Below are 57,386 nucleotides of genomic sequence, written 5' to 3' on the forward strand. Positions count from 1 at the left end.
GCTGACGTAAATCAGCGACGCTTCGCACACGCGGACAGAACGGTTCGCCGTCGCAGTTCTGACTGGCATTGCGGTAAGTGGTCAGCAACCGATCCCACAATCCATCACGCACCTGGCGTACAGACTTGAGCTTCACTGCCTGCACGCCCAGACGCTGTTTCAGCCCCTGCTCGTCAAGCGATTCGCTGGCCAGCAACGCCTTGCCGAACATCAGCACCTCCGCGCGGGACGCGGTGTCCATGTTCGCCTGAGTGGTGAGGGCGTCCGGCCAACCGGTGCGGGCCATGTTGGCCAGCATCATCGAACTACCGGCGTCGGCCGCACCCGTCAAACGACAAACACCCGCCCACAACAACAAAACCGAGGCCATACGTAGCCACTGCATACCTAATTCCCTTTAAGTGCCTAACCAGGCATTTTCGAAATGCCCTACAGATTCTGGCGGGCACCATACAGAGGTTTACTGCGCCACGCCTGATAAACACGTAGGAAACTTCATCTGTAAGGGTTTCGGTCAAAAAAACCTCGGGAAACGCGTAGGGCCAATGCCCGAAGACCAGTAAATCCCCTACACACTCTGTCGATTGCGGCTGTATTGCCGCAGCACGCCGTCCCCTTCATAGTTTTCGGCGCGGCTGAAACAGTGTGTCGGCCTGCCCGACTTCCCAAAGGACTGCTCACGATGCAAGACCGCTATCGCCCCCTCAAAAGCAGCTACAGCGACACCCCGGTTCTGGTCATCGACACCGAGGCCGACCCACACGAAATCCTCGACGCCGCCCGCCAACGCATCCACGCCGCCAGCGACCTGCTCGAAACGCTTTACTGCCTGTGCTTCAAACAGGCGGACGCGAGCGACATTCCCAACATCGTCAATGCCCTCTACCTGCTGACCCAGGACGGCAACGAACTCCTCGAAATCGCCCACCAACGCCTGCCAAAAATCACCGCAGGTTAATGCCCCCGGCGCAATCCCCTGTGGGAGCGAGCCTGCTCGCGATGAACGATAACGCGGTGTGCCTGACTAAAAATTTCGGCTGGGGATAACTCCGTAGGCAACGCCCTATCAAAGCTTCATCCCGGTCCTACAAAAGAAGACACCTTGTCGCCTATCGCTAACAGGCGACTGGTATCTATAGTCGGATGGTCGCTGCCAAATCAGCGACTCGGGTTTGGTCACCTGAATTTGAGAGAAAACTTACGCATGCCCTTGTATGCTGCCGACTTCTTTTGTGTCGGCACGCTTTATGGCGGCTGTGTTTGGGACGCTTCTGCGTACCCGGGTTTTCTCTCCCTGGTTGACCAACCTGAACACAGTCCGCCACCCATCGTTTGGTCACGATAGTGGCGGGTCCTCAGCTACATAAAAGAGAGATTTTAAATGAATACTTGGAACCCGCTCACAGATCGCTACCGCCCCCTCGAAACCAACCTCACCGATTCCCCGCCCCTGATCATCGACACAGAAGCCAACCCGCAAGACATCCTCGAAGCCGCCCTCCAGCGCATCCGAGCCTCCAGCGAACTACTCCGAACCCTGCACTGCCAAAGCTTCGAGCAAGGCGATATAGAAGACATCCCCCACATCACCCACGCGCTCTACCTCCTGACCCAGGACGGCTGCGACCTGCTAAAAGTCGCCCAGCAACGAATGATGGGCTGGAAAGCCCCCGCCTGACGTCGAGTGAACAGATCGTTCTCACGTTCTGCGTGAGAACGGTCAAACGGCGTTGAAAGCCGCCATCGAACACTGGAGGTAACCATGAGCAAGTTTTTTGATGAGCTGATGGAAAGCGTTCAACAGATGGACGAGATCTTACTGGGTGAGCGTCAACCTTCCCGCGAATCCCACGTTGATGCGTTGCAAGCCAAACAAAATCGTAAGGATATCGATATGACCGAGGCCAATAAGGGACAACGCACCATGAACCTCGCCCCCAACTTCCCCGACGACCACACCATGCACCTGCTCATGCAGCTGCTACACGAAGAGCTCGGCCTGCCCGAACGCAAAACCATCAACCTCACCACCTCGATCAACTTCGACTTAGGTTGCGATGGCGCTGATGCGCAGAATTTGATGGAAGCGCTGGAAGAACAGTTTGGGATCGACTTCATCGACTACGACGCTTATCGCTACTTCCAACCGGAAGGGTTTGATGTGTTTCAAAAGCGCCGGGCGAAGGGGCGCGGTGACAAAGTCCCGCTAACCATCGGAATGCTTTACCAGGCGATCAAAGTGCAGCGGTGGGAAACACAGGAATTGGAAGGCATCTAGCCGAACGCGTAAGTGCCATTATTCTGGTCGTTTAGTGACTTTTTGGCTGGAATAATGGCAGTTACGGTGTGCCTGACAGTCTGAATTGCACATACAAAAAAGCCGCCCCAAAAGGGCGGCTTTCTCATTACATCAAACCAATCTTACAACTTCGGCCCAGCCGCCTTGATCGCGTCGCTCACTTCGAACTTCTTGAAGTTCTCAACAAACAACCCGGCCAGTGCTTTTGCCGATTCATCGTAAGCAGCCTTGTCAGCCCAGGTATTACGTGGGTTCAACAGGCCAGTCTCAACGCCCGGTACGGCCAGTGGCACGTCGAGGTTAATGGTGTCGAGGTGTTCGGTTTCAGCACCGATCAACGCGCCGCTCTGGATCGCTGCGATCACGCCGCGAGTGGTCGGGATGTTGAAGCGTTTGCCGACGCCGTAGCCGCCGCCGGTCCAGCCGGTGTTGACCAGATAGACCTTGGAGCCGAAGCCGCGGATGCGTTTGATCAGCAGTTCTGCGTATTCGCCGGCCGGACGCGGGAAGAACGGTGCGCCGAAGCAGGTGGAGAAGGTCGACTTGATGCCGCTGCCGGAACCCATTTCGGTCGAGCCCACCAGAGCGGTGTAGCCGGACAGGAAGTGGTAGGCCGCTTGTTCTTCGCTGAGGATCGAGACTGGCGGCAGTACGCCGGTCAGGTCGCAGGTCAGGAAGATCACAGCGTTTGGCTCGCCACCGAGGTTTTTCTCGGAACGCTTGGCAACGTGCTCCAGCGGGTAGGCGGCGCGGCTGTTCTGGGTCAGGCTGACATCGGCGTAGTCGGCGTGCTTGGCGTCGTCGATCACGACGTTTTCCAGGACTGCGCCGTGCTTGATGGCTTTCCAGATGACCGGCTCGTTCTTCTCGGACAGGTCGATGCACTTGGCGTAGCAGCCGCCTTCGATGTTGAAGACAACGCCCTCGCCCCAGCCGTGTTCGTCGTCACCGATCAGGTAACGGCTTTCGTCGGCGGACAGGGTGGTTTTACCGGTGCCCGACAGGCCGAAGAACAGGGTTACGTCGCCTGCTTCGCCGATGTTGGCTGCGCAGTGCATTGGCAGCACGTCGGAAGCCGGCAGCAGGAAGTTCTGCACCGAGAACATGGCTTTCTTCATTTCACCGGCGTAACGCATGCCGGCAATCAGCACTTTCTTCTGTGCGAAGTTGAGGATCACGCAACCGTCGGAGTTGGTGCCGTCACGCTCTGGCACACATTCGAAGTTGGCAACGTTGAGCACTTGCCACTCATCACGACCCGCCGGGTTGTACTTTTCCGGGTTGATGAACAGGCAACGACCGAACAGGTTCTGCCAGGCAGTCTGAGTGGTCATCTTCACGGCCAGGTAGTGGTCTTCAGACGCACCTACATGCACGTGGGAAACGAAATGCTCTTGCGCGTTGTTGAACGCCTCGACGCGAGCCCACAGGGCATCGAACTTGTCGGCCGGGAACTTGCGGTTGATCGGGCCCCAGGCGATGGCGGCCTGGGTGGTCGGCTCTTCAACGATGAAACGATCGACTGGCGAGCGGCCGGTACGGTGACCGGTGCGAACAACCAGTGCGCCGGTATCGGCAAGCTCGCCTTCACCGCGACTCAGAGCTTCTTTTACCAGATCATCAACACTCAGATCGGTGTACACGGCGTTATTGGCTTGCGTCATGAGATTCCCCGTCGGCCAGTGGCCGAGTGTGCTCCAAACGTTTTGTAGTAGAAAGTCGTGCACTACTACCGCGACAAAAAGTGGGCCGGATTATGCCAGAAACGCCCAAAAATAGTAGGGCCCTCCCGTCGTAACGGCGTTATTCCGGCGCTAAGCAGTGAATTTACCTGCGCTGAACCGTTTTAGTGACGGGTATCTGACGGCGTGTCAACGCCCGCGCCGGCGAATAATTGAGCAATATCGGCGGCGTCGAACAGGTAACGTTCATTGCAGAACTGACAGTCGACTTCGATGTTGCCACCGTGTTCGACGACCAGGCTCTGCGCATCTTCCAGACCCAAACTGACCAGAGCATTGGCAGAACGTTCGCGCGAGCAGCTGCAACGGAAGCGCAGTTTCTGCACATCGAACAGGCGGACCTGCTCTTCGTGGTAAAGACGATGGAGCACGGTTTCGTTGTCCAGGCTCAGCAGTTCATCGGCGGTCAGCGTGCCGCCCAACGCGGTGAGGTGCTGCCAACTGTCGGCGCGTTCTTCTTCGTCTTTCAGACGGTCGGCGGGCAGTTGCTGCAGCAGCAGGCCGCGAGCGCGACGGCCATCGGCGTACAACCAGAAACGCGTGCCCACCTGCTGGGACATGACGAAGTAATTAGTGAAGCACTCCGACAGGGTTTCGCCATCCAGGTCGACGATGCCCTGGTAACGCTGACCTTGAGTCGGGTCAACGGTCAGCGCCAATACGCCGTTAGGCATCAGGTCGGCGAGGGTTGCGTCAGGGGCGATCTGGTCGGCCTCATAACGCGCCAGACCACGAATATCGCGTTCGCTGGAACATTCGATCATCAGCAATGGAATCGGGCCGTCGGAACGCGCCTGGAGAATCAGCAACCCATCAAACTTCAACGTACCGACCAGCAAAGACGCCGCGGCCATCAGTTCGCCAAGGAGTTGCGCGACCGGCTCCGGATACGGGTGTTTGGCCAGCACTTCGGCGTAGCTGCGCTCCAACGCAACCAGCTCGCCGCGGGTGTCGCTGTCATCGAAGATGAAGCGTTGGGTGTAGTCGGTATCCGGTAGATCGGTCATAGGTCTGGGTATCTGAAGTAAATGACAAAAAGGTTACAAAACGTGAAAAACGCGCCTCTGCAGCACCATTTTGGTGCGCACTGTTCAGCCATGGGAGGCATTTTATGAACAATCCGGGTTTGTTCCAAGCAAGGTGGAACGTCCGCCGGTTGGCGTTATGCAATTTTGTACCGCTGGCGCTGCTGGCCTTCTGGTTATGGCCTACAGGTCAGATGCTGTGTGGGATTTTCGACGAGTGGCTTTTCCACCAACTCAATTCGCAACTGGCGACTCACCCGATATGGCTGCACAGTTGGGCAATTGCAAGTCTGCGCCCATTCGATGCAGTGGTCGGTGGGATTCTGCTGGCACTGCTGATCAAGAGTGGCTGGGTGTTCAAAGCGGTTGAGGTGCGCCGGGCGTTTTTCGGTTTTTTCGCGGTGCTGCTGTTGATGCTGTTTATCCGTCTGCTGTTTTCCAAACTTGCGGGTTACATGGGCTGGCAGCACAGCAGCCCGTCGATGATGATCGACAGCGCCATCCGGATGAGCGACTACTTTCCGGGGCTTGAGAAAACCTGGGAATTGAAGGACCGCTCGACCCAGAGCTTTCCGGGCGACCATGCTTCGGTGCTGCTGATTTGGGCGTTGTTCATGACGGTGTTCAGCCGCTCTGCCTGGCAAACATGGGTGATCTGGGGATTGGCACTGCTGTTCATGATGCCGCGTCTGGTGGCCGGCGCTCATTGGGGCCAAGGTCACTGTGGGAGCGGGCTTGCCCGCGAAGACGTCAGCCCGAACGACACAGCATCCACTGACTGACTCACTCGTCGTTGCTGCTCCCACGAAATTTAAACAAGTCCCGCCGCTGCTTCTTGCTTGGCTTGCCGTCAGTGCTCACGCCCAGCGAACCCGCCTTGCGCATCGCCGCAGCCGCTTCGCGCTTGGCGATACTGGCTTCGGTTTCGGCGTACAACGTCTGCGCCTCCGGCGCACCACGGCGCACTATCGATAGCGCCTGGACCACCACCGTGCGCTCCTCGAACCCTACTCGAATCTGAAACTCGTCGCCGATCCGCGGCTCCTTGCCCGGTTTGCAGCGCTCGCCCCGACAATGCACCTTGCCGCTTTCAATTGCCGCTTTCGCCAAGGCACGAGTTTTATAAAAACGTGCAGCCCATAACCATTTATCGAGACGGACCTTGTCGTCCTCTTCCTGTTTTTGTGCCATATGAATTCCTCTTTCGGCCAATAGTCGGAACTGTACTACCGTTTCTGTCGGGCGCAAGAACTCGGCCCTCCAGATAGAATGTGATCTTGGCCGGCTGACCGGCATGGAGTGATCGAGTGACTATATTTCCATCTTCATTGACTTCAACCCAGGGCGGTTGCCAGGGTTGCCAGCAAAGCGAGCCGCTGGGCTTCGATTTTGCCTTTGCCTACCAACCGATCGTCGACTTGCGAGACCGGTCGATTTTCGCCCATGAAGCCCTGGTACGTGGGGTTGCCGGAGAAGGTGCACTGTCAGTGCTCGATCAGGTCACTGATGAGAATCGCTACCGTTTCGACCAGCTCTGCCGGACCCGCGCCATTGGAGGTGCGGCGAATTTGAATATGCAGACACATTTGTCGATCAACTTCATGCCCAACGCCGTGTACCGCCCGGAGCTGTGTATTCGCAGCACGCTGGAGGCCGCGAAAACACACAACTTCCCCATCGACCGGCTGATTTTCGAAACCCTGGAAAGCGAGCACGTAGATAACTATCGCCATTTGACTAATATTCTGCGTGAATACCGCGAATTCGGCTTCAAGACCGCCATCGACGATTTCGGCGCGGGCTACTCGGGGCTCAATCTGCTGGCTGATTTCCAACCGGACCTGATCAAACTCGACATGGCACTGATCCGCGATGTCGACCGCGATCGTGTTCGTCAGGCTATCGTTCGGGGGATTGTCACAATCTGTGCGGAGTTGGACGTTACAGTCATCGCCGAAGGCATCGAAAGCGCTGGAGAACGGGATTTCCTGGCGGACTGTGGAATTTTTCTGATGCAGGGTTACTGGTTCGCCAAACCTGCATTCAAAGCGTTGCCTCAGGTATCGCCTGAAGCCTGGACGCGATAATCGCCGGTTTTTCCTATTGAAGACATTTGACCATTTGACCGTTATCGGTCTGCGCGAGTGGGTGGCGCTCCCTGATCTGGGGGTAGCGGGCCTGCGAGCAAAAATCGACACCGGCGCCAGCACCTCCAGCCTGCACGCCACCGATATCGAGCCGTTCGAGCGCGAAGGCGAGAACTGGGTGCGTTTCACGGCGCACCTGGGCACGGTGGTGCAACTGCGTCACCGACGCTGCGAAGCGCCGCTGGTGACGATGAAAACCATCAAGAGCTCCAACGGCCATGCGCAGAAGCGTTACGTGGTCAGCACCACCCTGGCCCTCGGTGATCGGGTCTGGCGGGTCGAGTTCACCCTCGCCTGCCGCAAATCCATGCGTTATCGCCTGCTACTTGGCTCCAAAGCCCTGATCGACGGCCAACTGGTGGTCAATCCGGGTATTAAATATGTACAAGACAAGCCGGTGTTCCCGGTATCTACCTCCTCCACAGGTGTTGCATGAAGATCGCTGTGCTGTCGCGGAACCCGCGTCTGTATTCCACTCGTCGTCTGGTCGAAGCCGGTACCGAGCGTGGCCATGAAATGGTGGTGATCGACACCCTGCGCGCCTACATGAACATTGCCAGCCACAAGCCGCAGATCCACTACCGCGGCAAGCCACTGGAAGGTTTCGACGCGGTGATTCCGCGGATCGGTGCGTCGGTAACGTTCTATGGCTGCGCAGTGCTGCGTCAGTTTGAAATGATGGGGGTGTTCCCACTTAACGAATCGGTGGCCATTGCCCGCTCGCGGGACAAACTGCGTTCGCTGCAATTGCTCTCGCGCCGCGGGATCGGTTTGCCGGTCACCGGGTTTGCACACTCGCCGGATGACATTCCCGACTTGATCGACATGGTCAACGGCGCGCCGCTGGTGATCAAGGTGCTGGAAGGCACCCAAGGCATCGGCGTGGTGCTGTGTGAAACCGCGACGGCGGCGGAATCGGTGATCGAGGCGTTCATGGGCCTCAAGCAAAACATCATGGTTCAGGAATACATCAAGGAAGCCGGCGGTGCGGATATTCGCTGCTTCGTGGTCGGTGACAAGGTGATCGCGGCGATGAAGCGTCAGGCCAAGCCGGGGGAGTTTCGCTCCAACCTGCATCGCGGTGGCAGCGCCAGTCTGATCAAGATCACCCCGGAAGAACGCATGACCGCATTGCGCGCGGCGAAGGTGATGGGGCTGGCGGTGGCGGGCGTGGATATCCTGCGTTCCAATCATGGGCCTCTGGTGATGGAAGTAAATTCGTCGCCGGGTCTGGAAGGGATTGAGACCACCACCGGGAAGAATGTGGCGGGGATCATCATCGAGCATCTTGAGAAGAATGGTGGGCCGAACATGACGCGGACCAAAGGCAAGGGTTAATCCCTGAATCATGTGGCGGCAGGGAAGCCGCCTTTGCGGGCAAGCCCGCTCCCACAGTGTTCGGTGTCGGTCACAAGTTCTGTATCCACCATAAATCACTGTGGGAGCGGGCTCGCCCGCGAAGGGGCCATCAGCCCAACCGGAACTACCCGCGTTTAAACCGCATCCCGAGGCAGCATCAACCCCAACGGTAACCGCACCCGCGCTTCCAGCCCACCGCCAGTACGGTTTCGCAACTCAACATTGCCGCCATGCATCGAAGCAATCCGCTTCACGATGGCCAACCCCAAGCCAGTCCCCTTCCCGCCTCGAGCACGATCCCCCCGGGTAAACGGATTGAAGATCGCCTCCAGCTCCGACGGATCAATCCCCGCCCCACGGTCCATGACGCTCAGCACCACATACGGAGCGCTGACATCCCCGGACACATAAGCCGCCACCTCAACACCGCTGCCGGCATGATGCAACGCGTTGCCGATCAGGTTATTCAGCAGCCGCTTCATCGACACCCGCCGCAACGGGAACGGCTGAATCGGCTCCAGGCGCAGGCGTACTTTCTCTTCATTCTGGTTGTAAGGCGCAGCGACTTCACGCACCAGGTCGGTCAAGTCCACCTCTTCCACGGACTCATCACGGCCATCGCGGATGAACGCGAGAAACTGGTCGAGAATCGCGTCCATGTCCTCAATGTCACGCACCATGTCGTCCGTCAGGTCGCTGTGGTCGCCCATCAGTTCCAGCGACAGGCGCAATCGCGTCAGTGGTGTACGCAAGTCATGGGACACCCCGGCCAGCATCAGCTCGCGCTCGCGGCCGGCCTGTTCGACGTCTTCAGCCATCTGGTTGAAGGCACGATAAACCTCGGTCATCTCGCTTGGCGTATCGCTGATCGGCAGACGCACACTACGGCCCTGGCCGAGTTGCCTCGCGGCATAGACCAAGCGTTTCAAAGGTTGATTGAGCTGACTGACGAAGATCCACGCCGAGGCGGTGGAGAGCAAGCCGATGGCGAGGAACCAGCCGAGTACGTTCCAGATTTTCTGGCCACGCAAAGGATGCGGATACAGCGGCACTTTCAGCCAGCCATCACCCAGACTTGGCGCTCGAACCCACAGCGCCGGCGGTGAGTGCATGCGCAATCGCACCTCGGTGTCGGCACCGAGCTCAGCCTGCATCTGCCGCTGATAGATCTCGCTGTAAGGCCAGTGTTGCTCGCCTTCCGGCACACCGGTGCCCACCACCCGGATCAGGGTCGCGGCTTCGGCAATCTTGTCGCGGTTGTTTTCATCGGCCGCCCAATAGGCGCGCAGCGTCAGGGCGACGCCATGGCTGTATTGACGGTCCACCAGCACGTCTTCGTTCATCAACAGATAAACCAGGGTCAGCGCCTTGGAGAACAGGACGACAATCAGCACCAGCCACAGGGTGCGGGAGAAGAAACTCTGGGGGAACCAAACCGGGGTTTTCATGAATAACCGCTACACACTTGCAGGAGCGAGCCATGCTCGCATATTGCGGATCGCGAGTCTGCGGACACTATCATCCGCACGACCCGCTCCTACAAATCGCCGATCACTTGGTGGCGGCGCCATCCGGAACGAACACGTAGCCCACGCCCCAGACAGTCTGGATATAACGCGGCTTGGACGGATCAGGCTCGATCATCCGGCGCAGACGGGAAATCTGCACATCGATGGAACGCTCCAGGGCATCCCACTCGCGGCCACGGGCCAGGTTCATCAGTTTGTCGCGAGTCAGTGGCTGACGCGCGTTCATGACCAATGCCTTGAGCACCGCAAACTCACCGGTGGTGAGCATGTGCACTTCGTCTCCGCGCTTCAGTTCGCGGGTCGCCAGCGACAGTTCGTAGTCACCGAAGGTCACGCTTTCGTCTTCGCTGCCCGGCGCACCCGGCACCGGTGCTGCCTGACGACGCAGGACCGCTTTGACCCGTGCCATCAGCTCGTCCGGGTTGAACGGCTTGGCCAGGTAATCGTCAGCGCCCAGTTCGAGGCCCTTGATGCGGCTCAGCTCGTCGCCCTTGGCGGTGAGCATGATGATCGGAATCTGATTGTTCGCGCCGCGCAGACGGCGGCAGGCGGTCAAACCGTCTTCGCCGGGCAGCATCAGGTCGAGGACGACCAGGTTGAACACTTCACGCGCCAGCAGGCGGTCCATTTGTTCGGTGTTCGGTACGGCGCGGGCACGGTAGCCCTTGCTGACGAAAAAGCGCTCCAGCAGGCTGCTGAGCCCCGGATCGTCGTCAACAATAAGAATTTTTTCGCCTTCAGCAATGTTTGCAGTGCTGCTCATTAGATGCTCCTTTGATCTCGGCGCGCATTATGGCGTAGCTGCCGTTATACGCACCGTGTGCATTGTTAGCAGATTTTTCCTTCACCGCCAGGAATCCGGGCATTGTGCCTACAGCCTGTGTTGCCCCTGAATGATAGAACGCTGGTTATAATGCGCGGCCTTTTGTGTCAGGCAACGTCTGATCGTTACCGTAGTGGCGGCTTTTTATTTTCATCGCCACGGCAGTAATTGTTCGATTTCACGGGTCAACGGGATGCCTGTTGATCCAGGTAGCGGCGCAGGCCAGGCCGCTCAACCAGTCTCGCCGAGCCTTTATCCCTGCGCCTGCGAGCCTGCTTTCACAATTTGTCAGGTGGTTTTATGGACAGCATCAACAGCCGCATCGCCGAGGAACTCGGTGTACGCCCACAACAGGTCGAAGCGGCCGTCGCGCTACTCGATGAAGGCTCTACCGTTCCCTTCATCGCCCGTTACCGGAAAGAAGTGACCGGCAGCCTCGATGACATCCAGTTGCGTCATCTGGAAGAGCGTCTGCGCTACCTGCGAGAACTCGACGAACGGCGCATCAGCATCCTCGCCAGCATCGAAGAGCAAGGCAAGCTGACCCCGCAACTTGAGCGCGACATCAAGCTCGCCGACACCAAGACCCGCCTCGAAGACTTGTACTTGCCGTACAAGCAGAAGCGCCGCACCAAGGGCCAGATTGCCCTGGAAGCCGGCCTCGGCGAACTGGCCGACGGTCTGTTCAACGACCCCTCGCTGGCCCCGGACACCGAAGCCGCACGGTTCATCAACGCCGAAAAAGGCGTGGCCGATGTGAAGGCGGCCCTCGAAGGCGCCAAGTACATCCTCATGGAACGCTTCGCCGAAGACGCCGGCCTGCTGGACAAGCTGCGCAGCTATTTGAAGCAGGAAGCCACCCTCAGTGCCCGCGTGATCGCCGGCAAGGAAGAGGAAGGCGCCAAGTTCCGCGACTATTTCGAACACGACGAACCGCTGAAAAGCATGCCGTCGCACCGTGCGCTGGCGATTTTCCGTGGCCGCAACGAAGGCATCCTGAGCTCCGCGCTGAAAGTCGGCGACGAGCTGCCGGGCACCATGCACCCATGCGAAGGCATGATCGGTCAGCAATTCGGCATTCAGAACCAGAACCGCGCCGCCGATAAATGGCTGGGCGAAGTGGTGCGCTGGACCTGGAAAGTGAAGCTTTACACGCATTTGGAAACCGATCTGCTAGGCGAGCTGCGCGATGGCGCGGAAACCGAAGCGATCAACGTGTTCGCGCACAACCTGCACGACTTGCTGCTGTCGGCACCGGCCGGCCCGCGTGCCACCCTAGGCCTCGACCCGGGCCTGCGCACCGGCTGCAAGGTCGCCGTAGTCGATGCCACCGGCAAACTGCTGGATCACGCCACGGTTTACCCGCACGTGCCGCACAACAAGTGGGACCAGACCCTCGCGATTCTCGCCGCCCTGTGCGCCAAGCATTCGGTAGACCTGATCGCCATCGGCAACGGCACCGCCAGCCGCGAAACCGATAAACTGGCCGCTGAGCTGATCAAAAAATACCCAGCGATGAAGATGACCAAAGTCATGGTCTCCGAGGCCGGCGCATCGGTTTACTCGGCGTCGGAACTGGCTTCCAAGGAATTCCCGGACCTCGACGTGTCGATCCGTGGCGCGGTGTCTATCGCCCGTCGCTTGCAGGATCCACTGGCCGAACTGGTGAAGATCGATCCTAAATCCATCGGCGTCGGCCAGTACCAGCACGACGTGTCGCAGCTGAAACTGGCCCGCGGCCTGGACGCCGTGGTCGAGGACTGCGTAAACGCCGTGGGCGTGGACGTGAACACCGCGTCCGTGGCGCTGCTGGCCCGTATCTCCGGCCTCAATGCGACCCTGGCGCAGAATATCGTCAGCCACCGTGACGAGCACGGCGCGTTCAAAACCCGTGCGGCGTTGAAGAAAGTTGCGCGTCTGGGCGAGAAAACGTTCGAGCAGGCGGCTGGTTTCCTACGTGTGATGAACGGCGACAACCCGCTGGATTCGTCCGCCGTTCACCCGGAAGCCTATCCGCTGGTGCAGCGCATTGCCGCTGAAACCGACCGCGACATTCGTTCGCTGATCGGCGACGCCAGCTTCCTCAAGCGCCTCGATCCGAAGAAGTACACCGACGAAACCTTCGGTCTGCCAACGGTCACCGACATCCTGCAAGAACTGGAAAAACCGGGCCGCGACCCACGCCCCGAGTTCAAGACCGCCGAGTTCCAGGAAGGCGTCGAAGACCTCAAGGATCTTGAACTGGGAATGATCCTCGAAGGCGTGGTGACCAACGTGACCAACTTCGGCGCGTTCGTTGACATCGGCGTGCATCAGGACGGTTTGGTGCATATCTCCGCGCTTTCGGAGAAGTTCATCAAGGATCCTCGGGAAGCGGTGAAGGCCGGTGACGTGGTGAAAGTGAAGGTCATGGAAATCGACATCCCGCGCAAACGCGTTGGCCTGTCGATGCGCATGAGCGACACGCCGGGCGAGAAAATCGACGGTGCCCGTGGCGCGCGTCCGGGGTCGGCGCCGCGCCAATCCCAGAACACTGCACCGCGCAAGGAAACCACGGCAGCGGCCCCGGCCAACAACGCCATGGCTTCGCTGTTCGCCAACGCCAAAACGTTGAAGAAACGCTGATGGACATTCCTGCCGGGCTGACCGAAAGCGCTTTTTTCAAGCTGCTGGGGTGTCGCTTGCACAGCCTGGAGACCGGGGTGGCGCAAGTCGCCCTGGGGCTTGCGCCAGAACTGCGCAATCGCGGCGGCAAGCTGCACGGCGGGGCTTTGTTCAGTCTGGTGGACATCGCCATGGGGCTGGCCTGCTCCAGCACCCACGGCTTTGACCAGCAGAGCGCGACCATCGAGTGCAAGATCAACTACATTCGCGCCGTTTCTGATGGCGAAGTGATTTGCACGGCGCGGGTAATCCACCCGGGCCGACGCACGCTGGTGGTCGAGGCCGACGTGATGCAGGGCGACAAACTCGTCGTAAAAGCACAAGGCACGTTCGCTGTCCTGTAGCTAGCCGTCATCGATTTGAGTTAATTTCGGCGCTATGAAAACCTGTGGGAGCGGCGCACCGCCGCTCCCACAGGGATTGTGGCGACTTGGCTGACTGACATTGGTCTGTACGGCTCAAAAACCAGGCGAAAACGCCAGTTTTAACTTCACCCTTGTAGACCGTCTTGCCCACCCCCATATTGGGGCGACTGACGCGTGAAGGAATCCAACTTGAGCGAACTTCTCAACCGCCGCCTGGCTCTGCTCGGCGAGCGCGCTAACCTCTCTCTGCTCGAACAGTGCCTTCACGGCATCGAACGTGAATGCCTGCGCGTGACCGGCGAAGGTCGCCTGGCGCAAACGCCGCACCCGGAAGCATTGGGTTCCGCGCTGACCAACGAACAAATCACCACCGACTATTCCGAGTCGCTGCTGGAGTTCATCACGCCCGCCCTGCCCGACCCGGCTGAAACCCTGGCGAGCCTGGACAGGATTCACCGTTTTGCCTACAGCAAGCTCGGCAACGAGTACCTGTGGAGTCCGTCGATGCCGTGCCCGCTGCCGGCCGAGGAAGACATCCCGATTGCCTATTACGGCACCTCCAACATCGGTCAGCTCAAGTACGTCTACCGCAAGGGCCTGGCCCTGCGCTACGGCAAGACCATGCAGTGCATCGCCGGGATTCACTACAACTTTTCCCTGCCGGAAAAACTCTGGCCGCTGCTCAAACAGGCGGAAGGCTTTGTCGGTACTGACCGCGACTATCAGTCGTCGGCCTACATCGCGCTGATCCGCAACTTCCGTCGCTACAGCTGGCTGCTGATGTACCTGTTCGGTGCTTCGCCAGCGCTGGACGCCGGTTTCCTGCGCGGTCGCTCGCACCAGTTGGAACAGCTGGACCCGGACACCTTGTACCTGCCGTACGCCACCAGCCTGCGCATGAGCGACCTCGGTTACCAGAGCAACGCCCAGGCCGGTCTGACGCCGTGCTACAACGACTTGGCGAGCTACACCGACAGCCTGCGCAAGGCAGTCGCCACACCGTATGCGCCATATGTCGAAATCGGCACGCATCAGGACGGTGAGTGGGTTCAGCTCAACACCAACATCCTGCAGATCGAAAACGAGTACTACTCCAACATCCGCCCGAAACGCGTGACCTACACCGGCGAGCGGCCGATTCAGGCGCTGGTAGCCCGTGGCATTCAGTACGTCGAAGTGCGTTGCCTGGACATCAACCCGTTCCTGCCGATGGGCATCGACCTGCCGGAGTCGCGATTCCTCGACGCATTCCTGTTGTACTGCGCGCTGAACGACAGTCCGCTGCTGACCAATAATTCGTGCGGCAATGCCACTTCGAACTTCCTCAGCGTGGTCAAGGAAGGTCGCCGTCCGGGCCTGCAACTGCAACGAGACGGTCAACCGGTTGACCTGAAAGAGTGGGCAGGCGAGTTGCTGGAGAAGATTGCGCCACTGGCGGCCTTGCTGGATCAGAGCCATGGCGGCGATGCCCATAGCAAAGCGCTGGACGCGCAACTGGCCAAGGTCAAGGACCCGGCCCTGACGCCTTCGGCCCAGGTACTGGCGGCGATGGCCGAGCACAAGGAAAGCTTCAGCCAGTTCTCCCTGCGTCAGAGCCAGGCCCATGCGGAATATTTCCGTAGCGAGCCTTTGAGCAGCGACGACCAGGCGAAATTCGAAGAGCGCGCACGCTCGTCGCTGGCTGAGCAAGTGGAGCTGGAACAGAACGAAGTCGGCGATTTCGATGTGTTTGTCGGCTCGTATCAGGCAAGCATTCTGGCGATCAGCAACTAACCTCAGAAGGTCCTGCGGACCTATCGCCAGCAAGCTGGCTCCTACACAGATTCGGGATCGCCACCAAATGCGCGCCCGACACAAAACCTTGTAGGAGCCGGCTTGCCAGCGATGGCGGCCTTGGATTCGCCACAAGGCTCAAGGGCCCGATTGCCGACAAGCAGTCACCTACAGGGCGCTGCGCGATAATGGCACTTAGAATTTTCCGCTCATAAGCTAATTCTAAAAAGTTATTTATTTTTGGATTCTTAGATCATTTAGTCTCCTTTTCACGCCGACTCTCGGTCCGCCTGACAAGGAGCTTCCCCATGAAACTGCATTTCCCTCTTCGCCTCCTGGCGGCCGCGTCTTTGGCTGCGGCGAGTTTCTTTGCCCAGGCGGCTGACGTGACTGTCGCCTACCAGACCACCGTGGACCCGGCGAAAGTCGCCCAGGCTGACGGCGCTTACGAAAAAGCCACCAACGCCAAGATCGACTGGCGCAAATTCGACAACGGTGCCGACATCATCGCCGCCATCGCTTCCGGCGACGTGCAGATCGGCTACCTCGGTTCCAGCCCCCTGACGGCTGCAATCACCCGTAAAGTCCCGGTTGAAACCTTCCTCATTGCCACCCAGATCGGCGCCGCCGAAGCGCTGGTCGCCCGCGACGGTTCCGGGATCAAAACGCCGCAAGACCTGATCGGCAAGAAAATCGCCGTGCCGTTCGTTTCCACCGGTCACTACAGCCTGCTCGCCGCGCTGAAACACTGGAACATCGACCCGTCGAAAGTCACCGTGCTCAACCTTGCCCCGCCAGCCATCATCGCGGCGTGGAAACGCGGTGACATCGACGCCACTTACGTCTGGGACCCAGCGCTCGGCGTGGCCAAGGAAAACGGCAAAGTGCTGATCACCTCCGGCGAACTGGCCAAGTTCGGCGCACCGACTTTCGACGCATGGATCGTGCGCAAAGACTTCGCCCAGAAACACCCGGAAATCGTCACCGCGTTCGCCAAGGTCACCCTCGACGCCTACGCCGATTACCGCAAAGACCCGAAAGCCTGGCTCGCCAATCAAACCAACGTCGACAAACTGGTGAAGCTGTCTGGCGCCAAGGCCAGCGACATTCCGCTGCTGCTGCAAGGCAACGTCTACCCGCTGGCGGCTGATCAGGTAATCACCCTCGGCGCGCCGACCACCAAAGCCATCACCGACACCGCCGTGTTCCTCAAGGAACAAGGCAAGGTCGAGGCCGTGCTGCCGGACTACGCGCCGTATGTCAGCGCCAAGTTCATCACTAACTGATCGGGAGTTATTTGCGATGGCCTTGCTTCAGCTGGAGCGCATCAGCGCACAGTACCCCGGCAGCCCGGAACCGGTGCTGGCGGATATTTCCTTGAGCCTTGGGCCCCAGCAATTGCTGGTGGCCCTCGGCCCGTCCGGCAGTGGCAAGACTTCGCTGTTGAACCTGATTGCCGGTTTTGTAGAGCCTAGCGCCGGGCGCATCACCCTCGATGGCGTGCCGGTCAAAGGCCCGAGCGCGGAACGTGGCGTGGTGTTTCAGGATGACGCGTTGCTGCCTTGGCAGGACGTGCTGGCCAACGTCGGTTTCGGTCTGGAACTGGCGGGTATTTCCCGTGACAAACGCGAAATCCGCGCTCGGGAAATGCTCGCCCTGGTTGATCTGTCCGGTTTCGAGCACCGCCGTATCTGGCAGCTTTCCGGCGGCCAGAAGCAGCGTGTTGGCCTGGCCCGTGCGCTCGCCGCTGATCCTCGCGTGTTGCTGATGGACGAACCTTTCGGCGCCCTCGATGCCTTCACCCGCGAACAGATGCAAGAGCTGCTATTGCAGGTCTGGCAGCGCACCGCCAAACCCGTATTCCTGATTACCCACGACATCGAAGAAGCGGTGTTTCTCGCCACGGACCTGATTCTGCTGGCGCCAAACCCCGGGCAAATCGTCGAGCGCCTGAGCCTGGACTTCGGTCAGCGTTACGCCGCCGGCGAATCCGCACGGGCGATCAAATCCGACCCGCGCTTTATCGAAACCCGCGAACACGTACTCGCCAAAGTGTTCTCCCAACGCAGCGCCGCCACGCGGCAGGAGCGCGCATGAGCAGCTATGAAATTCCGGCCGTGACGGTGAAACCGGGCTCCACGGTGATTCCTGTTCGACGCAGCCTCAGCACGCGCTGGATCAGCGTACTGACCCTGGTCGCGCTGGTTGCCCTGTGGTGGGCCGTTACCGCCACAGGAATGATCGAACCGCTGTTCCTGCCGCCACCGTCCGCCGTGCTGCAAAAAGGCTGGTTGCTGGTGACCACCGGCTACATGGATTCGACGTTGTGGCAGCACTTGGGCGCGAGCCTCGGCCGCATCGGCCTGGGCCTTGGTTTTGCCGTGCTGACCGCCGTTCCGGTGGGCATCGCCATCGGGCACAACCGCATCGCGCGCGGCATTCTCGATCCGCTGATCGAGTTCTACCGCCCTATTCCACCGCTGGCCTACCTGCCGCTGATCGTGATCTGGTGCGGCATTGGCGAGCTGTCGAAAGTCTTGCTGATCTACCTGGCGATTTTCGCCCCGATCGCCATCGCCACCGCGACCGGCGTGCGCACCGTCGACCCGGCCAAATTGCGCGCAGCGCAATCTTTGGGTGCGACCCGTGCACAGTTGATTCGCCATGTGATTTTGCCGAGCGCATTGCCGGACATTTTGACCGGCGTGCGCATTGGCCTGGGAGTGGGCTGGTCGACGCTGGTCGCCGCCGAACTGATCGCCGCCACCAGCGGCTTGGGCTTCATGGTGCAGTCGGCCGCGCAGTTTCTGGTCACCGATGTGGTGGTGCTGGGGATTCTGGTGATTGCGCTGATCGCCTTTGCCATGGAGATGGGCTTGCGTGCGCTGCAACGCAAACTGGTGCCGTGGCACGGCCAGGCTCACTAACGACTTGTCATTGACCATGCCGACAGCTCGGCACCCCGGATTGAAGAGAACCACCATGAGCCACCTGACCATCGTCCCCCTCAGCTCCGCGCTCGGCGCGCAAATCAGCGGCATCGACATCAGTCAGCCGCTGAACCTGGAACAACGCGATGTCATTGAGCAGGCACTGCTCAAGCATCAGGTGCTGTTCTTCCGCGACCAGCCGATCACGCCGCAGCAACAGGCGCGTTTCGCCGCCAATTTCGGTGACCTGCACATTCACCCGATCTACCCCAACGTGCCGGAACAGCCGGAAGTACTGATCCTCGACACCGCCGTCACCGATGTGCGCGACAACGCGATCTGGCACACCGACGTAACCTTCCTGCCGACCCCGGCGATGGGCGCGGTGCTCAGCGCAAAATTGTTGCCGGAGTTTGGCGGCGACACGTTGTGGGCCAGCGGTATTGCGGCGTATGAAGCGCTGTCGGCGCCGATGAAAACCTTGCTCGAGGGGCTGACGGCGACCCACGATTTCACCCGTTCGTTTCCGCTGGAACGCTATGGCAACACGCCTGAGGCGCTGGCTCAGTGGGAAGAAGCACGCCGCAAGAATCCGCCACTGTCGCACCCGGTAATCCGCACGCACCCGGTGAGCGGGCGCCGTTCGTTGTTCGTCAATGAAGGGTTTACGTCGAAGATCAATGAGCTGTCGGAAACCGAGAGCGAGGCGATTCTGAAGTTTCTGTTCGCCCATGCCACACGGCCGGAGTTCACCATTCGCTGGCGCTGGCAGCAGGATGATATTGCGTTCTGGGATAACCGCGTGACGCAGCATTACGCGGTGGATGACTACCGGCCGGCGCGGCGGGTGATGCAGCGGGCGACGGTGTTGGGGGATGTGCCGTTTTTCAGGTAAATCCCGGTTTTTTTTGTTGTTTGGTCTGGCCCCATCGCGAGCAAGCCCGCGATGAGGCCAAAGCAGGCGCCTGATCATCCGACGCCGAAAACTTACTCCGCCGTCGAAGGCTTCTCCCAAAGATTGATCCCGCCCTCCTGGGCAAACCGGTCAATCTCCGCCAGCTCCTCCACACTGAAGCTCAGATTCTTCAACGCCCCGACGTTCTCGATGATCTGCTCCGGCCGGCTCGCACCGATCAGCGCCGAGGTCACCCGAGGATCGCGCAGCGTCCAGGCCAACGCCAGTTGCGCCAGGCTCTGGCCGCGACGCTTGGCGATTTCGTTAAGGCCGCGCACATGGGCAATGTTGGCCTCAGACAGGTGCGAGGACTGCAACGAACCGCCGCCCGGACGATTGACCCGCGCATCCTTCGGAATGCCGTTGAGGTATTTGTCGGTCAACAGGCCCTGCGCCAACGGCGTGAACGCAATCACGCCGGTACCCAGTTCGTCGGTGACCTCCAGCAAATCCTTTTCCACCCAGCGATTGAGCAGGTTGTACGCCGGTTGGTGAATCAGCAGCGGCACTTTCCACTCTTTCAACAGCGCGGCCATCTCCCGGGTTTTCACTCCGGAATACGACGAGATGCCGATGTACAGCGCCTTGCCCTGCTGCACCGCGGTGGCCAGTGCGCTGGCGGTTTCTTCCAGCGGCGTGTCCGGGTCGAAACGGTGGGAGTAGAAAATATCCACGTAATCCAGGCCCAGACGCTGCAGGCTCTGATCAAGGCTGGCCAGCACGTATTTACGCGAACCACCGCCCTGCCCGTAAGGACCGGGCCACATGTCCCAACCGGCCTTGCTCGAGATGATCAGCTCATCGCGATACTGCTTGAAGTCTTCGCGCAGCAAACGACCGAAATTAATCTCGGCGCTGCCGTACGGCGGGCCGTAATTGTTGGCCAGGTCGAAGTGGTTGATCCCCAGATCGAACGCCGTGCGCAGCAACGAGCGCTGAGTGTCGATCGGCGTGCTGTCGCCAAAGTTGTGCCACAGGCCCAAGGACAACGCCGGCAACACCAGACCGCTGCGACCGACGCGGCGGTAAGGGATGGAGTCGTAGCGGTTTTCGGCAGCGGTGTAGGTCATCGAATCCTCTCTTGTCTGTCTTGAAGTTGGTATCGACTGCTTCGCAAGTTGCCCAGCATACGCCCAGACAAACGTCGATAAACCTCGGACTTGAGGAAATGCTGAAACGTTTCACAGAATTTCGACAGAACCGACCCTGGAGCCAAAATCCGCACGGTGTTTATGCCGACAGCTCTCGGAGTGCGGCCGCCGCCAAAAAACCGGATCTTGAGCTGTATCGCTGATCCCGCCTGACTGTTTGGTCGATACGCTCAAGCAACTGCTCAGGCAGAGTGGCGTTGAAGCGCATCGACTTGCCGAAGTAAGGCGTGATATCGAAGTCGACCACACCCCATACACCACCGGCGTAATCAGGGTTATCAATATGAGCGTCAATCTCACGCACTTGCGGCAGTGGATCACCATCGGCGACCAACCCTTCATAGTGCAAGGACAACGCTTCCTTCACGTTTTCGAATGCCTGCGCCACCGTAGCGCCCGCAGAGAAACAACCCGGTACGTCCGGGATAATCACTCCGTATTCTGAGTCGGCATCCTTGTGCAGAACGACCGGGAATTTCATTTCGGTGAGTCCTTCCTGTGATGTGGCGCCTTCGAGGCTCTCGTTTCCAATGTCGGGGCTCATTTCAGGCCCGCCTGTTTCAAAATGCTGTTGATCGTTCCTTTCGGAAGATCCGAATCAGGGTGCTTGATCGTCACCCGGCCTGCCTTGTACGAATGCTTGTACTGATGGTGGCTACCTTTTACGGCGACCAGATACCAACCATCCTCCTCGATCATCCTGATCATTTCCCGACTTCGCATCACCTTCGTCTTTGTGGGCAGCAATCTGCTGACCACATTACGTGACGAATGCGGACCTTATACACACGATACACACCCTGATAAATATTAGCCCACTGCAAGGTCGCCCCACTTGCCTGAAGACCAGCGGTTACTGCGCTTGCGCAAACACCTCACCCAACCAATCCACAAACACCCGAACCCGTGGCGACAGGTGTCGGTTGTGCGGATACAACACTGAAACCGGCATCGGTGGCGGTGGCGTATCGATCAGGACCTCCTGCACCAGCCCCTGGGAGATCTGTGTTTCCATGCGGTAATACGGGCACTGGATCAATCCCAACCCGGCAATGGCCGACGCGGCGTAGATTTCTGCGCCGAACACCGAGATCGCGCCATCGATCGAGACTTCCCGCAACTCGTCATCGACCATGAATTCGAATGGAAACAACTTGGCGCTGGTGCGCGAGACGTAGTTCACCGCGCGATGGTGTTTCAGGTCTTCGAGGGTTTTCGGTTCGCCGTATTTGCGCAGATAGGCGGGGCTGGCGCAGGTGATTTGACGCAGGTTGGCAACACGTTTGCCGATCAACGCCGAATCACCCAGCGTGCCGGCGCGCAGTACACAGTCGACGCCTTCGGCGATCAGGTCGACAAAACGGTCCGCCTCGCTGATGGACAGTTCTATATCCGGGTAACGAGCCATGAACAGCGGCAACGCAGGGATCACGAAGTGCTTGGCCAGCGTGCCATGCAAATCCACGCGCAATCGCCCCTTCGGCGCCACGCTGCGAAAGGCCAGTTCGGCTTCTTCCAGCTCTGCCAGCAACTGCACACACCGCAGGTAGTAAGCCTCGCCGTCCAGTGTCGGACGCACCTTACGCGTACTGCGCTCCAGTAAACGCGTGCCGAGCCAGGCTTCGAACTGGTTCAGCGTGTGGGTCAGGGTTGCCCGCGGCAGGTTCAGGTCCTCGGCGGCCAGGGTAAAGCTGCTGCGCTCGTAGATCCGCACGAACACCTTCATCGCTTTGACTTGATCCATGGCGCTCCAGACCTTCAATTGTTGGCGAATCTTGAACAGTAAAGGCAACTCTCGTGCATTTATCGGCCTGGGTAAACATGTGAATCTGGCTTCACCCCAAACAGACGCCTTCAAAGGATTCAACGCCATGAGCACTCAAACGTCGAAAGTTGCCATCGTGACCGGTGCCTCCCGCGGCATCGGCGCCGTGATCGCCAAACAGTTGGCCTGCGAGGGTTTCGCCGTCGCCATCAACTACGCCAGCAGCGCCACTGAGGCATCGAAGCTGGTTGTGGAATTGCGTCAGGCCGGCCATCAAGCCATAGCGATCAAGGCTGACGTGGCCAATGCCGACGACGTGCGCCGGATGTTCGATGAAACCGAAACACAACTGGGCAAAGTCGATGTGTTGATCAATAACGCCGGCATTCTCAAAGTGATGCCGCTGGCGCAACACACGGACGAACTGTTCGACCAGAACTTCAACATCCACGCTCGCGGCACGTTCAACACGTTGCGTGAAGCAGCAACGCGTTTGAACAGCGGTGGCCGGATCGTCAACTTCTCCAGCAGCACCGTCGGCATGAACCTGCCGGGTTACGCCGTGTACATCGCCAGCAAAGCCGCGGTGGAATCCCTGACTCAGGTGTTCGCCAAGGAAATGCGCGGTCGCCACATCACCGTCAACGCCGTCGCGCCCGGGCCGGTGGCGACCGACCTGTTTTTGCACGGCAAGAGCGAGGAGCAGATTCAGAACTTCGCGAAGATGGCGCCGCTGGAACGCCTGGGACAGCCAGAAGACATCTCCCGCGTCGTGTCTTTCCTGGTCGGCCCGGATTCGGCGTGGGTCAATGGACAGATTCTGCGGGTCAATGGCGGGTTGGTTTAAGCTGCTATGCAGGCAGGATCGACGCCATCGCCGGCAAGCCAGCTCCTACAGTGGATTGGCGTCGTTCACAGAACCCTTGGGCCTGAAATGCGACACACCTGAAGGGAGGAACGCATCATGCACACCACGATCATCATCACCTTCGGCCTGATCCTCCTGGCGCTGATGCTGTTCATCGGCGAGAAAATCGGCTTCAGCCGCCAGACACTGACCTACAGCTTCATCGTCCTGTGGCTGGCCCTGACGATGATCAACGGCGCCATCGGCGTGGTCACTGCCGGCCAGCCCGTCACGACGGAACTGGTGGTCGGCAGTATTGTGTTCGGCGTGCCGGTGGCGGCGCTGGTGCTGTTCATGGTGTTGAGCAGCGAGACCTGAACTCAACGCACCAAATGCAAGAACTGCATGTGCCGCTCGTACTGATCGAGGATGTCGTTGATGACCTGCTCCTTGGTGTAGCCGACCAGATCGTAGTCCTGACTGCCCTCACTCAAATGCACCTCGGCTCGATAATAACGGCGATTGTTGAGTTCCTTGGAACCCATGCCGCCACGGGCGAACGAAGGCGTGAAGTAGCCGCGCATCTGCACCTGATAGATGAACGGATGCTGCTCGTCGTGACCGATCTCCAGGCTGACGCTGTCGTTCGCCGGATCGGGTTGAGTGACCACGTTCAAGCCCTTCTCAACGAACACTGCCGTCACTTCTTCGATCGCCGGGCGCACCGTCGTGTCGAGGAAGCGATAAACCTCATCGCGCGACGGGAAGTGCACCGCCTGACTCAAACGCTGACGCCAACCGCCACGCCGTGCTCCGGACACCGGCGCCAGGGAATGCAACTGCGCAATCTGCTTTTGCGACTCCAGATAGAACGCCTTGTGCAGGCCCCACATCATCAGCAGCAAGATCATCGAGAACGGTAGCGAAGTGAGCACCACCGCTGACTTCAGCGCATCGATGCTGCCGGAAAACAGCAGCGCACTGGTCACCAGCGCCGTCATCGCGCCCCAGAACACCCGCAGCCATTTCGGCCCGTCTTCATCCGGATTGCCGCCCTTGGCGGACAGCGTCGACAACACCACGGTGCCGGAATCGGCCGAGGTGACGAAGAACACAAAACTGATGAACACCGTGACCGCGATGACGGTTTTGCTCCACGGGTAGGTTTCCAGCAGCAGGTACAAGGTCATCGACGGGTTGTCGATGGCCGACATGCCGAGCGCGCTCATACCGTGGTTGAGCACTTGGTCGATGGCGCTGTTGCCGAAAATCGACATCCACGCCAGGGTGAATCCGAGCGGAATCAACAGCACGCCGAAGACGAATTCGCGAATGGTGCGACCACGGGAAATGCGCGCGATAAACAGGCCCACGAACGGCGACCACGCAATCCACCACGCCCAGTAAAACACCGTCCAGCCGCCCAGCCAGTCGCTGGGTTTGTCGTAGGCGTAAAGGTCAAAACTCTTCATCGGCAAGGCGCCAAGGTAATCGCCGATGTTCTGGATCAAGGTGTTGAGCAGGTGCTGGGTGGGGCCGGCAAACAACACGAACAGCAGCAGCGCACAGGCCAGCAGCATGTTGATGTCGGACATCACCCGTACGCCTTTGTCGACGCCAGCCACCGCGACGATGATTGCCGCGCCCATCATCAGCGTGATCAGGCCGACCTGAATCCACTGGGTGTGGGCGATGCCAAACAGGTAATCCAGCCCCGAGTTGAGGTGCAACACGCCGAAGCCCATGTCGGCACCGAGGCCGAACACCGTGGCGATGATGCCGAAGCCATCCACCGCGTAGCCGATCGGGCCGTTGATGCGTTTGCCGATCAGCGGATAGAGCGCCGAGCGCAAGGCCAGCGGCAGGTTGTGGCGGTAAGCGAAATAGGCCAACGCCATGCCGACGAAGGCAAATACGCCCCAGCCGTGCAGGCCCCAGTGCAGAAACAGGATCTGCATCGCCTGGCGCGCCGCATCCGCGGTGCCGGCCTCGCCTTGCGGCGGTTGTGACAGGTGCGTCAACGGTTCGGACACGCAAAAGAAGAACAACGTGATGCTGATCCCGGCGGCAAACAGCATCCCGGCCCAGGACAGGTAACTGAATTCGGGCTCGTCGTGGTCGGCACCGAGCTTGATCTTGCCGTAGCCGGACAAGGCGGTGACCACCACGAAGACCAGATACAGCGTCATCGCGAGCATGTAATACCAGCCGACCGTATTGGCCGCCCAGTTTTGCGCTTGCAACAGCCAGGCGCCGGCCTGTTCAGGTATGGCGATAACGACAATGCCGAACAGAAAGATAAACGTCGCCGCAAAGTAAAACACCGGCGGATTCATGCGGACCTGGCCGCTGGCGGGGGTGGACGATGCACTCATGAAAGGTGCACCTCAAGGGGGTGAAACCGGGCAATCAATAACGGACTCGGCAAGGGCAAGCCTCCTGTTGTGAACGGGCAGCAAACCGGCGGTTTAACTTGAATGAGCGTTCAAGTTAAACATGGATAGGGTGCTAAGGACTAATCGCAGGGCTCGGCGGTACTGTTCGTACGCTAGCTCAAGGATGGGTATGACGTGGGGTTTGGGGGATTCGTTCAGTGGAGAATTGGCTGAATGCCATTATCTCGGTCTGGCTTGAGAGCGATCGCCGGCAAGCCGGCTCCTACAGGTTTTGTGTCGTTCACAGAATTATCGTTCAACACATACCTTGTAGGAGCTGGCTTGCCAGCGATGGCGTCAGACAAGCCAATAAAGATTTCGAAGCTTACTTCTGCGTCCCGTCATCATGCTGCAGATTCGCCTGCGTCAGGTTGCACCCCGCCGGCACACTGCGCGTCAGCCAGACGTTGCCGCCAATGGTCGAGCCCTTGCCGATGGTGATCCGCCCCAGAATCGTCGCGCCGGCATAGATCACCACATCGTCCTCGACAATCGGATGCCGCGGATGGCCCTTCTGCAACTGGCCGTCTTCATCCGCCGGGAAGCGTTTGGCGCCCAGGGTTACAGCCTGATAAATCCGCACACGCTCGCCAATGATTGCGGTCTCGCCGATTACCACGCCCGTCCCGTGATCAATGAAGAAGCTGCGGCCGATCTGCGCGCCCGGATGAATGTCGATACCGGTCGCCGAGTGCGCGATTTCTGCACTGATCCGCGCCAGCAGCGGCAGCCCGGCACGGTACAAATGGTGCGCGAGGCGATGGTGAATCACCGCCAGAATCCCCGGGTAGCACAGCAACACTTCATCGACGCTGCGGGCCGCCGGGTCACCGTGATAGGCCGCCAGCACATCGGTGTCCAACAGGCTGCGCAGCCCCGGCAGGGCGAGGGCAAATTCCTGGATGATCTGGATCGTTTTGGCTTCGACTTCGGTGTCGGCCGAGGCGCTGTGGCGGGCGGCGTAACGCAGTTCGAGCCGTGCCTGCCCCAGCAACGCGTTCAGCGCAACGTCCAGCGTGTGACCGACGTAGAAGTCTTCACTCTCTTCGCGCAGGTCCACCGGCCCAAGGCGCATTGGGAACAACGCCCCGCACAGCGCTTCAAGAATCTCCGCCATGGCCCCTCGGGAAGGCAACTCGCGACCACCCTGCTCGCCGCTGGCGCGGCCGTTTTGCGCACGCCACTGGTCGCGCGCCGTGCGCAGTTGGCTGACGATGGTCTGCAATTGCCAATGGCTGGAACGCTCGCTCACGGTAAAAACTCCACACGGGCGGCCGGACTGTCTGGCCGCGCTGACGGCGATTACTTTACGGCAAGGTCTGGAAACCGAATTAAGAACCGATTGTGCTGTGCTCAGCACTTTTGGCTATAAGTAATCTCGGCGGTTGCCCCTGCATATAGGCGTGCCTATAGTCCTGACATCTCCCACCGCCAGTACGGACCCATGATCAAACAACAGCTCGCCCGTTTTGACCGCCTCGATCTGCTCGGCCACCCGACCCCTCTGGAAAAACTCGAACGCCTGTCGAGCTGGCTGGGCCGCGACGTGTACGTCAAACGCGACGACCTGACGCCGCTGGCGATGGGCGGCAACAAACTGCGCAAACTCGAATACCTCGGTGCCGATGCGCTGGCCCAAGGCGCGGACACGCTGATCACTGCCGGCGCGCTGCAATCCAACCACGTGCGCCAGACCGCCGCCCTCGCTGCCAAACTGGGTCTGGGTTGCGTCGCGCTGCTGGAAAATCCTTTGGGCACCGAAGACGCCAACTATGTCGGCAACGGTAATCGGCTGCTGCTTGACCTGTTCGATACCAAGGTCGAATTGGTGGAAAACCTCGACAACGCTGACGAGCAGTTGGAAGCACTGGCCGCTCGCCTGCGCAGCAACGGCAAAAAGCCGTATCTGGTGCCGATTGGTGGCTCGAATGCCTTGGGCGCTTTGGGTTATGTGCGTGCCGGCCTGGAACTGGCCGAGCAGATCAAGGACACCGGCCTGACTTTCGCCGCTGTGGTGCTGGCCTCGGGCAGCGCCGGGACCCACAGCGGCCTGGCACTCGCGTTGAGCGAAGCTCTGCCGGATTTGCCAGTGATTGGCGTGACAGTATCCCGCAGCGAAGAAGATCAGCGGCCGAAGGTTCAAGGCCTCGCCGAGCGTACCGCAGCGCTGCTGGGTGTCAGCCTGCCAGCGAGTTTCAAGATCGAGCTGTGGGACGAGTACTTTGGCCCGCGTTATGGCGAGCCAAATGCCGGAACGCTGTCGGCGGTGAAGCTGCTGGCGAGTCAGGAAGGGCTGCTGCTGGACCCGGTGTATACCGGCAAGGCCATGGCAGGGTTGCTCGACGGGATTGGGCGTCAGCGTTTTGATGACGGCCCGATCATCTTCCTGCACACCGGTGGGGCGCCGGCTTTGTTTGCTTACAACTCGGCATTTTGAGAGCGCTTTGCGCTCTATCGCTGGCAAGCCAGCGCCTACACGTTTTGTGTCGTCAACAAATCCCTAGTCCGACACAAACCCTGTAGTAGCTGGCTTGCCAGCGATGGCTGGTCTAGCTGACGCATATTCAATTAAAGAATAACAAACGCAATATTTATTATTTTCCTATCTATAAGCACCGTCATATAGTCACGCCGCAGGCGAATTTGCAGCGAGACGCATACGCTGCTTTAGGGCAGGATATTGCAGTCGTCCAAATCCCGATTTTGCCAACATTCCTAAAAGCGTCTTCATAAGAAAACACAGGGGCTTGTCATGAATTTTTCCGCACTACGTCGCAATCTGCTGGTAGGTTCGCTGGGCCTGGCGCTGAGCGCCGGTCTGCTGGGGCAGGCGGTTGCCGGTGAGCAACTGCAGAAAATCAAAGACGCTGGCGTGATCAACGTCGGCCTGGAAGGCACCTACCCACCGTTCAGTTTCGTCGACGCCGACGGCAAACTGGCCGGCTTCGAAGTCGAATTCTCCGAAGCCCTGGCCAAAGAGCTGGGCGTGAAGGTCAAACTGCAACCGACCAAATGGGACGGCATCCTCGCAGCGCTGGAATCCAAACGTCTGGACGCGGTGATCAACCAGGTGACCATCTCCGAAGAGCGCAAGAAGAAGTATGACTTCTCCGAGCCTTACACCGTTTCCGGGATTCAGGCGCTGGTGCAGACCAAGAAAGCTGCGGAGCTGAACATCAAGTCCGCTGCCGATCTGACTGGCAAGAAAGTCGGCGTAGGCCTGGGCACCAACTACGAACAGTGGGTCAAAGCCAATGTACCGGGCGCTGACGTGCGCACCTATGACGATGATCCGACCAAGTTCGCTGACCTGAAAAACGGTCGCATCGACGCCATTCTGATCGACCGCCTCGCCGCGCTGGAATACGCCAAGAAGGCCAAGGATACTTCCGCCGCCGGCGAAGCGTTCTCCCGCCAGGAAGCCGGCATTGCCCTGCGCAAAGGCGAGCCTGAGTTGCTGGCAGCGGTGAACAAGGCCATCGACAAGCTGCGTGCCGACGGTACGCTGAAAAAGCTTTCGGAAAAATACTTCAGCGCTGACGTCACTCAATAATGGAAGAAGCTTTTCAACTTGCGCTGGACTCCGCGCCCTTCCTGCTGAAGGGCGCGTACTACACGGTAATCCTCAGCCTGGGCGGGATGTTCTTCGGTCTGGTGATGGGGTTCGGCCTGGCGCTGATGCGCCTGTCGCGCTTCAAAACGGTGAGCTGGCTGGCGCGTATCTACGTGTCGTTCTTTCGCGGCACGCCGTTGCTGGTGCAACTGTTCGTGATCTATTACGGCTTGCCGCAACTGGGCATCGAACTTGATCCGCTGCCAGCGGCCCTGATCGGCTTCTCGCTGAACATGGCCGCCTACGCCTGCGAAATCCTCCGTGCCGCAATCAGCTCCATCGAGCGCGGCCAGTGGGAAGCCGCCGCCAGTATTGGCATGACCCGCGCGCAAACCTTGCGCCGGGCCATCATCCCGCAAGCGATGCGCACGGCACTGCCGCCGCTGGGCAACAGCTTCATCTCGCTGGTCAAGGACACGGCGCTGGCCGCCACCATTCAGGTGCCGGAACTGTTCCGTCAGGCCCAGCTGATTACCGCCCGGACCTTCGAAATTTTCACCATGTATCTGGCCGCCGCGCTGATCTACTGGATTCTGGCCACGGTGCTGTCGCACCTGCAGAACCAGTTGGAAGCCCGGGTCAATCGGCACGACCAGGAGTCCTGACCCCATGATTGTCGTGGAAAAACTGACAAAGCAGTTCAAGGGTCAAGTGGTGCTTAACGGCATTGATCTGGAAGTGAAAGAAGGCGAGGTCGTGGCGATCATCGGGCCGAGCGGCTCGGGCAAAACCACGTTCCTGCGTTGCCTGAATTTTCTGGAAGAACCCACCAGCGGCCGGATCAAGGTCGGCGACATCGAGATCGATGGCAGCCGCCCGTTGAACCAGCAGCAGAGCCTGGTGCGGCGCTTGCGTCAGCACGTCGGCTTCGTGTTCCAGAGCTTCAACCTGTTCCCCCATCGCACCGCGCTGGAAAACGTCATCGAAGGCCCGATCATCGTCAAGAAGATCCCGCATGCCGATGCCGTGGCCCTGGGCAAAAAGCTGTTGGCCAGGGTTGGCCTGGCGGGCAAGGAAGACGCTTACCCGCGACGCCTTTCCGGAGGTCAGCAACAGCGTGTGGCGATTGCCCGTGCGCTGGCGATGGAGCCGGAAGTGATTCTGTTCGATGAACCCACCTCGGCACTCGATCCGGAGCTGGTGGGTGAAGTGCTGGCGACCATCCGCAGCCTCGCCGAGGAGAAGCGCACCATGGTCATCGTGACCCACGAAATGGGCTTTGCCCGCGACGTGGCCAACCGCGTGGTGTTTTTCGACAAGGGTGTGATCGTTGAACAAGGCGAAGCCAAAGAGTTGTTTGCCCATCCGAAAGAAGAACGGACAAAGCAGTTTCTCAGCAAGTTTCTGAACAATGCTCATCACTGAGCAGTCATGACAACGAGATTAACTTCCAAGGATGGAAGTTGCATTCGAACCTGATAATACCCCCTCAAACCACTCGTACAATTTATCCCTCTTTCAATAATCGTGTGCGGTACATATATATGTCCTGCGACAGATTTCCCTCACCTAAAATCCACGAAACACCTCAGCGTTAGTGCTCGGGCAAGCGCTGCCTTCCAGTGCAAAGCGTGCTGATTCAGTGGGCATGTTCGACAAGTCGATGCGGCTTCCTGACCTGAAAGCGTAGGAGCTTTCTGAATAACAACAGATTCGTTACTCAACTAACTCACTCTATTGACACTTATTCAACCGCGCTCTTATCTAGTTCCCAGCAAACGTAACTCATCACGTTCAATCATTGTTTTCATATGGAAGTAATGAGCCGTTTGCAGCTCGGCCAATCAGTTCTTTCAGAAACGGACTTCGCTGCAAGACTTCAAGGAGAACCCCATGAAACATACCTCGAACAAACCCGAACTTGCGGCACCGACCGTGGCGCAATCCCACCGGAGCGGCATCAGCATCACCTCGGCCGCTCATCTGCTGATCGACGTCGCGCCTTACCCCGGCATGGACGAAGGCGACTTGATCGAGCTGTTCTGGGACAGCTGCTACGTGGCCTCCAGGGTGCTGAACACCCAGGACGTCGGCAAAACCGTCAGCCTGCGCGTACCGCAAAGCTTCATCGCCAACGGCTCCTCGCGCCTTCACTACCGGCTGATGCAGGTTGGCCATGGGCCTGCGCTGTCACCGACAACCCGCGTACAGGTCAAGCTCGACTGCCCCGGAGGCCAACCCTCGGCCCTGTACGGTGACGAAAACCAGAGCCTTGCGCCAGTGAGCATTCCCGAAACCATCCGCCGTCAGGGCGTCAACCCGAACCAGATCAAGCGCGGCGTTCCCTTGACCATCGAACCCTACCTGAACATGGCCATCGACGATGAAATCACCCTGCGCTGGGGCGATGTACGCATGGACCTGCCACGGCTCAAGGCGAACGATGTGGGTGAGCCGATTCAGGTCTGGGTGCCGCCAGCGATCATTCTCGAAGCAGGCGAAGACCTGCGACTGGAGGTGACTTACTGCATCCTCGACCGGGTGGGTAATAACTCGCGTTGGGCGCCGGCGCGTACGCTAAAAATTGGTTGTGCCAATCCCTATCTGAAGGGCCGGCCGAAGGAAATGCTCATGGCCGCAGAACCCCGGAAACACTGACACCCTTCCTGCAGGAGCGAACTGGCTCGCGATGAACGTCAACGAAAACGCGTGCTGTCTGGACAAGCCCGTTGCCTTCAGATGTTTCGCGAGCAAGCTCGCTCCTACAAATGCCGAATCAGACAGTCAGGTGTTGCTCCAGAAACAACTGTTGCCCTGGGTACAGTTGCTGTTGACACACTTCTATTCATATTCCTAAAAGTTAGTTTATTTAATTTTTATACACGCTTAGGGTATATAAACCGGACCACCGGACATTCTTGTTTTTACTTCGCCGCACCGATCGCGGCGTTTCCATGAGATGTGAGGTAGGTATGGTCCGGAACACAATCACCCCAGTGCAGATCGCCAGGGCATTGCGTGCAGCAGCCAAGGAGCGGCACTGATGTCCAGTCTGGCAGATGCAATCGTCCAGAGTGACCTGGACGTCGCCCCGTTGTTGTTGCCCGCACAGGTATTGCGCAACGACGCACAAGCGATCAACGCCGCCCATGAGCTGGCGCACATCGCCCGCCAACAAGCGGCCAAACGCGACCGCCAGCGCAAGCTGCCGTGGTCGGAAATCGAACAGTTCACCCGCAGCGGCCTGGGCAGCATCGCCATCCCGCGCGAATACGGCGGCCCGCAGGTTTCGTTCGTCACCCTGGCCGATGTTTTTGCGATCATTTCCGCCGCCGACCCGGCGCTGGGACAGATCCCGCAGAACCAGTTCGGCATTCTCAACCTGGTGCTCGGCAGTGCTACCGAAGCGCAGAAAAAACAGCTGTTCAAAAGCGTGCTTGAAGGCTGGCGCATCGGTAATGCCGGCCCTGAGCGCGGCACCAAAAACACCTTGGAACTGAAGGCGCGCATCACCGCCGACGGCGACGGTTTTGTCATCAGCGGACAGAAGTTCTATTCCACCGGCGCCCTGTTCGCCCACTGGGTCGCGGTCAAGGCATTGAATGACGACGGCAAGCAGGTACTGGCCTTCGTTCGTCGCGGCACACCGGGGCTGCGCATCGTCGATGACTGGTCCGGCTTCGGCCAGCGCACCACCGCCAGCGGCACCATTTTGCTCAACAACGTGCGGGTCGACGCCGAGCTGGTGGTGGATAACTGGAAGATCAACGACAAGCCGAACATTCAGGGCTCCGTGTCGCAGCTGATTCAAGCGGCCATCGACGCCGGCATCGCCCGTGGCGCCATCGACGACGCCATCGAATTCGTGAAAACCCGCGCCCGCCCGTGGATCGACGCCAAGGTTGAACGCGCCAGCGATGACCTGTACGTGATTGCCGACATCGGCAAACTGAAAATCGAACTGCACGCCGCCGAAGCGCTGCTGCGCAAGGCCGGTCAGGTACTCGATCAGGTCAATGCCGCGCCGCTCACCGCCGAGTCTGCCGCGCGAGCCTCGATTGCCGTGGCAGAAGCCAAAGTGCTGACCACCGAGATCTCGTTGTTGGCCAGCGAAAAGCTCTTCGAACTGGCCGGCAGCCGCGCCACCCTCGCCGAATTCAACCTCGACCGCCATTGGCGCAACGCCCGCGTGCACACCCTGCACGACCCGGTGCGCTGGAAATACCACGCAGTCGGCGCCTATCACTTGAACGGCACGCTGCCGGCTCGCCATTCCTGGATCTGACGACCAGACATCTGGAGAAACCTATGACTCTTTCTCACCACGTCGCGGTCATCACCAGCGATGAGCAAGCCCTGATCGTCGCCAGTGACCTGGCCGAAGATTTCAAACGCGACAGCGCCTTGCGCGACCGCGAACGCCGTTTGCCGCACCCGGAACTGGAAGTGTTTTCCCGCTCGGGCCTGTGGGGCATCAGCGTGCCAAAAGAGTACGGCGGCGCCGGGGTTTCGAACGTCACGCTGGCCAAGGTGATCGCCTTGATCGCCCAGGCTGACGGCTCCCTCGGACAAATTCCGCAGAACCATTTTTATGCCCTCGAAGTGCTGCACGTGAACGGTAGCGTCGAGCAGAAAAAACGTCTCTATGCAGAAGTGCTGGCCGGCCAGCGCTTCGGCAACGCACTGGCCGAACTCGGCACCAAAACCGCCCACGACCGCGTCACCAGCCTGACGCGCGACGGCGACGGCTATCGCATCAATGGCCGCAAGTTCTACGCAACGGGCGCGATCTACGCACAACGCATCCCGACCTCGGTGGTGGATGAACACGGCGTGCAGCAACTGGCATTCGTCCCGCGCGACAGCAAAGGCCTGACCGTCATCGACGACTGGAGCGGTTTCGGCCAGCGCACCACCGGCAGCGGTTCGGTGGTGTTCGAAGACGTCTTTGTCGCCGCCGAAGACGTGATCCCGTTTCAAAGTGCCTTCGAACGCCCGACCCCGGTCGGCCCGTTGGCGCAGATTCTTCACGCCGCCATCGACACCGGCATCGCCCGCGCCGCCTATGAAGACGCGCTGCATTTCGTGCGGACCAAAACCCGGCCATGGATCGACGCCACGCATGAAAAAGCCATCGATGACCCGCTGACCATCAAGAGTTTCGGCCACCTGAGCATTCGTCTGCACGCCGCCGAAGCCCTGCTGGAGCGCGCCGGCGAATTCCTCGACAAGGCCCAGGCCGAGACAAACGCCGAGACCGTTGCCGCCGCGTCGATTGCCGTCGCCGAAGCCCGCGCCATCAGCACCGAAATCTCCCTCGCCGCCGGCAGCACGCTGTTTGAACTGGCCGGCAGCCAGGCGACCCTGATCGAACACGGACTGGATCGCCACTGGCGCAACGCTCGGGTGCACACCCTGCACGACCCGGTGCGCTGGAAATATCACGCCGTGGGCAACTACTACCTCAACGATGAAAACCCGCCACTGCGGGGGACCATTTGATGACCGACGACAAAAAGAAAATCCTGCTCAACGCGTTCAACATGAACTGCATCGGGCACATCAACCATGGCTTGTGGACGCACCCACGGGACACCTCCACCCAATACAAAACCCTCGAATACTGGACCGAACTGGCGCAGTTGCTGGAGCGTGGACTGTTCGACGGCTTGTTCATCGCCGACATCGTCGGCGTGTACGACGTCTACCAGAACTCGGTGGACGTGCCGCTGAAAGAGTCAATCCAGTTGCCGGTCAACGACCCGCTGTTGCTGGTCTCGGCGATGGCCGCCGTCACTAAAAACCTTGGTTTCGGCCTGACCGCCAACCTGACCTACGAGCCGCCGTACCTGTTCGCCCGGCGCATGTCGACGCTCGATCACCTGAGTCGCGGTCGGGTCGGCTGGAACATCGTCACCGGCTACCTCGACAGCGCCGCCAAAGCCATGGGCCTGAGCGAGCAAGTGGAACACGACCGCCGTTACGACCAGGCCGATGAATACCTCGAAGTGCTCTACAAACTCTGGGAAGGCAGCTGGGAAAATGGCGCGGTGCTCAACGATCCCAAGCAACGGATCTACGCGCAACCGGACAAAGTGCACAAGGTCGAGCACAACGGTGAGTTCTATCAAGTCGAGGGTTATCACCTCTGCGAACCTTCGCCGCAGCGTACGCCGGTGCTGTTCCAGGCCGGCACTTCGGACCGCGGTTTGCTGTTCGCCGGGCGCCACGCCGAGTGCGTATTTATCAGCGGGCAGAACAAACCGTCGACCAAGGTTCAGGTGGACAAGGTGCGCGCCAGCGCCGTCGAGGCCGGGCGTCATCCTGAAGACATCAAGGTGTTCATGGGGCTGAACGTGATCGTCGGCGCCACCGAAGAGCTGGCCTGGGCCAAGCACGCCGAGTACCTGAGCTATGCCAGTGCCGAGGCCGGCGTGGCGCATTTCTCGGCGTCGACCGGAATCGATTTTTCCGAGTACGCCATCGACGAACCGATTCAGTACGTGAAGAGCAACGCGATTCAATCGGCCACCAAGAACCTGCAAAACAATGACTGGACCCGGCGCAAATTGCTTGAGCAGCACGCGCTCGGCGGCCGCTACATCACCGTGGTGGGTTCACCGGAGCAAGTGGCCGATGAGCTGGAATCGTGGATCGCCGAAACCGGGCTGGATGGCTTCAACCTGACGCGAATCGTCACGCCGGAAAGCTATGTGGATTTCATTGAACAGGTGATTCCGGAGTTGCAGCGGCGTGGGTCGTACAAGACGGCTTACGACGAGGGCAGCCTGCGGGAAAAGCTGTTTCACGCAGAGGCGCATTTGCCTGAGCAACACACCGGATCGGCGTTTCGCCGCTAAAAGCATCGCTGGCAAGCCAGCTCCCACAGGGATTGTGTGAACACCCGAGAACACTGTGGGAGCGGGCTTGCCCGCGATGAGGCCCGAACAGACACCCAACATTTACTGCACTGACTGGAAACCCCATCATGAAAAAGACCAACCTCTCTCACCCAGTCAAAGCACTGGCCCTGGCCCTCGGCCTCTTCAGCTCCATCACCTTCGCCGCCGACGCGCCGCTGAAAGTCGGCACCACCGCCGCGTTCGCCATCCCGCTGGAGGCCGCCGTCGAAGAAGCCAACAAACAAGGCCTGAAAGTCGAACTCGTCGAGTTCACCGACTGGATCGCCCCCAACGTCAGCCTCGCCGCCGGCGACATCGACGTGAATTACTTCCAGCACGTGCCGTTCCTGGAAAACGCCAAGGCCGCCGCCGGTTTTGACCTGGTGCCGTTCGCGCCGGGGATCATCAACAACGTCGGCCTCTACTCGAAAAAATACAAAAGCTTCGACGAGCTGCCGGAAGGCGCCAGCGTCGCCATCGCCAACGACCCGATCAACAGCGGTCGCGGCCTGCAACTGCTGGCCAAGGCGGGCCTGATCACGCTCAAACCGGGCGTCGGTTACAAGGCCACCGAAGAAGACATCATCGCCAACCCGAAGAAAATCAAAATCCTCCAGGTCGAAGCCGTGCAACTGGTGCGCGCCTATGACGACGCCGATCTGGTTCAGGGCTACCCGGCCTACATCCGCCTGGCGAAGACCTTCGATGCCGGTTCCGCGCTGCTGTTCGATGGCCTCGATCACAAGGAATACGTGATTCAGTTCGTGATCCAGCCGAAAAGCAAAACCGACCCGCGCCTGATCAAGTTCGTCGACATCTACCAGCATTCGCCAGCCGTTCGCGCAGCGCTGGACAAGGCTCACGGCAAGCTCTATCAAGCCGGCTGGGAAAGCTGAGCATGACGGCCGCGATCCAACGGCGACTGGATATTCCAGAGCCTCAGAAAGCCGTACAGACCGAACTGCACCCGGACCTGAATCGTGCTCACGTGCGCTTCATCGGCCTGGGCAAAACCTACGACGGCCAGCAAGGTCCGGTGGCGGCGCTGCACGGCATCGACCTGGCGATCCAGCGCGGTGAAGTGTTCGGCGTCATCGGCCGCAGCGGCGCCGGCAAGTCGTCGCTGATCCGCACCATCAACCGCCTCGAACAACCGAGCAGCGGGCGCGTATTGATCGATCAGGTGGACATCGGCGAGTTCGACGAAGACCGCCTGGTGGCGCTGCGTCGGCGCATCGGCATGATCTTCCAGCACTTCAACCTGATGTCGGCCAAAACCGTTTGGCAGAACGTCGAGTTGCCGCTGAAAGTCGCCGGAGTGCCCAAGGGAAAACGCGAGCAAAAAGTTCGAGAACTGCTGGAACTGGTCGGCCTGCAAGAGAAGCACAAAGCCTACCCGGCGCAGCTTTCCGGTGGACAGAAGCAGCGCGTCGGCATCGCCCGCGCGCTGGTCCACGACCCGGAGATTCTGTTGTGCGACGAAGCCACTTCGGCGCTCGACCCGGAGACCACGCAATCGATCCTCGGCCTGCTGCGCGAGATCAATCAGCGCCTGGGGCTGACCATCGTGCTGATCACTCACGAGATGGCGGTGATCCGCGACATCTGCGACCGCGTCGTGGTGTTGGAACACGGGCGCATCGTCGAGCAAGGCCCGGTGTGGGAAGTCTTTGGCAACCCGCAGCATGAGGTCAGCAAGACCTTGCTCGCGCCGTTGCAACACGCCCTGCCGCAGGAGCTGCAAAGTCGTCTTCAGGCGCAACCACAGTCGCCTGACGCCGCCGTGGTCTTGCGTTTGCAATTCACCGGCAGCGCCACCGACGAACCCGATCTGGCAGCGCTGTTCGCCGCCCTCGGTGGGCGTGTGCGTTTGCTGCAAGGTGGCGTGGAACGGATTCAGGGCCATGCGTTGGGGCAATTGCTGCTGGCGGTGACGGGATCGACGCTGGGCGCCGAAGCACTGCGCCAGCGCGCCGGCCACTGGGCACAACAGGTAGAGGTGCTGGGCTATGTGGTTTGATCGCTTGCTGCAAGGTTTCATCGACACGTTTTTGATGGTCGGCGTGTCGTCATTGATCGCGCTGCTGGCGGGGATTCCGCTGGCGGTGATCCTGGTCACCAGCGCCAAGGGCGGGATCTACGAAGCACCGGCGCTGAACCGCGCCTTGGGTGCATTCGTGAACCTGTTTCGCTCGATTCCGTTTTTGATTTTGATGGTGGCGTTGATTCCATTTACCCGGCTCATCGTCGGCACCACGTATGGCGTATGGGCGGCCGTAGTGCCGCTGACGATTGCGGCCACGCCTTTCTTTGCCCGCATCGCGGAAGTCAGTTTGCGCGAGGTGGATTTCGGCTTGATCGAAGCGGCGCAGGCGATAGGGTGCCGGCGTTGGCACATCGTCTGGCATGTTTTGTTGCCCGAGGCGTTGCCGGGGATTGTCGGTGGTTTCACCATCACCTTGGTGACGATGATCAACTCGTCAGCCATGGCCGGGGCGATTGGTGCCGGTGGGTTGGGGGACATCGCGTACCGGTACGGGTATCAGCGGTTTGATAGCCAGATCATGTTGACGGTGATTGTGTTGCTGGTGGTGTTGGTGGCGGTGATTCAGTTGGGTGGTGATCGGTTGGCGCGGGGGTTGAACAAGCGCTGAAGGAAATGAAGGACCTCAACGAGGGGGAACGTCTTGCCAACGCCTGCTACCCTCCCGTTCAAGCACTCAAGGACTCGATGTCACTTCGCATACTGCTTTTTAAAAAGGTGACCAAGAGATCGGAAAAATGAAGTCTTTCCGGTTTTCTCCTGAGCGAGTGGACGTGTTGCTCGGCGGGTGACACTGGACGGTTTTACGGGCTCAGCCAATGGCTTGGCGTTCCTCAACGCAGACTCTTCAATGTAGATCTGCTGGGCCGTCATCCCTTTCGCCTCCATCTTGAAAATGATGTTCAGGCCTTCACTTTCGCCCCAATTCGCTTTGGCGGCTTCCCAGACACCTTGTTCTTTCAGGTACGTGATCAAGCCATTGAAATCTCGCTTGTACGTGTTCACCAGGCGCTCATATGTTTCAGGTGAGTCAATGGAATTGATTCGAAGCGCGGAATCAAACGACGAGCTCTCGGGAATAGGGACATAGCTCACGGCCTGTTGCTGCGGAGCTATCTCACGAATCATCGCTGTCACGTCAATTGAGGATTCGGGTTTGTAGTGCCCGGAGTGATTGTTGATGACGAATTTCGAAGGGTCTTGCTCATCGACTTTCAACAGCCCCGCGAACTCTGGAAGGCCCATTCCAGGCTGGATGCCCATGTGCTGCTGATACATATTGGCAAACAGACGCAGCTTGCCGCCCTGATCACGAAACGCAGCCACGGCCTGTCCGAACGATGATGGGTAGTACCCGGAATTCTCACCCTCGAACGCCTTCATGCCTCGGCCATAAACCTGACCGGTACTCATGAACGTGTTTTTCTCTTGATCCCAGTTCAGCTCCTCGAACCATCCCGTTCCAATGCTTTTATTCATTGGGTTGACGATATCGGCGATAAAGATATCGACTGGAATCGATAAGGTGCCCTGCCAGTCGTAGAAGTTAACCGGGTTGTTCCTCACCATCGCATAGCGATTCAACCCGTCGATGTCGCCTGCCGGGTCCGGGCTTATCCAGCGCTGCAACCACGGCGCGTAATACCGAAATCCATAGTAATAAAGCCCTGTCACATCCCGTTCTTTACCGGAATAGCGAATCGTTTTGTACTTTGCCACCAAGGCACTTTTACCTGCCCAGCATGCAGTGCCGCCGAAGGGATAATAGTGTTCCTGAGTCAGCACGCCTGCTTCGTGATCCAACTCCAACGTGCTGGAACCGAGGTGGTCGCAGAGGCTGTAGCGGAGTTGATCGACATGGGTTCCTTCGGGCCAATGCAAGGCTCGAACACTGCAATGTCCCGCTTCGGCGCTAATGACATGGTGCTCTTCACCATTGGCCTGTCGGTGGATTTCCAGGCCGGGCAGGTAACGGACTTCCGTGCGCAGGGTTCGGCGACGAGTCTGGCTGACATGCACCTTGCGCAGCCGATGGCCAGGACGGTCGTAGGTATAGCATTCGTAATCCTCGGGTTCGTCTTCACGTTTGACCAGGGTCACCCGACTCAACTGATTGCGGATGTCCCACGTCATGGCTTGGCCACGCAGAAGCTCAAGCTGATTGCCGCAGGCATCGAAGCCTGACTCGATGTCGGATTCTCCCGGCAGGGAACCATCGTCCCGCTGCGCCAGGCTTCGGTTGCTGCGCGCGGAGGTGAACATCGAGAAACCCGGCGCACCGCTGTGGTGGCGAGTGATCAGATTGCCCGCCACGTCATATTTGAAGCCCTGGGTGTAATTGCGCCGCTGATTGGGGTCCAGCGGTGTGGGCAGCAAATCCGGCAACCCCGGTCCTTGGCTGGGCGTGCTGACTTCCCAGCCCTTGGCTTCGACCAGTTGAGACAGGCTGTCATAGCGGTAGTGGTTGATCGGGTCGATGCGCTGGTTGTTGAACCAGGTAACGGATTGGGCCTTGTCTTCCAGCTCGGTGATATTGCCCCCGGCATCGTAGGTGTAATTCAGATCCTGCACGGGATTCTGAGTCCCGACCGCCGCCACCAACCGCATCAAGCGACCGCTCTCGGCGTCGTACTCGCTTCGCGTTTGAACGCCATTGCCAGCCGTTTCACGCTCGATCTGGTCTTGGGCGTTGTAGCGCATATCGCTGACCAGCCGTTGCGGTTGTTTGCCCTCACCCGCCAGCAGCAGCCAAGTCTCACGCAGTTTGCCTGCCACGTCGTAACCATAGGTTTGGACATTGTCCATGGCATCGGTTTGACGTTGAATCCCGCCGGTGGGATTGAAGGTGTGGCGTGTCACGAACGACTGATCTTCCAGCCACTCATCTCGGGCATCGGGATCGAGGGGCCAGTCGGGTGTTTCAAGTTCAATGAGCAAGCGTCTGGTTTCAACCAGCGCAGAGCCAGCCAAACCATATTCGTTGAGGATCTGAGAGCCGGCCGGGTCGTCATGGCGAATCAACCGGCCGCCCTGATTGTGCTCGGTAACCGAATCACTGGAGCCACCGTAAGTCAGCCGTTCCACCCTGCGAGGCAGCTCTGCGGCGGCCTGCTCCGTTACTTCAATCGGACGCTGCTGATCGTCATATTTGCAATGGCGCTGATGACCCCGTCCATCCCAGAACGAATGCAGCAAGCCGTTGTGATTCAACAGACTCAGCTGCCAACCGGTTTCCACACTGTCCGTCAACACGGGCTGGCCACTCAAACCGTAGACGGTGGTCAGGTTCGGTTTCGGCGCCGTTCCCCAAAGCCGCGGATCCCATGACGCAACCAGTCGCCCGGCATCATCGAAGATTTGCCGGGTGATGCGCGGCTCAATAACGACCTCGTCCGGATGGCGACAATAGCCCACGCTGCGAATCGCCAGGGCTCGCGGGCCAATAACCGACAAGGTCGGTGTATGTGGGTGAGCGTTCACGTTATCGACGGTCCTTCGCTTGGTTCGAGGAAAGACTGAGCCATTTTTGGCCGGGCCGATACTGTAAGAAGTAACAGGTAGTCGCACCGAGGGGGTTGGTGGCGGGGATCGGTTGGCGCGGGCGTTGAACAAGCGCTGATTCAAGGTTGGCGGTAGGAATTGCACTACAAATCGGGAAGTTTTCCGACAGAGAAATCAGCACTCCTACAAGGCTGATCCCTTTCATTTGCAGGACGTTTCCTAGATGATTCCGCACGCTTGCGCCGGTGGATTCTCGTGGCTAGTCTCGGTCCGTCACTGCTCATCAGTGATCGGGTTTAGTCGCTCGGATCTCGCTAGGCGCACAGCGCTACCTCATATCGGGTGTTTTTTATTGCCCGGCATTTATGGTGGCTGTGCGCAGGGCACCCTCGGGTGCGCCGGTTTTGCCTGGCGACCGGTCGACTAACCTGCGTGCAGCCGCCACCCCTTGGTCGTTTAGTCGCGATATCGGTTGGCTCCCACTAAGGCCAGGAGCTTTACCAATGAAAAAACCAGTCCCCGATCCACCTCCCGAAACCTCAAGCAAAGACAACGACGATCCGCTAAGCGGTCGCTCAGCGCTTTACCACGCGATCGATTTTTACCTCACCCGCGAACATACCGGCGCACCGGACGAACTGCGCTTCTACAACGTCAGCCAAGACGTGAACTTCGAAGACACGCAACTCTATGTCGCCGACTTGCTGCGCTGTGCCTCGGTCACCGCCTATCGATGTGGCGATCAACTCAAAGGTGCCGACAGGGCCATGGTGTTCTCGATTTGGCATCTGCTGGAAATTGCCAAGGCGATGGTTGATCGGTCCATTGAATGCCTGGGCATGAAGCACACCGCAAGCCCGCCTGAATAATCGGTCGACCGTGAAACCGCCCGCGAGCAAGTGGCTGGGCAGCAGCCACCTGCTCCATGGCGTATATTCGGCGAACTTCCATTGCCTGCGCAGCCGCCCCATGAAACAGACGCCCGACGACCTCAAACAGATCACCGCCACCACCCTTGGCCACTACAACTCGGTGGCCGAAGATTTTCGTGAAGGGACGCGCGATCACGATGTCAGTCAGAACATCGATGCGCTGCTACGGCATGTTCAGGGGGCGGCGCCCTTCGACATCCTCGACTTTGGCTGCGGGCCGGGCCGGGATTTACAGACGTTCACGCGCATGGGCCACACCGCGGTCGGCCTCGACGGCTCGGAGAAGTTTGCGCAAATGGCGCGTGAGGACAGTGGTTGCGAGGTCTGGCAGCAGGACTTTCTGAAGCTTGATTTACCGGCTGAGCGCTTTGACGGGATCTTCGCCAATGCGGTGCTGTTCCACATTCCCCGTCAGGAATTGCCTCGGGTGTTGAAGCAATTGCACTCGGCTTTGAAACCGGGCGGTGTGTTGTTCAGCTCCAATCCGCGTGGGGAGAATCAGGAAGGCTGGAATGGCCCGCGGTATGGGGCGTATCACGATCTTCAGGCGTGGCAGGACTTGCTGACCGAGGCGGGTTTTGTGGAGCTGGAGCATTACTACCGGCCGGCGGGGCTGCCGCAGGAGCAGCAGCCTTGGTTGGCGAGTGTCTGGCGTAGGCCGGTGTAAGCCGGTCGGCCGCCATCAGCGGCACAACCGGGGCCTTGCCGCTGTCCTCGACGGTGGCATGTTGGCAGTTAACTTCATGCGCTTCGCTTCCCCGTACTGTCGCCGCTATAAACCTCGGCAAAAATCTCGGTAATGGCTCGGCGTGGCTGTCGCTTGTGAAGTGCCCGTACTTGTTCGCTCAGGCGCAGCAGTTCTTCACTCGGTTTCGCCCACTGTTCCTTCGGCAGCGGCTCGGACCATTGGCGCATCGCTTCGGGCATGGCCTGCGGGGCCATTTTCTGGAGGCGGCGGATTTCCCATTTGGTCAGGTGGTTGGGAATCGTCCACAGGGTCATGACGTGGTACAGGTACCAGAAAAACCCCGAGATCCGACCACGTTGGCCGTCGCGGATTTGCTGGTGCATGCGTGCGCGAGCGTTGTGGAAAGTGTGCAGGCCTTCGTGGGGCGGGTCGTTCGGGCCTTGCAGGTCTAGCGGGTCCTGAATGGATTTGAGGTCGTGGATTTCGTATTCCATATAACCGCGAATGGCTTCCCAGTGGCTGATGGCCAGTGAAAGACCGAAGCAGGGAAATTCAACGCTGGTGAGGGTCTCGCCGTGCTGGAAACCGATGCCCATGCCGTACTGGCGGTGGATGCCGTATTGGGTCGCGCCTTGGGCTTCGATGACCCAGGCGGAGAGGGATTCCCAGGGGACGAAGAGCGGTTCGGTGGCGCCTTCGGGCATGAAGCAGACTTCGCGGTGTTGGCGGTTGAAGCGGGTGGGGATGATGTGGAGGCGTTTTTTGTGGTTGTGGTGCCAGACGCCGAGGCCGATAAATAGAGAGCAAAAGCCACTTACTAGCGCGTAGCCGTAGCTTTCATCAAACACGCCGAGTACCGAGCCCCAGATTTCTACTTGGCTGTAACCGAACACAACCCCGAGGAGCGCAGCAAGCATTGGAGGTAGAAAAGCGAGCATTAAAGTGCCGCTGAATGGAAAGACTAGAGTCATTTGCCACATAAAGACTTGCGGTGATCCCAGTCCGAAGTCCATATACACCTCATTGAGCTCTCCGATATGGGGGCCAAGCGGCGGCAACGTTGTCGGTAATGGCAACGGCGCGAGATAAGTGATTTTCCCACTTGGAAACGGCTCAACGTCTCCGGCTTTTCCGGATTGCTCTAGGTGCTGGGGCGGCAGAGACATATCAATCTTGGTGGGCATGGTCGGCCACCTCCAGCAAATGGGTTTCAACCAGCAACATGGGCGGATGCTCGGTAACGGTTTGAGAGGCCAACGCCGGAAAGCGGCCGTCACTCCGAGGGTTCAGGCGAATGACCCGAATGCGAGAAACCCACACGCCCTTGGCATTCAGTGTCTGGATACAGACGGCCAACTCCAGTGTTTCGGAGGCCGGGGTAAATTCAGAGTCTGGGTCCACGGGATACTGCAGGCACAGCACCAGCCGGTCGGGTCCTGCTTGCACGATGCGCAGGTTATCCGTGATTTCCTCGCTGATGACGTCCTTGCGCTCGCGCGGTACACCACGACTGTGGAGGGGAACGGCCAGACGATGGGCGCCAACATTGAATAAACAACTCATGCGCGACGTTTGTCGGTCGGATTCAATCGCTGCACTTCCGCAAAGATCTCGGTGATCGGGCGTCGCGGCTGGCGTTTATGCAGGGCGCGGACCTGATCGCTCAGGCGCAGCAGTTCTTCACTCGGTTTGGCCCACTGTTCCTTCGGCAGCGGCTCGGACCATTGGCGCATCGCTTCGGGCATGGCCTGCGGGGCCATTTTCTGGAGGCGGCGGATTTCCCATTCGGTCAGGTGGTTGGGAATCGTCCACAGGGTCATGACGTGGTACAGGTACCAGAAAAACCCCGATACCCGACCACGTTGGCCGTCGCGGATTTGCTGGTGCATGCGTGCGCGAGCGTTGTGGAAAGTGTGCAGGCCTTCGTGGGGTGGGTCGTTCGGGCCTTGCAGGTCTTGTAGGTCCTGAATGGATTTGAGGTCGTGGATTTCGTATTCCATATAACCGCGAATGGCTTCCCAGTGGCTGATGGCCAGTGAAAGACCGAAGCAGGGAAATTCGACGCTGGTCAGGGTCTCGCCGTGCTGGAAACCGATGCCCATGCCGTATTGGCGGTGGATGCCGTATTGGGTCGCGCCTTGGGCTTCGATGACCCAGGCGGATAAGGATTCCCAGGGGACGAAGAGCGGTTCGGTGGCGTCCTCGGGCATGAAGCAGACTTCGCGACGTTGGCGGTTGAAGCGGGTTGGGATGATGGCGGCGCGTTTGTTGTGATAGTGGAGCCAAGTGCAGAAGAGGATCGCCAACGCAGAGAAGCCGGTTATTAGGGCTATTCCGTAGGACGCATGGAAGATCCCCTCTATGGCGTGAGAAATGTCGTCCCACCCCATGCCAAACAAAAAAAACATGAAGCCGCCGATTAGCGGAAAGAGAAAGGCGATCATGACGACTCCGCTGAAGGGCCCGCCCAGTAAGAACTGCCATGAAAACACTTGGGGCGATCCCAAGCCAAAATCCATGTACAACTCATTGAGCTCCCCGATATGGGGACCATGTGGCGGCAGCGATGTCGGCAATGGCAACGGCGCGAGATAGGTGATCCTCCCGCTGGGAAACGGCTCGATTTCACCGGCTTTGCGGGATTGCTCAAGGTGCGCTGCAGGCAAGGAGCTATCATTCTTGGTGGGCATGGTCGGCCAGCTCCAGCAGATGGGTTTCAACCCGCAACAACGGTGGATGCTCGGTAACGGATTGACGGGGCAGCGCAGGGAAACGCCCCTCAGCACGAGGGTTAAGGTGAATGACCTCAGTCCGTGACTCCCACACCCCCTTGGCGTTCAGGGTCTGGATACAGACGGCCAGTTCCAGCGTTTCGGACGCCGGGGTAAATTCAGAGTCAGGATCCACGGGATACTGCAGGCACAGCACCAGCCGGTCGGGACCTGTTTGCACGATGCGCAGGTTATCCGTGATTTCCTCGCTGATGACGTCCTTGCGTTCTCGCGGCGTGCCCCGGCTGTGGAGAGGAATGGCAATGCGGTGGGCGCCGATCCCCAGACGATGAGCCGGTTGTCCACTCAACGGTGGCTGAAAATCACTGAGCTTGAGCCTTGGCAGCACCAAATGAATGTCGCTGGGCTTGGCTTTTAGCAGCAAGTTTTTCAGCCACGAGTCATGTTCGTTCGGGCCCAGTTGCGCATACGGAGCGTTGAGCAAATAACCCAAATAATGCTGATATTCATCCAGGGTATGGTCACCGCGATGATCGGTGTCCAGGCTCCAAGGTGTGGTTTTCAGCCATTTATCGTGGGCGCTGATGTTGTAACGGTTGTACAGCCAGGTGCCACCCAGCTCCAGCACGGTGAACAGGGCTCCCGCGAGGTTGAAACGGAAGAATACGGTGGAGAGGCGTGTGCCTGCGGCGGCCCAGGCGGCGGTTCTTGCGGCGCTGTTTTTTGCGACCAGCACGTTAAACGCAGCACGACCGGTGTGAGTCAAACCATACGCATTGACGGTCGTCATGCCGGCCGCGCCCACTGTCGCGTGCGCTGCACTATTCTGCGCAGCCGTATTGCCACTACGCGTCGCCTGTTGCCAATTCTGGTGATGGTTGATGAGGCTGACCATTGACGATGCAAAACCTAAAACGTAGGTAAAGAAACCCAACCCAACATGCATCTTGCCCATCTGCACATGTACATTCTGCAACGCATGATGCTGAAGTCCCGCGACGAGTGCAGCGCTACGTGCCTTCAACGCTGTGTCGGCGAGACTTTGCGCCGCAGTGAACCCGGCAGCACCAGTAACCGCCAACGCATTGGCCAAGGGAGCCCATGTTCGCTTGTTCCTGGATTGGTTAGTCAGTTCCCTTATTACCGAAACCAAATTCACCCCCTGCACCAAAAACACCAACAACCCCATCCCTTCGCTCTTGATCAGGTCTGCCTTCGGCACACTCTGAACCCCCAGCCGAATATCCTTCAGCAAACTCCGCACTTCCTGCTGCTGCGCCGGTGGAAACACCACCGTCACCCCCGCCCGAGCAGGCGTCGCGCCATACAGGCGCGCCGACTCATCCGGCAGTTCGGCAATCGGGCTCAGCGCCCCGGCCAAGCGGCCTTCGAGCTGCGTCAACTGCCCGCGCACCCGAACGATCTCACCCTGCAATTCCAACGCCCGTGCTGTCCTGTGCCCCTGGCGATTTTTGTTGTGGGTGATCTGGTTGCGTTCGCGGGTCAGGGTTTTCAGGTAGTCACGCTCACTGAGCAATTCCTTGAGGCTGTTTTGCAGCGCCGCGTGTTCCGCCGGGCTGGCGACGGTGAAGGTCACCCCGGTGGTTTTTGCCGCGTCGAGAATCCGCCCTAGTAGCGCCTTGGGCAGGCGTCGGAACAGTTCATCGAGGTCGGGAATTTTCTCGCTCGCCAGATCGAAACCTTCCAAGGCCCGGCTCAGGCCCAGGTTCAGCGCCGGGCTGAGGCTGTGCTGGGCCGCGTCGGCAACGGCGCGGGTGTGTTCGGGCAAATCGTCGAGGGCCGGCAGGGGCGGTTGTTCGATTTTCTGCAACTCGCCCAGCCAGTGCGGCAGGTTGTTGAACACGCCCATGCCGGCGTTGAACAACGTGGCGTATTGCGCCGCCCGTTCCGGCTGCAGACGCAGCGGCAAGGTGTAGAACAGTGGCCGGGTCAGTTCCGGGTGTTTTTCCAGATAACCGAGGAGGATTTCGCTGGCGTAATCGCTGCGGCAAAGGTCTTTGAGGCAGGCGTATTCGGTAGTGAGAGCCTGATGAAGTTGCTGTTGATCCTGCGCGTCGTAGTACCAAGCCGAACGATGGTAACGCCCGGCACACACCAGCATCGTGCGGTCGGCGGTGATGCGATCCAGCAAGCGGTTCCAGCGGCCAAGGTCGTCGCGGTGCTGCAACAACGCGTCGTCCATGGCCGGTCGGTCGATGAAATCATTGACCCCGCGTTTGCCACTGAAGTTGGAGCCTTCGAGCACATCGACGATGCGTTTGTTTTGCGCTTGGCCAAGTTTTACCAAGGTGTCGAGGTGACGTTCGACGAAATCATCGGGGGCGACCTTGAAATGTTGGCGAGCGTAGTAGCGGTCGTCTGCCTCGTCACTGGCGCGGCTGTGGGCGGTGAAGTCGGGTGTGCCACCCTGGTACTTGGCGAATTTGAACGCTTCGGCATGGGCTTCTTTGCGCAACTGCTCCAGCTCTGGAGGCACGGGGCCGTCCGGTGGCTCGACCTTGCCGCCCTTGTTCAGGTAGTCGAGCAGAGCTTGGCGGGTCTGCTCCCGATCCGGTTCCGGCAACTGTTGCAGATCACCAAAAAGCGCCTGGACTCGCGGGTCGTCACTGGCCTTGGCCAGTTCGCCGATATCCGCCGGACTGAGCCGGCTCAGGGACTCGATGTAGCAGGCCAACAGGTAATCGCGTTCGTTGTGGCCGGCATTGCTCCAGTTATCGACCCAACCAACCGCGGTGTCCTGATACCCGGCCAGATCACGCAGCACACCGAGGTCGTCCTGCACCACGAGGAACAACGTGTCGTCCTGATACGCCGAGCGCACTCGCCCGAGCAACTCGCCGATGTGCGCCTCGCGAAAGCGCAACGGCTGCTCCCACAGATAGGGTTTACGTTCGTGCGCAGGGGCATCGCTGACGTGTACCGGCGGCAATAGAACGGCGTCCGGCGGCGCCTCGGCTTCATGTTCCGCACGGTCTTGTGCGGCTTGCGCCTGCTGGACCGGGGCGGTCGCGATCTCTGCCAGCCACTGCTCGCCCTGCTTGACCGTCAGCAGATGCTCGCCACCGGTTTGGCAATGCACCGGGCCGAGGTCGACGGCCTGCATGAAGTGGTCGCGTTCGGCGCGGCTGTCGAGCACTTGCGTGCATTTGGCCGCCGTCCACTGCACTTCGGCAAAGTTCACGTACAGCGTGCTGCGTCTGGAAAAGATAAGCGCCGGACGCTCCTCGATGGGCGTGCGCTGATCGCTGGTGACCTTGGCGCCCTTGTGCAGCAAGGCGCTGACCACTCCGTCGCGCACTTGGTACTCATGCAATTCACCGGTAACGCTGTCGATGACATACAGCCAGCCATCGCGCAGCAAACGGATGCCCAAAGGACGCGTGGTGAGGGCATACGGCAGCTTCAGGTCGGCACTCGGGTCGAGGGGCTTTTCCACCAGCCCGTAACGCAAGGGCAGCAGCTGCACGTGGGTTTGTCGCAAGGGACAGGCACCCAGAGAGCCGATGGGGGATTTGGAGGCCGCTGCTGCGGCGAGGTTGGCAGGGTGTGGCTTGTTCATGGGCGACCTCGTTCATTGACCCATTGGCGGGCCAGGTCAGCGGCCAGCGCAACGCGCTCGCCGGGGGATTGCAGCGACGGCGTATGCAGCAATCGGTTGATGTGCGGGTGCTGATCGAGCGATGAGCCATCCAGCAAGGCCATGACGTTGGCGTAATAAAACAATTCGGACTGGCTGCTCAAACCCAGGGCAGTGGCCTCGGTTTCCAGTTGTTCCAGCATTGGCCAGCGTTCGGCCACGGTTTCGCTGCCATGGCGTTCGGGGAAGTGCTTGAGCAGATGCGCGTCGAGTTCGAGCAGCGTTCGGCGCCGGTCAACCTGGTCCAGCGCCGAGCTCTGCTCAGTACTCAGGCGATAAGGTGTTGGCAAGTCCGGGCATTCGGGCTGGCGAGGTTGATGACGATGCCATGTGGCGTCGACGCTATCGGCCGTCACCACACAGGACAACGGGCCGAACAAGCGCTGATCGTTGCTGCTGAACAAAGCCTGCGTGACGGCGGCGTCGGCCAGTCGCAGGAAGACCTGCAACCCGTCTGGCAACTCGACGCTCAGCAGTTTGCGCAAGTGCTGCGCCACCTCATGCGCCGGTTTGGGGCTGAACAACAGCACACCCCACTCTTCCGGCGCGTGCTGCACAAAGAACTGAAAAATGTCCGCGTCAGGTTGTTCAATCGCCACCAGCAGCGGTGAGATATCACGCAGCGTATTGAAGGGCGTGCTGTCGTACAGGGCGAGGATGCTGGCGCCGGGGCTCAGGGCCTTCAGGCGCTGCGGCAAATCGCTCAGGGTCGCGCCGTCCAGCAACAGATACGCCTGTTGCTCGCCCCATGGCAGGTCGTCAGGCAGCAAAGTCAACAGTGTCATGCCTGGGCCGCCTCGCACATCAGGCAGCGCGAGCTGCGTGTTGAAACCAGGTACGGCGTTGCAACGTCGAGTGTGAACTCGACAGGGTTGGCTGCGCGGAACATCCACATTTCCCTGTGTCAATTTATGACACGGGACTCTGCATGCTTCTATGAGGTGGCGCAGTCAGGCGAATCCATATTTGGCGTAGGACAGTTCCGTTAAAAATCGGTACCTGTGCCTATCCGGAATGGCTTGCACAAGAGGAGGTATCAGGTTGTCCCTCGATCAATGACGACGAGACAGCCCGCCTCCCCTCGCTTTCGCAACTGGGCCAGGTACCGGACTACGCCTCTTTCTTCGGCTCGCGAATCTTGTACCAGGCCACATACAACGCCGGCAAAAACAGCAGCGTCAGCAACGTCGCGATGATGATCCCGCCGATCATCGCGTACGCCATCGGCCCCCAGAACACTTCCCGCGCAATCGGGATCATCCCCAGGCTCGCCGCCGCGGCCGTCAGCAGAATCGGTCGGCGCCGATGTTCCGTGGCTTGCGCCACCGCATCCCACGGTGACAACCCCTCTTTCTCCAGGGCGTCGATCTGCGTCACCAGAATCACCGAGTTGCGGATGATGATGCCGATCAGCGCCAGAATCCCGAGGATCGCCACGAAGCCCATCGGTGTGCCAGTGGGGATCAACGCCAGCACCACGCCGATCAAACCAAGCGGCGCGACGCTGGCCACCAGGAACAGCTTCTGCACGCTGTGCAACTGAATCATCAGGAAGGTCGCCATCAGGAACAGCATCAACGGCACAACCTTGGCAATCGGCCCTTGGGCTTTGCCGCTTTCCTCGACCGTCCCCCCCGTGGCGACCTGGTAGCCCACCGGCAAACCGGCGGCGAACTTGTCGATGGCCGGCTTCAGTTGCTTGACCAGATCGGTCGGCTGAATCTCGTCGCGCACCGCAGCCTTGATGGTGATGGTTGGCTTGCGGTCGCGACGCCACACCAGCGGCTGCTCCAGTTCGTAGCGCACGGTGGCGAAGGCCAGCAGCGGAATCGAGGTGCCGCTCTGCGTGACGATTTGCAGGTTCTGCAAGGTTTCCGGTGTACCGCGCTCCGCGTCCACGGCGCGGCCAACGACGTTGATCAGGTAGATATCGTCATCGACCTGTGTCACCGGCGCGCCGACCACGATGCTGTTCATCAGGTTGGCCACGTCTTGCGACGACAGCCCCAGTTGCCGCGCCTTGTCCTGAGCGATGTCGATGCGCAGGACTTTGCCCGGCTCGTTCCAGTCGTAAATGATCTCGCCGATGTGTGAGTTTTTATCCAGCTCGGTGGCCAGGGCGATGGCCTGTTTACGCACCTGGTCGATGTCCTTGCCGCTGACCCGGTACTGGATCGGCCGGCCCACCGGCGGGCCCATTTCCAGGGCCTGAACGTAGCTGCCGATGCCGACGAAATCCTTGCGCAAGCGCTCGCGCAAACGCTGACTCAGGACTTCCCGCGATTCCAGGCCCTTGCTGACGATGACTAATTGCGCGTAGTACGGGTTTTGCAATTGCTGGTCGAGCGGCAGGTAGAAACGGATCGCGCCTTCGCCGATGTAGGTGCTCCAGCGCACGATATCCGGGTCGTCCTTGAACGTCGCTTCGAGCTTGTCCACAGCCTTGCGGGTTTCATTGATGGATGCGTTTTGCGGCAGGTTCAGGTCGACGAGGATTTCCGGGCGGTCCGAAGACGGGAAGAACTGGTTCTGTACAAACTGCATGGAAAACACCGACGCCGCGAACAGGGCGATGGTGATGCCGATGGCCCACCAGCGATTGCGCATGGCCCAAAGCATGCCGTAGTTGAAGGCGCGACCGATGCGACCGGGCTCGGCGTTGTGCGGTTTCACGTTGGCGCTGAGGATGTGCACGCCGATTACCGGCGCGAACAACACCGCGACCACCCATGACACCAGCATCGCCACGGCGATCACCGCAAACAGCGTGAAGGTGTACTCACCCGCCGAGCTGGCGTTCAGGCCAATCGGCACGAAACCGGCCACGGTCACCAGTGTGCCGGTGAGCATCGGGAACGCGGTCGAGGTGTAGGCGAACGTAGCCGCCTGCTCCTTGGTTTCGCCCATCTCCAGACGGGTGACCATCATCTCGACCGTGATCATCGCGTCGTCCACCAGCAGGCCGAGGGCGATGATCAAGGCGCCGAGGGAAATCCGCTGCATGGTGATGCCGCTGTATTCCATGAAGACGAAGACCATCGCCAACACCAGCGGAATCGAGCACGCCACCACCAACCCGGCGCGCACGCCGAGGCTGACAAAACTGACCACCAACACAATCACCACCGCTTCGAACAACGCGCTGGTGAAACCGCCGACGGCCTTTTCCACCACGGCGGCCTGATCGGAAACGGTATGCACGCCGACGCCCACCGGCAAATCAGCGGTCAGGTCGGTCATGCGCTGGTGCAGCGCCTTGCCGAACGCCTGAATGTTGCCGCCCTTCTTCATGGCAATCGCCAGGCCGATGCCCGGGTGACCGTTGAAGCGAAACTCCGGCGTCGCCGGGTCGACGTAACCCCGAGTGATATCGGCAATGTCGGCCAGGCGATAGAAGCGGTCGTTGAGCCGCAGGTTGACGTTTTCCAGGTCTTTCTCGGAAGCGAACTGCCCTGTGGTGCGTACGGAAATTCGCTCGGGCCCGGCGTCGATGACCCCGGCCGGCGTCACCGCGTTTTGCGATTGCAGACTCTCCACCACCTGACGCTGATCGATGCCCAGCGCCGCCAGTTTGCGGGTGGAGAAGTTCAGGTAGATCACCTCATCCTGCTCGCCGACCATCTCGACTTTGCCCAGCCCTGGCACTTCACGGATCTCGGCGCGGACTTGCTCGACGTAATCGCGCAACTGACGCATCGACAAACCGTCGGCGGTAAAGGCGTACACCGAACCGAACACATCACCAAACTCGTCGTTGAACCCCGGCCCTTGCAGGCCTTTGGGGAAGTCGCCGCGAATGTCGTTGATCTTCTTGCGCACCTGGTACCAGATTTCCGGGATGTCCTTGGCACTGGTGGTGTCGCGCAGGTTGACGAACACCGTCGATTCGCCGGGCCGGGTGTAGCTTTTCACGTAGTCGAGGGAGTCGAGCTCTTCGAGTTTCTTCTCGATGCGGTCGGTGACCTGCTTGAGGGTTTCTTCCTGGGTCGCACCCGGCCAGCGGGTCTGGATCACCATGGTTTTGATGGTGAACGAGGGGTCTTCCTCGCGACCCAGGTTCATGTACGAGAACACGCCCATCAGCAGCGCGACGAACATCAAATACCAGACAAACGACTGATGCTTGAGGGCCCATTCGGATAAGTTGAAACTCCCTTTCATTGTGGGCTGTCCTCATCGATTTTCACTTTCTGCCCAGGCTTCAGGCTGTTCACACCGGCAGTCACGACACGCTCGCCGGACTTCACGCCGCTGGCCAGGACCATCGTCGAATCGGTGCGGCTGATCAGGCTGATGTCACGCGGGGAAACCGTTTGAGTCTGCGGATCGATAACCCAGATGCGCGACTTGCCATCGACCTCCTGCAACGCCGTCAGCGGCAATTCGATCCGCGGTTTGATCGCGGAGCTGAGGGTGACGCTGATTGCCGTGCCCAGGCGAAACCCCGGCGGCGTATCGGTGAGGGTCAGGCGGGCACGCCGGGTACGGGTGGCGCTCTGCGCCTGGGGTTCGATTTCGCGGACGATGGCGGTGGTGGTGATGCTCGGGTCCAATTGCACGGCGACCTGAAACACCACGTCCGCGGGCAACTGATCAACCAGCGTGTCGGGCAGATCGATTACCGCCTCCTTGATGTCCGGCTGTGCCAGGGTCACCACTTGCTGGCCGGCGGTCACCACTTGGCCGGCTTCGGCGTTCCAGGCAGTGACGATGGCTTTGTGGTCGGTGCGCAGTTCGACGTAACCGAGTTGGTCCTTGGCCTGATCGAGCGCCGCTTTCGCTTGATCGAGGGCAGCCTGGGTGGTTTTCAGATCGGTCTGGGCAATATCCAGTTGCGCCTGCGCACCGACCCCGCGATCGAACAGTTCCTGCTGACGCCGGGCGTTGGCCTGGGCGTTGATCAGTTGAGCCTGAACCTTTGCCAGATCGCCCTGAGCCGAGCGCAGCTGGTTTTGCTGATCGGTGGGATCGAGGGTCGCGAGCAAGGCACCTTTCTCGACTTCGGCACCAACATCGACGTTACGGCTGGCGATCCGCCCCGGTACGCGGAAACCGACATTGGTTTCAAAACGGGCCTGGATGCTGCCGGCGAAGCGGCCGAGCGTTTCCTCGTCCAGCGCCTGGACCTTGATCGACAGCACCGGGCGTACTGGCTCCGGCGGCGGTTCTTTTTTTGAGCAGGCCACCAACAGCATCCCGGCGCACACCAGCAACACGCGCTTCATGGCTGGGCTCCTTCGGCCAGGTCTTTATAGGTGTTTTCGGCAATTTCCACTTTGACGCCGGGGTGCAACAACTGGCCGCCGGCGATGACGACTTTTTCGCCGCCCTTCAGGCCATCGCTGATGATCACTTTGCCGGTCAGGTAACGACCCACCGTCACCGTATGCAGCTGCGCCTTGCCTTCGCCATCCACCAGCCATACGGCCGGGTCGCTGAGGTTTTTGGTCAGCGCCGACCACGGCAGCTCGACTGCTGATTGGCCCGGCGTCTTCGCCGTGGCGCTGACCACCGAGCCAAGCTGCATACCTTCGGGCAGTCCGTTAAGGGTGACTTTGACCTGCACCGTGCCAGTCTGCGCAGAAACGGCCGGGGTGACTTCCCGAACCGTGCCCGTGGTCTTGATGGCCGGGTTGTCGAGCAGGCTGACCACGATGGTTTTGTCTCCAGGCGCCTCTGCCAGCAGCGATTCGTAGACGTTGAACACCGCGTCACGCTCACCGTCACGCGCCAGGCTGAAAATCGGCATCGTGGCCTGCACCACCTGGCCGACTTCGGCCTGACGTGCCGTAATCACCCCCGGCGCGTCGGCGATCAGCGCGGTGTAACTCAGTTGCTCACGGGCGTTGGCCAGTTGCGCCTGGGCGGCCGTCAAGGCGCTCTGACTGCTGCGCAATGCAGCCTGGGCCGAGTCGTATTCGCTTTGACTGGTGTAGCCCTTGGGCAGAAGTTTTTGCTGGCGGACGAAGGCGGCGGCGCTCTGTTTGACCCGCGCCTGTTCGGCGACGACTTGTGCCTGGGCCGAGTCGAGGCTGGTCTGCAGGTCTTTCGGATCGAGTCTGGCGAGCACTTGTTTGGCCGACACCCGGTCCCCGACATCGACCATGCGCTGGATGATTTTGCCGCCAACGCGGAACGACAGTTCCGTCTGGACGCGCGCCTGAACATCACCAGTGAGGGTCACGGACGCGGCGTAATCCGCCGCTTTGACCGCTTGCACAAACACCCGCGGACGATCCTTTTCGACCTGGGGTTTTTCCCCGCAGGCGCCCAGCAGCACAAGAAGACTCAGGCCAATCACTCTTTTCAATCCGGGACCAGCCATGCAGACTCCTTTGCGTCGTACGAACGTGCCAATGGCGATACGACTGTGAGCTTAGAACAGGGTTCAACAGGTGCACAGGTTTGCTGCACGCTCAGCAGTAAGGAAGCTTCCCATGCTCAAAACCCTCGCGGTGGCCAATTACCGCTCGATCAACAAACTGGTGATACCGCTGGGTCGTTTGAACCTGATCACCGGACCGAACGGCAGCGGTAAATCCAACCTCTATCGTGCGTTGCGCCTGCTCGCGGAAACCGCTCAGGGCGGCGTGGTCAATGCGTTGGCCCGCGAGGGTGGGCTGGATTCGACCTTCTGGGCCGGGCCGGAAAACATCACCCGGCGCATGCGTAACGGCGAAGTGCCGATCCAGGCGACGGTGCGTCACGGCGTCAAACGCCTGCGCCTGGGGTTTGCCGGCGAAGATTTCGGTTATTCGATCAGCCTGGGGTTACCCGAATCCAACGGTCATTTCATGCTACCCGGACACAGCTCACCCATCCCGTCACGCTTCAGTCTCGACCCGCAAATCAAGCGCGAATGCCTGTGGGCCGGGGCGTTCTATCGTCCAGCAAGCGTGCTGGTGGATCGCGACGGCCCGATGATCCGCACCCGAGCCAACCGCAACTGGGACGTGCTGGCTCAACACACGCCGACGTTCGACAGCCTGTTCGATCAGGTCGGCAGCTTGCGGACCTCGCCGGAGGTGCTGGAGATGCGTGAGTTCATCCGCCGCTGGCGCTTCTACGATCACTTTCGCAGCGACGCCGACGCGCCAGTGCGTCAGCCACAGCTGGGCACCCGCACCCCGGTGTTGCACCACGACGGCAGAGATCTGGCGGCGGCGTTGCAGACCATCATCGAAATTGGCGACCCCGACGCTTTGCGCAACGCCATCAGCGATGCGTTTCCCGGTGCACGGCTGCATATCGAGCCGCTGGCTGGCGGCCGGTTCGCCATCGAGCTTTATCAGGAAGGGTTGCTGCGACCATTGTCGGCGGCAGAGTTGTCGGATGGCACGTTGCGTTACTTGCTGTTGGTGGCGGCGCTGCTGACACCGCGACCGCCGACATTGATGGTGTTGAACGAGCCGGAAACCAGCCTGCATCCGGACCTGTTGCCGGCGTTGGCGCGCTTGATTATCCGCGCGTCGGAGCAGTGTCAGGTGTGGGTGGTGTCCCATGCGCGGCGGCTGATCTCGGCGTTGCAGGAGGACCCGGAATGCAACTGCATCGTGCTGGAGAAAAA

The 57,386-nt window shown here is 59.8% G+C and carries 50 protein-coding genes and 1 pseudogene (2 of these 51 running past the window's edge); 30 read left to right on the forward strand and 21 right to left on the reverse strand.

Going from position 1 to position 57,386, the window contains the following annotated elements; genetic code table 11:
• Positions 1-385: the 5' portion of a polysaccharide deacetylase gene (locus ACI77H_RS19245; protein WP_407013301.1), read on the reverse strand. 119 nt of this gene lie to the left of the window's left edge; the window shows 385 of its 504 coding nt (coding positions 1-385); its start codon is at positions 383-385; its stop codon lies off the left edge, out of view.
• A gap of 297 nt (positions 386-682) precedes the next feature.
• On the opposite strand from ACI77H_RS19245, the gene ACI77H_RS19250 reads away from it, so the two are divergent.
• The 3 genes from ACI77H_RS19250 to ACI77H_RS19260 all read left to right on the forward strand — a co-directional run bounded on the left by ACI77H_RS19250 (position 683) and on the right by ACI77H_RS19260 (position 2,278).
• Positions 683-958 (forward strand): hypothetical protein, encoded by a 276-nt coding sequence (locus ACI77H_RS19250; RefSeq protein ID WP_407013302.1) that lies wholly within the window; start codon positions 683-685, stop codon positions 956-958.
• Between the two features lie 423 nt (positions 959-1,381).
• Positions 1,382-1,678: a hypothetical protein gene (locus ACI77H_RS19255; RefSeq protein ID WP_150633118.1), complete on the forward strand. Its 297-nt coding sequence runs from the start codon at positions 1,382-1,384 to the stop codon at positions 1,676-1,678.
• A gap of 246 nt (positions 1,679-1,924) precedes the next feature.
• Entirely contained in the window at positions 1,925-2,278 is a 354-nt protein-coding gene (locus tag ACI77H_RS19260; protein ID WP_407013423.1) for a DUF1493 family protein, read from the forward strand.
• 143 nt (positions 2,279-2,421) lie between these two features.
• Here ACI77H_RS19260 and ACI77H_RS19265 read toward each other — a convergent pair whose 3' ends face one another.
• Both ACI77H_RS19265 and hslO read right to left on the reverse strand, forming a co-directional pair.
• Positions 2,422-3,963: a phosphoenolpyruvate carboxykinase gene (locus tag ACI77H_RS19265; RefSeq protein WP_407013303.1), complete on the reverse strand. Its 1,542-nt coding sequence runs from the start codon at positions 3,961-3,963 to the stop codon at positions 2,422-2,424.
• Between the two features lie 182 nt (positions 3,964-4,145).
• Complete coding sequence (hslO, locus tag ACI77H_RS19270; RefSeq protein ID WP_407013304.1) at positions 4,146-5,048, reverse strand: Hsp33 family molecular chaperone HslO; 903 nt, start codon at positions 5,046-5,048, stop codon at positions 4,146-4,148.
• Positions 5,049-5,152: 104 nt separating this feature from the next.
• Here hslO and ACI77H_RS19275 point away from each other — a divergent pair.
• Positions 5,153-5,782 (forward strand): annotated as a pseudogene (locus tag ACI77H_RS19275) (phosphatase PAP2 family protein); the annotation flags it as partial.
• Between the two features lie 67 nt (positions 5,783-5,849).
• On the opposite strand, the gene ACI77H_RS19280 reads toward ACI77H_RS19275, so the two are convergent.
• Positions 5,850-6,257: an RNA-binding S4 domain-containing protein gene (locus tag ACI77H_RS19280; protein ID WP_407013424.1), complete on the reverse strand. Its 408-nt coding sequence runs from the start codon at positions 6,255-6,257 to the stop codon at positions 5,850-5,852.
• Between the two features lie 116 nt (positions 6,258-6,373).
• Between ACI77H_RS19280 and ACI77H_RS19285 the strand changes: the two genes are divergently transcribed.
• From ACI77H_RS19285 to rimK, 3 genes are read left to right on the forward strand one after another with little or no spacing between them, the layout of a single operon-like run.
• On the forward strand, positions 6,374-7,153 hold the full coding sequence (locus ACI77H_RS19285) for an EAL domain-containing protein (RefSeq protein WP_407013305.1): 780 nt from the start codon (positions 6,374-6,376) through the stop codon (positions 7,151-7,153).
• Between the two features lie 34 nt (positions 7,154-7,187).
• Positions 7,188-7,649, forward strand: a complete 462-nt coding sequence (locus ACI77H_RS19290; RefSeq protein ID WP_407013426.1) for an ATP-dependent zinc protease — start codon at positions 7,188-7,190, stop codon at positions 7,647-7,649.
• Positions 7,646-8,551: a 30S ribosomal protein S6--L-glutamate ligase gene (gene rimK / locus ACI77H_RS19295; RefSeq protein WP_007949201.1), complete on the forward strand. Its 906-nt coding sequence runs from the start codon at positions 7,646-7,648 to the stop codon at positions 8,549-8,551. Before ACI77H_RS19290 ends, rimK begins: the two co-directional genes overlap by 4 nt.
• A 155-nt stretch (positions 8,552-8,706) precedes the next feature.
• Here the strand turns inward: rimK and ACI77H_RS19300 are convergent, their stop codons facing one another.
• Positions 8,707-10,020, reverse strand: a complete 1,314-nt coding sequence (locus tag ACI77H_RS19300; protein ID WP_150633125.1) for an ATP-binding protein — start codon at positions 10,018-10,020, stop codon at positions 8,707-8,709.
• A 103-nt stretch (positions 10,021-10,123) separates the two neighbouring features.
• Positions 10,124-10,864 (reverse strand): two-component system response regulator OmpR, encoded by a 741-nt coding sequence (gene ompR, locus ACI77H_RS19305; RefSeq protein WP_064675389.1) that lies wholly within the window; start codon positions 10,862-10,864, stop codon positions 10,124-10,126.
• A gap of 360 nt (positions 10,865-11,224) precedes the next feature.
• Between ompR and ACI77H_RS19310 the strand changes: the two genes are divergently transcribed.
• The 7 genes from ACI77H_RS19310 to tauD all read left to right on the forward strand — a co-directional run bounded on the left by ACI77H_RS19310 (position 11,225) and on the right by tauD (position 19,551).
• A complete protein-coding gene (locus ACI77H_RS19310) occupies positions 11,225-13,549 on the forward strand; it encodes a Tex family protein (protein ID WP_407013306.1) in 2,325 nt (774 codons plus the stop codon).
• Positions 13,549-13,932: a PaaI family thioesterase gene (locus ACI77H_RS19315; RefSeq protein WP_407013307.1), complete on the forward strand. Its 384-nt coding sequence runs from the start codon at positions 13,549-13,551 to the stop codon at positions 13,930-13,932. The genes ACI77H_RS19310 and ACI77H_RS19315 overlap by 1 nt, the downstream gene beginning before the upstream one ends.
• 210 nt (positions 13,933-14,142) lie before the next feature.
• Positions 14,143-15,726: a glutamate--cysteine ligase gene (gene gshA / locus ACI77H_RS19320; RefSeq protein ID WP_407013309.1), complete on the forward strand. Its 1,584-nt coding sequence runs from the start codon at positions 14,143-14,145 to the stop codon at positions 15,724-15,726.
• 308 nt (positions 15,727-16,034) lie between these two features.
• Positions 16,035-17,012 carry a taurine ABC transporter substrate-binding protein gene (gene tauA / locus ACI77H_RS19325; protein WP_407013310.1) on the forward strand — a complete coding sequence of 326 codons (978 nt, stop codon included), beginning with the start codon at positions 16,035-16,037 and terminating at the stop codon, positions 17,010-17,012.
• A 16-nt stretch (positions 17,013-17,028) separates the two neighbouring features.
• Positions 17,029-17,823 carry a taurine ABC transporter ATP-binding subunit gene (gene tauB / locus ACI77H_RS19330; protein WP_407013311.1) on the forward strand — a complete coding sequence of 265 codons (795 nt, stop codon included), beginning with the start codon at positions 17,029-17,031 and terminating at the stop codon, positions 17,821-17,823.
• Entirely contained in the window at positions 17,820-18,653 is an 834-nt protein-coding gene (gene tauC / locus ACI77H_RS19335) for a taurine ABC transporter permease TauC (protein ID WP_407013312.1), read from the forward strand. The genes tauB and tauC overlap by 4 nt, the downstream gene beginning before the upstream one ends.
• Positions 18,654-18,708: 55 nt before the next feature.
• Entirely contained in the window at positions 18,709-19,551 is an 843-nt protein-coding gene (gene tauD / locus ACI77H_RS19340; RefSeq protein WP_407013313.1) for a taurine dioxygenase, read from the forward strand.
• A 92-nt stretch (positions 19,552-19,643) separates the two neighbouring features.
• Here the strand turns inward: tauD and mgrA are convergent, their stop codons facing one another.
• The 4 genes from mgrA to ACI77H_RS19360 all read right to left on the reverse strand — a co-directional run bounded on the left by mgrA (position 19,644) and on the right by ACI77H_RS19360 (position 22,506).
• Positions 19,644-20,681: an L-glyceraldehyde 3-phosphate reductase gene (gene mgrA, locus ACI77H_RS19345; RefSeq protein ID WP_084318295.1), complete on the reverse strand. Its 1,038-nt coding sequence runs from the start codon at positions 20,679-20,681 to the stop codon at positions 19,644-19,646.
• Positions 20,682-20,841: 160 nt separating this feature from the next.
• Positions 20,842-21,306, reverse strand: coding sequence for a type II toxin-antitoxin system HicB family antitoxin (locus ACI77H_RS19350; protein ID WP_407013314.1), 465 nt, complete (start codon positions 21,304-21,306; stop codon positions 20,842-20,844).
• Positions 21,303-21,485, reverse strand: a complete 183-nt coding sequence (locus tag ACI77H_RS19355; RefSeq protein WP_407013427.1) for a type II toxin-antitoxin system HicA family toxin — start codon at positions 21,483-21,485, stop codon at positions 21,303-21,305. Before ACI77H_RS19355 ends, ACI77H_RS19350 begins: the two co-directional genes overlap by 4 nt.
• A 130-nt stretch (positions 21,486-21,615) precedes the next feature.
• Complete coding sequence (locus ACI77H_RS19360; RefSeq protein ID WP_407013315.1) at positions 21,616-22,506, reverse strand: LysR family transcriptional regulator; 891 nt, start codon at positions 22,504-22,506, stop codon at positions 21,616-21,618.
• Between the two features lie 127 nt (positions 22,507-22,633).
• Between ACI77H_RS19360 and ACI77H_RS19365 the strand changes: the two genes are divergently transcribed.
• Positions 22,634-23,374 (forward strand): SDR family oxidoreductase, encoded by a 741-nt coding sequence (locus ACI77H_RS19365; RefSeq protein ID WP_407013316.1) that lies wholly within the window; start codon positions 22,634-22,636, stop codon positions 23,372-23,374.
• Between the two features lie 117 nt (positions 23,375-23,491).
• Positions 23,492-23,752 carry a hypothetical protein gene (locus ACI77H_RS19370; RefSeq protein ID WP_407013317.1) on the forward strand — a complete coding sequence of 87 codons (261 nt, stop codon included), beginning with the start codon at positions 23,492-23,494 and terminating at the stop codon, positions 23,750-23,752.
• Between the two features lie 2 nt (positions 23,753-23,754).
• Here the strand turns inward: ACI77H_RS19370 and betT are convergent, their stop codons facing one another.
• Together betT and epsC are read right to left on the reverse strand one after the other, a co-directional pair.
• Positions 23,755-25,710, reverse strand: coding sequence for a choline transporter BetT (gene betT / locus ACI77H_RS19375; protein ID WP_407013428.1), 1,956 nt, complete (start codon positions 25,708-25,710; stop codon positions 23,755-23,757).
• Positions 25,711-26,134: 424 nt separating this feature from the next.
• A complete protein-coding gene (gene epsC / locus ACI77H_RS19380; protein ID WP_407013318.1) occupies positions 26,135-27,061 on the reverse strand; it encodes a serine O-acetyltransferase EpsC in 927 nt (308 codons plus the stop codon).
• 192 nt (positions 27,062-27,253) lie between these two features.
• Between epsC and ACI77H_RS19385 the strand changes: the two genes are divergently transcribed.
• From ACI77H_RS19385 to ACI77H_RS19435, 11 genes are all read left to right on the forward strand, one after another.
• Positions 27,254-28,246: a D-cysteine desulfhydrase gene (locus tag ACI77H_RS19385; RefSeq protein WP_407013319.1), complete on the forward strand. Its 993-nt coding sequence runs from the start codon at positions 27,254-27,256 to the stop codon at positions 28,244-28,246.
• Positions 28,247-28,561: 315 nt separating this feature from the next.
• Positions 28,562-29,362 (forward strand): cystine ABC transporter substrate-binding protein, encoded by an 801-nt coding sequence (gene tcyJ, locus ACI77H_RS19390; protein ID WP_407013320.1) that lies wholly within the window; start codon positions 28,562-28,564, stop codon positions 29,360-29,362.
• The gene (gene tcyL / locus ACI77H_RS19395) at positions 29,362-30,027 is read left to right on the forward strand and encodes a cystine ABC transporter permease (RefSeq protein WP_407013321.1); all 666 of its coding nucleotides are present in this window, start codon (positions 29,362-29,364) and stop codon (positions 30,025-30,027) included. Before tcyJ ends, tcyL begins: the two co-directional genes overlap by 1 nt.
• Positions 30,028-30,031: 4 nt before the next feature.
• Positions 30,032-30,787 (forward strand): L-cystine ABC transporter ATP-binding protein TcyN, encoded by a 756-nt coding sequence (gene tcyN / locus ACI77H_RS19400; protein WP_407013322.1) that lies wholly within the window; start codon positions 30,032-30,034, stop codon positions 30,785-30,787.
• A gap of 468 nt (positions 30,788-31,255) precedes the next feature.
• Complete coding sequence (locus ACI77H_RS19405; RefSeq protein ID WP_407013323.1) at positions 31,256-32,020, forward strand: hypothetical protein; 765 nt, start codon at positions 31,256-31,258, stop codon at positions 32,018-32,020.
• A 385-nt stretch (positions 32,021-32,405) separates the two neighbouring features.
• On the forward strand, positions 32,406-33,647 hold the full coding sequence (locus tag ACI77H_RS19410; protein WP_407013324.1) for an SfnB family sulfur acquisition oxidoreductase: 1,242 nt from the start codon (positions 32,406-32,408) through the stop codon (positions 33,645-33,647).
• A gap of 23 nt (positions 33,648-33,670) precedes the next feature.
• Positions 33,671-34,864, forward strand: coding sequence for an SfnB family sulfur acquisition oxidoreductase (locus tag ACI77H_RS19415; protein WP_407013325.1), 1,194 nt, complete (start codon positions 33,671-33,673; stop codon positions 34,862-34,864).
• On the forward strand, positions 34,864-36,222 hold the full coding sequence (locus ACI77H_RS19420; RefSeq protein WP_407013326.1) for an LLM class flavin-dependent oxidoreductase: 1,359 nt from the start codon (positions 34,864-34,866) through the stop codon (positions 36,220-36,222). Before ACI77H_RS19415 ends, ACI77H_RS19420 begins: the two co-directional genes overlap by 1 nt.
• A 128-nt stretch (positions 36,223-36,350) precedes the next feature.
• The gene (locus ACI77H_RS19425) at positions 36,351-37,160 is read left to right on the forward strand and encodes a MetQ/NlpA family ABC transporter substrate-binding protein (RefSeq protein WP_407013327.1); all 810 of its coding nucleotides are present in this window, start codon (positions 36,351-36,353) and stop codon (positions 37,158-37,160) included.
• 2 nt (positions 37,161-37,162) lie between these two features.
• A complete protein-coding gene (locus tag ACI77H_RS19430) occupies positions 37,163-38,284 on the forward strand; it encodes a methionine ABC transporter ATP-binding protein (protein WP_407013328.1) in 1,122 nt (373 codons plus the stop codon).
• On the forward strand, positions 38,274-38,918 hold the full coding sequence (locus ACI77H_RS19435; protein ID WP_407013329.1) for a methionine ABC transporter permease: 645 nt from the start codon (positions 38,274-38,276) through the stop codon (positions 38,916-38,918). Before ACI77H_RS19430 ends, ACI77H_RS19435 begins: the two co-directional genes overlap by 11 nt.
• Positions 38,919-38,998: 80 nt before the next feature.
• On the opposite strand, the gene ACI77H_RS19440 is transcribed toward ACI77H_RS19435, so the two are convergent.
• Positions 38,999-41,788, reverse strand: coding sequence for an RHS repeat domain-containing protein (locus ACI77H_RS19440; protein WP_407013330.1), 2,790 nt, complete (start codon positions 41,786-41,788; stop codon positions 38,999-39,001).
• Between the two features lie 524 nt (positions 41,789-42,312).
• Here ACI77H_RS19440 and ACI77H_RS19445 point away from each other — a divergent pair.
• Positions 42,313-42,678: a DUF6124 family protein gene (locus ACI77H_RS19445; protein ID WP_407013331.1), complete on the forward strand. Its 366-nt coding sequence runs from the start codon at positions 42,313-42,315 to the stop codon at positions 42,676-42,678.
• Between the two features lie 100 nt (positions 42,679-42,778).
• Positions 42,779-43,408 carry a class I SAM-dependent methyltransferase gene (locus ACI77H_RS19450; protein ID WP_407013332.1) on the forward strand — a complete coding sequence of 210 codons (630 nt, stop codon included), beginning with the start codon at positions 42,779-42,781 and terminating at the stop codon, positions 43,406-43,408.
• A gap of 74 nt (positions 43,409-43,482) precedes the next feature.
• Here ACI77H_RS19450 and ACI77H_RS19455 read toward each other — a convergent pair whose 3' ends face one another.
• The 8 genes from ACI77H_RS19455 to ACI77H_RS19490 form a co-directional block, all read right to left on the reverse strand.
• A complete protein-coding gene (locus ACI77H_RS19455) occupies positions 43,483-44,613 on the reverse strand; it encodes a hypothetical protein (protein ID WP_407013333.1) in 1,131 nt (376 codons plus the stop codon).
• A complete protein-coding gene (locus ACI77H_RS19460) occupies positions 44,597-44,992 on the reverse strand; it encodes a hypothetical protein (protein WP_407013334.1) in 396 nt (131 codons plus the stop codon). The genes ACI77H_RS19455 and ACI77H_RS19460 overlap by 17 nt, the downstream gene beginning before the upstream one ends.
• On the reverse strand, positions 44,989-45,873 hold the full coding sequence (locus tag ACI77H_RS19465; protein ID WP_407013335.1) for a hypothetical protein: 885 nt from the start codon (positions 45,871-45,873) through the stop codon (positions 44,989-44,991). Before ACI77H_RS19465 ends, ACI77H_RS19460 begins: the two co-directional genes overlap by 4 nt.
• Positions 45,874-46,102: 229 nt before the next feature.
• Positions 46,103-49,741, reverse strand: coding sequence for a toxin VasX (locus tag ACI77H_RS19470; RefSeq protein WP_407013336.1), 3,639 nt, complete (start codon positions 49,739-49,741; stop codon positions 46,103-46,105).
• Complete coding sequence (locus tag ACI77H_RS19475) at positions 49,738-50,604, reverse strand: DUF4123 domain-containing protein (protein ID WP_407013337.1); 867 nt, start codon at positions 50,602-50,604, stop codon at positions 49,738-49,740. The genes ACI77H_RS19470 and ACI77H_RS19475 overlap by 4 nt, the downstream gene beginning before the upstream one ends.
• 325 nt (positions 50,605-50,929) lie before the next feature.
• Entirely contained in the window at positions 50,930-53,980 is a 3,051-nt protein-coding gene (locus ACI77H_RS19480; RefSeq protein ID WP_407013338.1) for an efflux RND transporter permease subunit, read from the reverse strand.
• Entirely contained in the window at positions 53,977-55,044 is a 1,068-nt protein-coding gene (locus ACI77H_RS19485) for an efflux RND transporter periplasmic adaptor subunit (protein WP_407013339.1), read from the reverse strand. Before ACI77H_RS19485 ends, ACI77H_RS19480 begins: the two co-directional genes overlap by 4 nt.
• Positions 55,041-56,144, reverse strand: a complete 1,104-nt coding sequence (locus ACI77H_RS19490) for an efflux RND transporter periplasmic adaptor subunit (RefSeq protein WP_407013340.1) — start codon at positions 56,142-56,144, stop codon at positions 55,041-55,043. Before ACI77H_RS19490 ends, ACI77H_RS19485 begins: the two co-directional genes overlap by 4 nt.
• Positions 56,145-56,256: 112 nt before the next feature.
• Here ACI77H_RS19490 and ACI77H_RS19495 point away from each other — a divergent pair, with 112 nt between their 5' ends.
• Positions 56,257-57,386, forward strand: the 5' portion of a protein-coding gene (locus tag ACI77H_RS19495) for an AAA family ATPase (protein ID WP_407013341.1). It continues 67 nt past the right edge of the window; only the first 1,130 of its 1,197 coding nucleotides appear in the window; it begins with the start codon at positions 56,257-56,259; the stop codon falls past the right edge of the window.

The sequence above is a fragment of the Pseudomonas sp. O230 genome (assembly GCF_045447035.1).
In the GTDB taxonomy this organism is placed as follows: domain Bacteria; phylum Pseudomonadota; class Gammaproteobacteria; order Pseudomonadales; family Pseudomonadaceae; genus Aquipseudomonas.

Excerpts from the sequence above, each read along its gene's own strand:
- ACI77H_RS19360 (WP_407013315.1), bottom strand. The coding sequence starts at position 22,506 with ATGGATCAAGTCAAAGCGATGAAGGTGTTCGTGCGGATCTACGAGCGC.
- ACI77H_RS19470 (WP_407013336.1), bottom strand. The coding sequence starts at position 49,741 with ATGAACAAGCCACACCCTGCCAACCTCGCCGCAGCAGCGGCCTCCAAA.
- ACI77H_RS19425 (WP_407013327.1), top strand. The coding sequence starts at position 36,351 with ATGAAAAAGACCAACCTCTCTCACCCAGTCAAAGCACTGGCCCTGGCC.
- ACI77H_RS19485 (WP_407013339.1), bottom strand. The coding sequence starts at position 55,044 with ATGAAGCGCGTGTTGCTGGTGTGCGCCGGGATGCTGTTGGTGGCCTGC.
- ACI77H_RS19315 (WP_407013307.1), top strand. The coding sequence starts at position 13,549 with ATGGACATTCCTGCCGGGCTGACCGAAAGCGCTTTTTTCAAGCTGCTG.
- ACI77H_RS19430 (WP_407013328.1), top strand. The coding sequence starts at position 37,163 with ATGACGGCCGCGATCCAACGGCGACTGGATATTCCAGAGCCTCAGAAA.
- ACI77H_RS19490 (WP_407013340.1), bottom strand. The coding sequence starts at position 56,144 with ATGGCTGGTCCCGGATTGAAAAGAGTGATTGGCCTGAGTCTTCTTGTG.
- ACI77H_RS19370 (WP_407013317.1), top strand. The coding sequence starts at position 23,492 with ATGCACACCACGATCATCATCACCTTCGGCCTGATCCTCCTGGCGCTG.
- ACI77H_RS19280 (WP_407013424.1), bottom strand. The coding sequence starts at position 6,257 with ATGGCACAAAAACAGGAAGAGGACGACAAGGTCCGTCTCGATAAATGG.
- tauB (WP_407013311.1), top strand. The coding sequence starts at position 17,029 with ATGGCCTTGCTTCAGCTGGAGCGCATCAGCGCACAGTACCCCGGCAGC.
- tauD (WP_407013313.1), top strand. The coding sequence starts at position 18,709 with ATGAGCCACCTGACCATCGTCCCCCTCAGCTCCGCGCTCGGCGCGCAA.
- mgrA (WP_084318295.1), bottom strand. The coding sequence starts at position 20,681 with ATGACCTACACCGCTGCCGAAAACCGCTACGACTCCATCCCTTACCGC.
- ACI77H_RS19365 (WP_407013316.1), top strand. The coding sequence starts at position 22,634 with ATGAGCACTCAAACGTCGAAAGTTGCCATCGTGACCGGTGCCTCCCGC.
- ACI77H_RS19465 (WP_407013335.1), bottom strand. The coding sequence starts at position 45,873 with ATGATCGCCTTTCTCTTTCCGCTAATCGGCGGCTTCATGTTTTTTTTG.
- ACI77H_RS19310 (WP_407013306.1), top strand. The coding sequence starts at position 11,225 with ATGGACAGCATCAACAGCCGCATCGCCGAGGAACTCGGTGTACGCCCA.
- tcyN (WP_407013322.1), top strand. The coding sequence starts at position 30,032 with ATGATTGTCGTGGAAAAACTGACAAAGCAGTTCAAGGGTCAAGTGGTG.
- tauC (WP_407013312.1), top strand. The coding sequence starts at position 17,820 with ATGAGCAGCTATGAAATTCCGGCCGTGACGGTGAAACCGGGCTCCACG.
- ACI77H_RS19255 (WP_150633118.1), top strand. The coding sequence starts at position 1,382 with ATGAATACTTGGAACCCGCTCACAGATCGCTACCGCCCCCTCGAAACC.
- ACI77H_RS19420 (WP_407013326.1), top strand. The coding sequence starts at position 34,864 with ATGACCGACGACAAAAAGAAAATCCTGCTCAACGCGTTCAACATGAAC.
- betT (WP_407013428.1), bottom strand. The coding sequence starts at position 25,710 with ATGAATCCGCCGGTGTTTTACTTTGCGGCGACGTTTATCTTTCTGTTC.
- tcyJ (WP_407013320.1), top strand. The coding sequence starts at position 28,562 with ATGAATTTTTCCGCACTACGTCGCAATCTGCTGGTAGGTTCGCTGGGC.
- ompR (WP_064675389.1), bottom strand. The coding sequence starts at position 10,864 with ATGAGCAGCACTGCAAACATTGCTGAAGGCGAAAAAATTCTTATTGTT.
- hslO (WP_407013304.1), bottom strand. The coding sequence starts at position 5,048 with ATGACCGATCTACCGGATACCGACTACACCCAACGCTTCATCTTCGAT.
- rimK (WP_007949201.1), top strand. The coding sequence starts at position 7,646 with ATGAAGATCGCTGTGCTGTCGCGGAACCCGCGTCTGTATTCCACTCGT.
- ACI77H_RS19405 (WP_407013323.1), top strand. The coding sequence starts at position 31,256 with ATGAAACATACCTCGAACAAACCCGAACTTGCGGCACCGACCGTGGCG.
- ACI77H_RS19410 (WP_407013324.1), top strand. The coding sequence starts at position 32,406 with ATGTCCAGTCTGGCAGATGCAATCGTCCAGAGTGACCTGGACGTCGCC.
- ACI77H_RS19475 (WP_407013337.1), bottom strand. The coding sequence starts at position 50,604 with ATGACACTGTTGACTTTGCTGCCTGACGACCTGCCATGGGGCGAGCAA.
- ACI77H_RS19265 (WP_407013303.1), bottom strand. The coding sequence starts at position 3,963 with ATGACGCAAGCCAATAACGCCGTGTACACCGATCTGAGTGTTGATGAT.
- ACI77H_RS19415 (WP_407013325.1), top strand. The coding sequence starts at position 33,671 with ATGACTCTTTCTCACCACGTCGCGGTCATCACCAGCGATGAGCAAGCC.
- ACI77H_RS19385 (WP_407013319.1), top strand. The coding sequence starts at position 27,254 with ATGATCAAACAACAGCTCGCCCGTTTTGACCGCCTCGATCTGCTCGGC.
- ACI77H_RS19455 (WP_407013333.1), bottom strand. The coding sequence starts at position 44,613 with ATGCCCACCAAGATTGATATGTCTCTGCCGCCCCAGCACCTAGAGCAA.
- ACI77H_RS19450 (WP_407013332.1), top strand. The coding sequence starts at position 42,779 with ATGAAACAGACGCCCGACGACCTCAAACAGATCACCGCCACCACCCTT.
- ACI77H_RS19445 (WP_407013331.1), top strand. The coding sequence starts at position 42,313 with ATGAAAAAACCAGTCCCCGATCCACCTCCCGAAACCTCAAGCAAAGAC.
- ACI77H_RS19435 (WP_407013329.1), top strand. The coding sequence starts at position 38,274 with ATGTGGTTTGATCGCTTGCTGCAAGGTTTCATCGACACGTTTTTGATG.
- ACI77H_RS19480 (WP_407013338.1), bottom strand. The coding sequence starts at position 53,980 with ATGAAAGGGAGTTTCAACTTATCCGAATGGGCCCTCAAGCATCAGTCG.
- ACI77H_RS19300 (WP_150633125.1), bottom strand. The coding sequence starts at position 10,020 with ATGAAAACCCCGGTTTGGTTCCCCCAGAGTTTCTTCTCCCGCACCCTG.
- ACI77H_RS19260 (WP_407013423.1), top strand. The coding sequence starts at position 1,925 with ATGAACCTCGCCCCCAACTTCCCCGACGACCACACCATGCACCTGCTC.
- ACI77H_RS19355 (WP_407013427.1), bottom strand. The coding sequence starts at position 21,485 with ATGCGAAGTCGGGAAATGATCAGGATGATCGAGGAGGATGGTTGGTAT.
- ACI77H_RS19460 (WP_407013334.1), bottom strand. The coding sequence starts at position 44,992 with ATGAGTTGTTTATTCAATGTTGGCGCCCATCGTCTGGCCGTTCCCCTC.
- tauA (WP_407013310.1), top strand. The coding sequence starts at position 16,035 with ATGAAACTGCATTTCCCTCTTCGCCTCCTGGCGGCCGCGTCTTTGGCT.
- ACI77H_RS19250 (WP_407013302.1), top strand. The coding sequence starts at position 683 with ATGCAAGACCGCTATCGCCCCCTCAAAAGCAGCTACAGCGACACCCCG.
- ACI77H_RS19350 (WP_407013314.1), bottom strand. The coding sequence starts at position 21,306 with ATGAGCCCCGACATTGGAAACGAGAGCCTCGAAGGCGCCACATCACAG.
- tcyL (WP_407013321.1), top strand. The coding sequence starts at position 29,362 with ATGGAAGAAGCTTTTCAACTTGCGCTGGACTCCGCGCCCTTCCTGCTG.